This window comes from Flavobacterium tructae (assembly GCF_001853485.1).
Classification (GTDB): domain Bacteria; phylum Bacteroidota; class Bacteroidia; order Flavobacteriales; family Flavobacteriaceae; genus Flavobacterium; species Flavobacterium tructae.
Genome location: NZ_MIKE01000006.1, coordinates 1 through 48,655 on the forward strand (window position 1 = coordinate 1; position 48,655 = coordinate 48,655).

General features: G+C 32.2%; 34 protein-coding genes. 21 read left to right on the top strand and 13 right to left on the bottom strand.

Going from position 1 to position 48,655, the window contains the following annotated elements; genetic code table 11:
• The coding region (locus BHE19_RS01780) for a T9SS type B sorting domain-containing protein (protein WP_124020455.1) at window positions 1–3,439 on the top strand (3,439 nt) is incomplete at its 5' end.
• A 52-nt stretch (window positions 3,440–3,491) separates the two neighbouring features.
• Window positions 3,492–4,388, top strand: a complete 897-nt coding sequence (locus BHE19_RS01785; RefSeq protein ID WP_070905705.1) for a PorP/SprF family type IX secretion system membrane protein — start codon at window positions 3,492–3,494, stop codon at window positions 4,386–4,388.
• A 621-nt stretch (window positions 4,389–5,009) separates the two neighbouring features.
• Here BHE19_RS01785 and BHE19_RS22550 read toward each other — a convergent pair.
• On the bottom strand, window positions 5,010–5,252 hold the full coding sequence (locus BHE19_RS22550) for a hypothetical protein (RefSeq protein WP_123923537.1): 243 nt from the start codon (window positions 5,250–5,252) through the stop codon (window positions 5,010–5,012).
• Window positions 5,253–5,298: 46 nt separating this feature from the next.
• Here BHE19_RS22550 and BHE19_RS01795 point away from each other — a divergent pair, with 46 nt between their 5' ends.
• From BHE19_RS01795 to BHE19_RS01805, 3 genes are all read left to right on the top strand, one after another.
• Window positions 5,299–7,083: a T9SS type A sorting domain-containing protein gene (locus tag BHE19_RS01795; protein ID WP_233431346.1), complete on the top strand. Its 1,785-nt coding sequence runs from the start codon at window positions 5,299–5,301 to the stop codon at window positions 7,081–7,083.
• Window positions 7,084–7,135: 52 nt separating this feature from the next.
• On the top strand, window positions 7,136–8,629 hold the full coding sequence (locus tag BHE19_RS01800; protein ID WP_070905708.1) for a hypothetical protein: 1,494 nt from the start codon (window positions 7,136–7,138) through the stop codon (window positions 8,627–8,629).
• A gap of 445 nt (window positions 8,630–9,074) precedes the next feature.
• Complete coding sequence (locus tag BHE19_RS01805) at window positions 9,075–9,467, top strand: amidohydrolase family protein (protein WP_255664656.1); 393 nt, start codon at window positions 9,075–9,077, stop codon at window positions 9,465–9,467.
• Window positions 9,468–9,753: 286 nt separating this feature from the next.
• Here BHE19_RS01805 and BHE19_RS01810 read toward each other — a convergent pair whose 3' ends face one another.
• From BHE19_RS01810 to BHE19_RS01840, 6 genes are all read right to left on the bottom strand, one after another.
• Entirely contained in the window at window positions 9,754–10,302 is a 549-nt protein-coding gene (locus tag BHE19_RS01810; RefSeq protein WP_230001321.1) for a superoxide dismutase, read from the bottom strand.
• Between the two features lie 181 nt (window positions 10,303–10,483).
• Window positions 10,484–11,659, bottom strand: a complete 1,176-nt coding sequence (locus BHE19_RS01815; RefSeq protein ID WP_070905732.1) for a chromate transporter — start codon at window positions 11,657–11,659, stop codon at window positions 10,484–10,486.
• A gap of 10 nt (window positions 11,660–11,669) precedes the next feature.
• Window positions 11,670–12,167, bottom strand: coding sequence for a hypothetical protein (locus BHE19_RS01820; protein WP_070905711.1), 498 nt, complete (start codon window positions 12,165–12,167; stop codon window positions 11,670–11,672).
• 85 nt (window positions 12,168–12,252) lie between these two features.
• The gene (locus BHE19_RS01825) at window positions 12,253–13,098 is read right to left on the bottom strand and encodes a chromate resistance protein ChrB domain-containing protein (RefSeq protein ID WP_070905678.1); all 846 of its coding nucleotides are present in this window, start codon (window positions 13,096–13,098) and stop codon (window positions 12,253–12,255) included.
• A 1,215-nt stretch (window positions 13,099–14,313) separates the two neighbouring features.
• Window positions 14,314–15,606: a hypothetical protein gene (locus tag BHE19_RS01835; RefSeq protein ID WP_070905713.1), complete on the bottom strand. Its 1,293-nt coding sequence runs from the start codon at window positions 15,604–15,606 to the stop codon at window positions 14,314–14,316.
• Between the two features lie 258 nt (window positions 15,607–15,864).
• The gene (locus BHE19_RS01840; protein WP_070905714.1) at window positions 15,865–16,227 is read right to left on the bottom strand and encodes a hypothetical protein; all 363 of its coding nucleotides are present in this window, start codon (window positions 16,225–16,227) and stop codon (window positions 15,865–15,867) included.
• 523 nt (window positions 16,228–16,750) lie between these two features.
• On the opposite strand from BHE19_RS01840, the gene BHE19_RS01845 reads away from it, so the two are divergent.
• The 3 genes from BHE19_RS01845 to BHE19_RS01855 all read left to right on the top strand — a co-directional run bounded on the left by BHE19_RS01845 (window position 16,751) and on the right by BHE19_RS01855 (window position 21,216).
• The gene (locus BHE19_RS01845) at window positions 16,751–18,679 is read left to right on the top strand and encodes an amidohydrolase (RefSeq protein ID WP_070905715.1); all 1,929 of its coding nucleotides are present in this window, start codon (window positions 16,751–16,753) and stop codon (window positions 18,677–18,679) included.
• Between the two features lie 86 nt (window positions 18,680–18,765).
• The gene (locus BHE19_RS01850) at window positions 18,766–20,841 is read left to right on the top strand and encodes an FAD-dependent oxidoreductase (protein ID WP_083342442.1); all 2,076 of its coding nucleotides are present in this window, start codon (window positions 18,766–18,768) and stop codon (window positions 20,839–20,841) included.
• A gap of 123 nt (window positions 20,842–20,964) precedes the next feature.
• A complete protein-coding gene (locus BHE19_RS01855) occupies window positions 20,965–21,216 on the top strand; it encodes a hypothetical protein (protein WP_070905716.1) in 252 nt (83 codons plus the stop codon).
• A 1,043-nt stretch (window positions 21,217–22,259) separates the two neighbouring features.
• Here BHE19_RS01855 and BHE19_RS01860 read toward each other — a convergent pair.
• Window positions 22,260–23,207, bottom strand: a complete 948-nt coding sequence (locus BHE19_RS01860) for an MBL fold metallo-hydrolase (RefSeq protein ID WP_070905717.1) — start codon at window positions 23,205–23,207, stop codon at window positions 22,260–22,262.
• A gap of 56 nt (window positions 23,208–23,263) precedes the next feature.
• The gene (locus BHE19_RS01865) at window positions 23,264–23,839 is read right to left on the bottom strand and encodes a Crp/Fnr family transcriptional regulator (protein ID WP_070905718.1); all 576 of its coding nucleotides are present in this window, start codon (window positions 23,837–23,839) and stop codon (window positions 23,264–23,266) included.
• Between the two features lie 790 nt (window positions 23,840–24,629).
• Between BHE19_RS01865 and BHE19_RS01870 the strand changes: the two genes are divergently transcribed.
• From BHE19_RS01870 to BHE19_RS01895, 6 genes are all read left to right on the top strand, one after another.
• Window positions 24,630–25,931, top strand: a complete 1,302-nt coding sequence (locus BHE19_RS01870; protein WP_233431347.1) for a sensor histidine kinase — start codon at window positions 24,630–24,632, stop codon at window positions 25,929–25,931.
• A 638-nt stretch (window positions 25,932–26,569) separates the two neighbouring features.
• On the top strand, window positions 26,570–26,983 hold the full coding sequence (locus BHE19_RS01875) for a response regulator (protein ID WP_070905719.1): 414 nt from the start codon (window positions 26,570–26,572) through the stop codon (window positions 26,981–26,983).
• A 285-nt stretch (window positions 26,984–27,268) separates the two neighbouring features.
• On the top strand, window positions 27,269–30,265 hold the full coding sequence (locus tag BHE19_RS01880) for a PAS domain S-box protein (protein ID WP_070905720.1): 2,997 nt from the start codon (window positions 27,269–27,271) through the stop codon (window positions 30,263–30,265).
• Between the two features lie 5 nt (window positions 30,266–30,270).
• The gene (locus tag BHE19_RS01885; RefSeq protein WP_070905721.1) at window positions 30,271–31,404 is read left to right on the top strand and encodes an FIST signal transduction protein; all 1,134 of its coding nucleotides are present in this window, start codon (window positions 30,271–30,273) and stop codon (window positions 31,402–31,404) included.
• The gene (locus BHE19_RS01890) at window positions 31,404–32,444 is read left to right on the top strand and encodes a sensor histidine kinase (RefSeq protein WP_070905722.1); all 1,041 of its coding nucleotides are present in this window, start codon (window positions 31,404–31,406) and stop codon (window positions 32,442–32,444) included. Before BHE19_RS01885 ends, BHE19_RS01890 begins: the two co-directional genes overlap by 1 nt.
• A complete protein-coding gene (locus tag BHE19_RS01895) occupies window positions 32,431–32,751 on the top strand; it encodes a histidine kinase (protein WP_070905723.1) in 321 nt (106 codons plus the stop codon). Before BHE19_RS01890 ends, BHE19_RS01895 begins: the two co-directional genes overlap by 14 nt.
• Window positions 32,752–32,959: 208 nt before the next feature.
• Here the strand turns inward: BHE19_RS01895 and BHE19_RS01900 are convergent, their stop codons facing one another.
• The 3 genes from BHE19_RS01900 to BHE19_RS01910 are packed head-to-tail and all read right to left on the bottom strand — an operon-like array spanning window position 32,960 to window position 36,518.
• Complete coding sequence (locus BHE19_RS01900) at window positions 32,960–34,132, bottom strand: response regulator (protein WP_070905724.1); 1,173 nt, start codon at window positions 34,130–34,132, stop codon at window positions 32,960–32,962.
• A 16-nt stretch (window positions 34,133–34,148) separates the two neighbouring features.
• On the bottom strand, window positions 34,149–35,315 hold the full coding sequence (locus BHE19_RS01905; protein ID WP_070905725.1) for a glycosyltransferase: 1,167 nt from the start codon (window positions 35,313–35,315) through the stop codon (window positions 34,149–34,151).
• A 12-nt stretch (window positions 35,316–35,327) separates the two neighbouring features.
• Window positions 35,328–36,518 (bottom strand): MATE family efflux transporter, encoded by a 1,191-nt coding sequence (locus tag BHE19_RS01910; protein ID WP_070905726.1) that lies wholly within the window; start codon window positions 36,516–36,518, stop codon window positions 35,328–35,330.
• A gap of 589 nt (window positions 36,519–37,107) precedes the next feature.
• Between BHE19_RS01910 and BHE19_RS01915 the strand changes: the two genes are divergently transcribed.
• The 4 genes from BHE19_RS01915 to BHE19_RS01930 all read left to right on the top strand — a co-directional run bounded on the left by BHE19_RS01915 (window position 37,108) and on the right by BHE19_RS01930 (window position 45,328).
• Window positions 37,108–40,200 (top strand): hypothetical protein, encoded by a 3,093-nt coding sequence (locus BHE19_RS01915; protein ID WP_070905727.1) that lies wholly within the window; start codon window positions 37,108–37,110, stop codon window positions 40,198–40,200.
• Window positions 40,200–41,429 (top strand): Ig-like domain-containing protein, encoded by a 1,230-nt coding sequence (locus tag BHE19_RS01920; RefSeq protein WP_070905728.1) that lies wholly within the window; start codon window positions 40,200–40,202, stop codon window positions 41,427–41,429. The genes BHE19_RS01915 and BHE19_RS01920 overlap by 1 nt, the downstream gene beginning before the upstream one ends.
• Window positions 41,416–42,969: a cellulase family glycosylhydrolase gene (locus BHE19_RS01925; RefSeq protein ID WP_089059971.1), complete on the top strand. Its 1,554-nt coding sequence runs from the start codon at window positions 41,416–41,418 to the stop codon at window positions 42,967–42,969. The genes BHE19_RS01920 and BHE19_RS01925 overlap by 14 nt, the downstream gene beginning before the upstream one ends.
• Window positions 42,970–43,249: 280 nt before the next feature.
• Window positions 43,250–45,328 carry a tetratricopeptide repeat protein gene (locus BHE19_RS01930; RefSeq protein WP_070905729.1) on the top strand — a complete coding sequence of 693 codons (2,079 nt, stop codon included), beginning with the start codon at window positions 43,250–43,252 and terminating at the stop codon, window positions 45,326–45,328.
• A 47-nt stretch (window positions 45,329–45,375) separates the two neighbouring features.
• Here the strand turns inward: BHE19_RS01930 and BHE19_RS01935 are convergent, their stop codons facing one another.
• Entirely contained in the window at window positions 45,376–46,083 is a 708-nt protein-coding gene (locus tag BHE19_RS01935; protein WP_070905730.1) for a LytR/AlgR family response regulator transcription factor, read from the bottom strand.
• A 225-nt stretch (window positions 46,084–46,308) separates the two neighbouring features.
• Here BHE19_RS01935 and BHE19_RS01940 point away from each other — a divergent pair, with 225 nt between their 5' ends.
• The 3 genes from BHE19_RS01940 to BHE19_RS01945 form a co-directional block, all read left to right on the top strand.
• Window positions 46,309–46,557: a hypothetical protein gene (locus BHE19_RS01940; protein WP_070905731.1), complete on the top strand. Its 249-nt coding sequence runs from the start codon at window positions 46,309–46,311 to the stop codon at window positions 46,555–46,557.
• Window positions 46,536–46,637, top strand: coding sequence for a hypothetical protein (locus BHE19_RS23055; protein WP_165607898.1), 102 nt, complete (start codon window positions 46,536–46,538; stop codon window positions 46,635–46,637). Before BHE19_RS01940 ends, BHE19_RS23055 begins: the two co-directional genes overlap by 22 nt.
• A 256-nt stretch (window positions 46,638–46,893) precedes the next feature.
• On the top strand, window positions 46,894–48,655 hold a 1,762-nt coding region (locus tag BHE19_RS01945), incomplete at its 3' end, for a DUF11 domain-containing protein (RefSeq protein ID WP_131799982.1).

The window sequence follows — 48,655 nt, forward strand, 5'->3', positions numbered from 1 at the left end:
TTTTGCTTCTCAGACAGTATCAGGTTGTGAGTCGGCTGACAGATTTGAGGTAACTGCTACAGTAAATATCACCCCAGCGCCTATAGGCAATGCAACCCAAAATTTCTGTGCAGCTTCAACGGTTGGCGATCTAAGTGCCACAGGAAGTACGATCAACTGGTATTCGGCATCAAGTGGAGGAAGTCCTTTGGCTACGAGTACCCCTTTGACAGACGGTACGCATTATTTTGCTTCTCAGACAGTATCAGGCTGTGAGTCGGCTACCAGACTTGAGGTAACTGCTACAGTAAATATTACCCCAGCGCCTATAGGCAATGCAACCCAAAATTTCTGTGCAGCTTCAACGGTTGGCGATCTAAGTGCCACTGGAAGTACGATCAACTGGTATTTGACATCAAGTGGAGGAAGTCCTTTGTCTACGAGCACCCCTTTGACAGACGGTACGCATTATTTTGCTTCTCAGACAGTATCAGGTTGTGAGTCGGCTGACAGATTTGAGGTAATCGTTATGGTAGATGCGCTTACCATTGCAGGTTCCGTAAACGGAGGAAGTACGATTTGTTTGGGAAGTCCAAGTGCAGAACTGACTTTAAGCGGACATACAGGTACCGTAGTCAAATGGCAATCTGCTGTTAATCCATTTTTAAGCTGGAGCGACATTGCTAACACAACAACTAGTTATACTTCAGGAAATTTGATTCAGACCACACAGTTTAGAGCGATAGTTAAAAACGGCAACTGTACGGAAATAAGCTCTAGTAGTACAACCGTAACGGTAGATTTAATACCAAAGCCAGTATTAAATAATTTGATTCAGCCATCTTGTTCAGATGCTAATGGTAGCTTTAATATTTCAAATTATAATGGTTTATACTCCTATGAAGTAATTCCATCAAGTGGTGTAAGTATAGTTGGAAATAAAGTGACTGCTCCTGTTGGTTTTTATACTGTAATAGCAAAATCGGGATTATGCAGTTCATTATCATCAGAAGCTATTGTGTTAAATAATTATGTATGTCCAATATTCGAAAATAGAACCATTGTAGCAAAAGGAGGAACAGTTTTCGCAAACATCACATCAAATGATATTGTAAATGGAATGCCGGCAACATTAGGAGCGACAGGAAATGCGACTGTTGCAGTATCAGGAGTATGGCCAGCAGGAATCACATTGGATCCGGCAACCGGAAAAGTAACTGTGGCCGCAGGAACAGTACCGGGTACTTACAATGTAGTTTACGAATTGTGTGATAAATTGACTCCGCAGGCTTGCGCAACAGTTTCAAATGAAATCAACGTGCTATCAATTGTAGAGCCAATTTCTGAAAATGGGAGCATTGTAGTAAAAGGAGGAACAGTTTTCGCAAACATTACGTCGAATGATATTGTAAATGGAATGCCGGCAACATTAGGAGCGACAGGAAATGCGACTGTTGCAGTATCAGGAGTATGGCCAGCAGGAATCACATTGGATCCGGTAACCGGAAAAGTAACTGTGGCCGCAGGAATAGCACCAGGGATTTATAATGTTGTTTATGAACTGTGTGATAGATTGATTCCACAGACTTGTGCAACAGTTTCAGATGAAATTGTAGTAACGTGTAATTCAACAGTAAATATTGCAGGGATTGTTAAAAATTTAAAGACTAATACTGTATTGGCAAATGTCCCCGTGACTTTGATTCCACAAAATAAAACGACCGGCCCCATTTTATTGCAAATTACAAAAAGCGATGGATCTTATAGTTTTTCAGGAATAATTCCTGGAGATTATTTGGTACAGGTTCAGGATGCAAATATAAATACTGTATATCAATTGTATCCTGTAAACGGAAGTTTACGTTTTACAACCATACAAAATTGTGAATTCCAAAAATTTGATTTTGAATATGATCTCTCTGCATTACCTGTATTAGGGGACTATGTATGGTATGATCTGAATGGTAATGGAATTCAGGATGAATGGTATGATGCCAATAATGATGGAATTGTTACCAAAAATATTCCTGATGCAAACGGTTCTGTTGATTATAGTCAATGGGAATGGATTGATTTTAATGGAGATGGTAGTAGCAAAGGACCGCTTAATGCCGGAGAGTTAAATAGGGCAGGGTTTGGAAATTCTAAAAGTCCAAATATTTTGATAACAGGTCCAAACGGATATTCAAAAAGTACGATAATAGGAATTCAAGGATACTGGAGAGACAGACCTGGAGCTTCAAACCCATGGGGAGAGTATAGCATTAAATTGCAAATGGATTCAAATCTAGAGGCACAATCGCAGGCAATTGGCAGTACTGGCTTGGTAAAAATTATTCCGGGCAATACTCTAAAGGAAATTTCTTCTAAAACAAATAGAACCCAAAGTTTTATGGTTTGCGGTGTCACAGCCCAAAGTATCAAAACGGTTACGCTGAGTACAACGGAAAGTGTGCATTTAGATTTAGATTTTGGAATCAGTTGTACCTCTTTTGCAAATCTGGTCGCTGTCGATGATTCAGCAGATCCGGTTGATGGAATATCTGGTACAAAAGGTTTCTTAAATGTTCTTGCAAATGATGCCTTCAATGGATTACCTATAGATCCGCAAGATGTTATATTAACTGTTGTGCCAAACGTCAACTTCGTATCTAATTCAAATGGAACTTTGGATATTTTACCAAACACTCCTGGGGGGACTTATACTTTAACTTATACGATTTGTGAAAAAGCAAACCCTTCCAATTGTAGCGCGGCTTCTGTAACTGTATTTGTAGCAAGGCCAAGTATTGCATTAGTGAAAACAGCTCATTTTAATGACGAAAACGGAAATGGGTATGCAGAGGCAGGAGAAACTGTTACCTATAATTTTATAGTGACTAATACTGGAAATGTAGCTTTGACAAAGGTATCTGTAAGAGATCCGCTAACAGGAATAATCATGACAGGGGGGGCAATAGATTTGGCAGTTGGTCAAGTAGATTCAGCTTCATTTACAGGTGTTTATTCTATTATGCAATCGGATATTAATCTGGGAAGTATATCAAATCAGGCTGAAGTATCAGGAATAAGTACAAACGGAGTTTTAGTGAAAGACAAATCAGATTATGGAAGTGTGGTTGATGATAAACCTACAGTATTGCCAATTTCGGGTTGTGTTATAAAAGTATTCAATGCTATTTCCATGAACTCGGATAAAATGAATGAGCTATTTTATATCCAAGGAATAGAATGTTATCCTGATAATGTTGTTGAAATTTATAATCGTTGGGGAGTTTTGGTCTACCAGGGAAATCATTATGATAATCTTAATGTCGTATTTAGAGGATTTTCAGATGGTCGCGCAACTGTTAAAGATACTGACGGACTACCAGAGGGCACCTACTATTATATTTTAAAATACAAAAATAGTGAGTCAAAGACGCATCAATTGGCAGGATATTTATTTCTTACTAAGTAATTGGAAAAGGGAATAATAGTTTTTTATTAAACCACTCTTAAAAGTAAAATAAATGAGAAAATTAGTTTTAGTTTTAATGTTTTTTTCTGTCATGGGGTTTGCGCAACAAGATGCTCAATTTACACAATACATGTACAATACTATAACGATCAATCCCGCGTATGCAGGATCCCGGGGAGTTTTGAGCATTTTTGGATTATATCGTACGCAGTGGATTGGACTTGACGGAGCTCCTAAAACAAGTAGTTTCTCTGTAAATTCGCCCATAAATAATAGTAATTTAGGGGTAGGTTTTTCTTTTGTTAATGATAAAATTGGACCCACCAACGAAAGTACTTTTTCTGCTGATCTTTCTTATTCCGTACAAACTTCTTCAGATTTCAAACTTTCATTTGGTCTCAAAGCAACTGGAAGTCTATTCAGTTTGGACGTTAATAAACTCAATACTCTCCATCAGGGAGATCCACAATTCCAGAATTTAGACAATATTTTTAAACCCAATATCGGAGCCGGAATCTATTGGCATTCCAGTAAAGCCTATTTAGGTTTATCGGTTCCGAATTTTATTGAAACCAACCGTTACAATGATAATGATATTGCCATATACAAGAGTAGAATTAATTATTATTTTATGGCGGGCTATGTATTCGATTTCGGCTCGGATGTAAAATTCAAACCAGCTGCATTTTTAAAAATGGTCGATGGAGCTCCATTACAGGCAGATGTTTCGGCAAACTTTATGTTTATCGATAAACTCGTCGTTGGCGCAGCCTACAGATGGAGCGCTGCAATAAGCGCTATGGCAGGATTTCAGGTTAGTGACTCACTGTATATTGGCTATGGTTATGATTGGGAAACGACCAATTTGAACAAGTATAACTCTGGCTCGCATGAAATATTTTTACGTTATGAATTATTTAAATATAAGGGTAAAGCGACAACTCCTTAATTTTTCTAGTGTATTAGTTGGAGAATGTTAAAGTAGTAGAGTTGTTTTTAGGTAGATACAGTACATGGATGTGCTAGTTTAAAATGGAGTAAAACTTAAGGTAGATCTTTCATTCAATTATGTTTTTAAGAATTTGGTTTTGAAATTTTCAAAGTTCTAAATAGATCAAAAATGGTTAATTTATATATAATTATTTAAGTGAAGATTATATTGATACTTAATATATCCGAATCTAAAACTTTTAGAATTTAGTTTTACCGAATTCCTTGTTTAAAAAACGTATATACCGTGCTACGATTTTGCAATGATCGGATGTTACAAAGTAAAGCAGGATTATAAATGAATTTGCTGCCTTAATTTATTGTGGCACAATAGAAGATAACTCGAGTTTACTTTTCAGTATGTTAAATGGGAATACTTTTTTATATAAAATGGCGATGGGATATTACTTTGTGACCTTTTGAAGATAATGTTTTCAACAGTAATTCTATAATGTAAATAATTTTACGCAAAATTATTTTTTTTAATTTTTATTTTGTAAGATTTTTTATATCTTCACATAAGCAAATTACCTAATTTATTGTTGTTATACCAAAAATAGAATAATAAAAAAATTACAATTTAATCAATTTCGCAACTCTTAATCCTAAGTAATATGAAAGTTAAATCGTTAAAATTGGTAGTAATTCTTCTTTTTATTTCGCATAATAACATAGCTGCGCCATCGCCCCCAGTACCACAACCGCAATCCATACCTCCACCAGTTGGAGATCCTGTACCAATAGACAATGAAATTTCGATATTATTTCTAAGCGGAATAATACTTGGAGCTTTTTTTTTAATTAAAAAAAGAAAAACATCCAATATACAGTTTTAGTAAATAAACGCTATTAATCTTAAAGTTAAAGTAATGAAGATCATAATTCTATTTATTTTCCTGTTGATTAATTCAAAATGTATCTCACAAATTTATTTCAGTCCAAATACGAACATGTATGTAAAGAATGAAGTGTTATATGTTCAACAGAGTATCAACTTAGCTTTGAATTCTAATCTCTACCTACGTAATAATTCACAATTGTTGCAGGGAACAACAGGGAATTCAACTAATTCGGGATTGGGTACATTGTCAGTTTATCAAAGGGGAACTTCAGATAATTTCGATTATAATTATTGGTGTTCTCCTGTTGGAAACGCCACGAATTCATCCGGAAATGAAAACTTTGGTATTACATTGCTGAGCAGACCTACCACGGAAATTGCTTCAGTAGCATCAACAATTTTACCCGTAAGTAATTCCGATGGAACTTCCAATCCTCTGGCAATAGCATCAAAATGGGTTTATAAACTCATAAATGCCAATAATTATTCGCAATGGATTTTTGTTGGGGGATCTACTATTTTAGCACCTGGTGAAGGTTTTTCAATGAAAGGAACAAGTGGAACTGATTCAACCGATCCTGAGGGAACCGGTGTTACAAATAATTCCGGCGGGTCACAAAGATATGATTTTAGAGGAAAACCAAATGATGGCAATATTACTATTTCCTTAGGGGCTAATAATGCCACTTTAACCGGAAATCCATATCCATCAGCTTTACATTTAAATGCTTTTCTTTTAGATCCTTCTAATGCAAATACAGGTGGTATTGCTTACTTCTGGGAACAAGATAAGACAGTAAACACACACACCTTAGTAAATTACAAAGGGGGCTATGGTGCATATTCTCCAATCAGTTTAGGTTCCAATGGTATATATGTACCGGCCACTTTCAATACTTATAATCCGGATGGCTCAGTAAACAACACGGGACTGTCTTCCGGACTTGTAATACAAAGAAAATATTCTCCAATTGGCCAGGGGTTTGTAATTAATGCGACCGCTAGCGGGACTGCGACGTTTAAAAATGCCCATAGGGCATTTTACAAACAAGGAAGTGGTTTGTCACAGTTTGAAAAACATATTCCTAAAGAAAAGAGCGTCAAAGGAATTGAAGCCACTGAGGGGATTTCATACCTTAAATTAAATGTTATAATCAATAATGAGTTTACCAGACAATTAGCTCTTGTATTTGTCTCTCGCGCAACAGATGGAGTTGATATTGGTATTGATGCGCTAGGTATGGATGAACTTCCTAATGATGTGAACTTTTTAATAGAAAATAATAATTATATCATTCAGGGTTTAAATTTTGATGCTGAAAAAAAAATCCCCATAATCGTAAAAGCAACTACCAATACTACCTTTAAATTCAAGATTCCCGAGGTAATAAATTGGGAAGCTTCGCAAATGATTTACCTCTATGATGCACTGAATAATTCTTTTCATGACATAAAAAATGGAATGTATGAGGTAAATCTTGAAAAGGGCGTTTATACAGATCGTTTTAAAATTACATTCAAAGACAATAAAACACTTAATACCAGTGAAAAAAACTATAATCCGTTTTTCATTAATCAGGATAATATCAATAATAGTTTAAAAGTATCTAATCCCAAAAATCTTTCTTTAAGAACGTTTAAGCTTTATGAAATAACCGGGAAAGTTATTCTGCATAAAGAAAATCTGGGAACAGAACAAAATTATATTTTTTCAACCAATGGATTAAGCAATGGAGTTTATATTGCCCAATTTTTAACTCTGAATAATGAAAGATTCACGGAGAAAATAATCATTTTAAACTCTAAAAATTAAGAGTAATTACTCAAAATAGACAACAGAAAAAAATAACTAATACCAAAAAATTATGATCAACAAACCTGCTCTTAGAAATCATAAAATGTTCTTAGTGTTTCTCTTTCTTCTTTTTGGATTTATAGCTAATGCGCAAGTCGGAATTGGGACAATAACGCCAAATTCCAGTTCAATACTAGATCTTACCTCTACTACACAAGGATTACTTACACCCAGAATGACAACTGCTCAAAGAACTGCGATCACAACTCCGGCTGATGGTCTTATAGTCTATGATACGGATTTAAAAGTTTTTTACTATTATTCAGCAGACAGCACTTCATGGATGCCGTTAAGTAGCGGAGTACAGGGAAGGATCAATTTTAAACGTATAAAATCTACGGATAATTTAGCCACTATTTTAGCTGATGAACTTGCCGCCGGAGGAGGTTCTAAGTATCTTTTGAATTCCAGTACATTATATGAAATTAACGGTAATGTTACTTTTAATTTTCCTATTGACCTAAATAATGCTTATTTACAGGGAGTGGATTCCAATCAAGATGTTATTATCAGATCATCAGGAAATATTTTTGAAGGTGCCAACGGAGGAACTATAAAAGGTCTAACTCTTCTTGCTCCAACTGGAAATGTGTTTAACCTTAATGGAGCGGCAACTCAAAACTTAATATTTCGAGATTGCATAGTGGCTAATTCCAATTCTGTAGGAAGCATATCTGGCTTTGGATTGGTTTTTTTAAGTATTATACAATTCTCAGGAAATACAAATGGAATAACATACAATAATATCACACAATTATTACTTAGTAATTTAGGATGGTTCAGTAATAATTCAGGCACTTATGAAAAACTAACCGGAACCTTTACTCTTGTGGAAAAGCAAGGAGGCTTCAGTCAGGTCAATGGTACTGCTATTGGATTTGATGTATCTTCAAATCCAACAATATTAGGAGATGGTGTCTTAGAATCGGTTGTTTTTACCGGCACCAACACAAGTGGATATGTAAAATCCTATACTGCCGGTACTTATACCGGATATAACTTTACCAATAGCTGGAGCGTACGGTCGGCCGGAATTCCTACCGAAACGGATGCCAGTGCTGTAGCCGATTTCACTATGGATTATCCTGTTGGCTCCGGTGCTTCTACAAGCTTTAATACATCGAATCCAAGTAATATTGTTAAAGTTAATGGGAATTCAACATCCTATAATTTATTTAGATTTTCCTTAGATGCACCAACAAATAATAATAACAGATTGAGATATATGGGAAAAAAGAAACGAATTTTTCAGGTTACAGGCTCTATTTCCTTTCAAGTATCCGCAGTAGGTACCTATATAATCTATATTGCAAAGAATGGAACAGCTTTAACACAGAATAAAATTTATGGAAGAGGAGTAGCAATAAATGACATTATAGTCCTTCCTTTAAATGCTTCGGTTGAATTATTAACAAATGATTATCTTGAAGTTTATGCTCAACGATTCACAGGAGGAATAACTGACGCTATAATTGTTCCTAATATGACATTAACTATTAAATAATTTTTTTAATTTGAATTAGTGTCATATTTTTATAATAATTTTTCATAGGTGAATATGCTTGCAATGTGCATTTTCGGCATTTAAAGTTCATTATTTGACCATTTTTCTTGTGAGTAGTTACTGTTTTTATGTCCTGTAAAGTAGTTTACCTTACGAAATACAAACCATTTTGTATAAGATTTAGGGAAATTGGTTTGCTTTCAAGTGAATTTGTAAGATAATTTTTTTAGATTTTTTATTTTGGAAATGTTTGCAAGTATTAATTATGAGGATTAAATGTTAAAAAGTGTTAATTCGACGAAGGTGTTCTTTGGATTGTAATGATTTAGGAATATAAATTTTGGCAATAGAATTTGAAAGCAAAAAGCCAAACGGTTGAAAATAAATTCAAACTAATATCATAGAAAAAAGTGCATCAAAATTTATCAATTTTTATGAAGCTCATTTGAAAAATCGGGGATTTAAACAATCACAATATATAAGCCCGATGAGAGATGCTGTTGATGCAGGATTAAAACCTACTAATCATACTGATTTTGTCGTTGTGCCGCTTGATCAGATGATGGTTTTATGGTCCGCGGTAAACAGAATTTCCAGAGGAGGAGAAACAGTTGGAGCTGACCAAAGGGTTACTCCGTATGAAGGCCTGCGGGCAATGACTATTAATGTTGCCTCACAGTATGATGAAACACACAGAAAAGGCAGTTTGACAGCCGGTAAACTTGCCGATTTAGTTATTTTAGATAAAAATCCATTAAAAGTAGATGGTATGAAAATAAAAGATATTAAGGTTTTGCAAACGATTAAGAATGGAAAATCAATATATAGAAGAGAATAAAATTTAGAATACATTTTAATGTTTTAAGTCAGATTATAGACCGAAATAGTGTAATTATTTGCAAATCTGGTTTGATATGAAATTTAATTATTACCAGAAAAAAAATGGATAAAAAGTAACTTTATGGTGGATATTTAATTTCAAAAAAAGGTACGCAAATTTATGGTATGCTAGGGTGTAATGTTGTGAACAATTGAATTTTATTCTAAACATAGGAATCTAAAAATTGAGTATTCGATAACGCTTTGTTATTTTAAACAAGAAGAAAATTTGAACTTAAAAAAAATTATAAGATTAATTTTTCAGCATCATTCAGCCTCAATGCTACATTATCCCAGTTTATAATATTGAATAATGCGTCAACAAAATCAGTGCGTTTGTTTTTATATTTAAGATAGTATGCGTGTTCCCATACATCAATTACCAAAATTGGAACCGCACCCCATTGGGTTAGTTTTTCGTGATTTTCACAATGAAGTACTACAAGACTGTCACTGTAGGGTTGGTAGGCGAGTATTCCCCATCCATTTCCGTCTACATTTTTAGATGTTGCAGCGATAAGCACTTTGAGCTTATCAAAGCTTCCAAAACTTTTTTCAATCCTTTTGAGCAGATTGCCTTTGGGTGCATTAGCTTTATTGGTAAGATTGGTCCAAAAGATAGAATGAAGAATATGAGAAGAAAAGTGATACGATAATTTTTTGGTCCAAAAATCTATTGTTTCTAGATTGTTTTCTTCCAATGCCTTTTTTATCATTTGAAGGTCTTTATTAGCTCCTTTTACAGCACCGCCATGGTGAAAGGCATAATGCAGGTGAAGTGTTTCTGCGTCCATATAAGGTTCAAGAAAGTTTTCACTATATGGTAACGTCTGCTGTATATAATTTCCGTTTGCGTCTACTAGTTTATCAATGGAATTACCTGCCAGATTATTTAAAAAAGCATTAGAGGATGGAATGGAAGTACTAAAGCTGCCGCGCCAAAAAGGGTGCTTGATTTTAAAAAGTCTTTTCTGTTCATATTATTACTAATTTAATGATTATTCCTAGAACAGCCGCTGCGACAATAATATAGGGTTCCTGAATTTTCTTTATATAAAGTAGTGCAAAAATTGTGATAATTGCTACTAGAGCCGTTGGAATGTCTATTATACTTCTTTTAGCTATAACCATTACAGATCCGACAAGAGCACCTATCACAGCCGCTGTAATACCTTCGACAAATGCTTTAACGGGTTTGTTTTGTGCTATTTTTTTAAAAGAAGGCGCCATTGCAATGGTAAAGAGATAGCAGGGAAGGAAAGTGGCTAGCGCAGCTACTAATGCGCCTAAAAAGCCATTGACCAAATATCCAATAAAACCAACCGTTATTACGACCGGACCAGGTGTAATCATAGCAACAGCAACCGAATCCAGAAATTGTTGCTCAGTAAGCCATTGATTTTCGATTACAACTCCTGAGTGTAGAAAAGGTACTATCGCCAGACCGCTTCCAAATACAAAAGTTCCTGCTTTAGCAAAGAAAACAGCAATTTTAGTAAGAGTAGAACTTTCATAGCTCGAAAACCCTGTTAGTAAAAAAACTAAAGAAAAAGAGTTTACAGTTTTGCTATTCCACCATTTAGGAGGCGCTTTAATTACCATGTATAAAAGACCGGCTGCAATAAATAAAAGGACTTGTTCCTGTTCTGTAATATAAGTAATAAAAACGGCAAGAATAAAAAAGAGCCAAAGCAGCCACTTAGATTTCATTGATTCCCAGTTCAGCTGCCCAATGGATTTTAAAGTAAGTTTATAAGAACTTAATGCTATAATTCCGATTACAGCTGCTCCAACTCCGTAAAATACTGCCTGAATCCAGGACAGGCCTCCGTAGAGTTTATAAATGATCCCTAATAAAAGGACCATTAAAAAAGAAGGCAGAACAAAGGCAATTCCAATTAATGTCGCACCAAGAAAGCGGTAATGTACAAAACCAATATAAATTCCAAGCTGAGCCGCCAAAGGCCCCGGAGCAAGCTGAGCCAGAGCGAGTCCTTCGCGGTATTCGTCCTCTGATATCCACTTTCGGTTCTCAACCAGATCTTTGTGCATATAGCCCACCAGAGCAACGGGACCGCCAAAACCTGTAGTACCAAGCTTTAAAAAATAAAGTGTTAATTCCCGTAATGTATATTTGGGATTTTCGTTCATGATCTGTAAATTAAAATGCAATTCCAAACTGAAACCCTACTGTAAAAGAAGCGGGATGATTATTACCAAAGTGGATGGGCAGGGGGATTGCGGCAAAGTAGCTGCAATTGGTGCTTTTTATTATTGTTTTATTCAAAACAGGCGTAATGCCATATCTTCCGGAGGAGTCAAAAGCAGCCCTTCCTGCAAAAGTATATCCGTGTCCCAAGGCTACCAGAATTCCGGGATGAAACAATATGTGAGTTACTTTACTGGTACCCTGATCGTCCTTTATATTGGGAACTACCTCAAAAGAAAATCCGATTTTCTCGTTTTTCCAGATATTGATTCCGGTTGGAAATCCTACAGCGTAGTAGTCTCTGAAATTTACTGCAGTTTCATCTTTATTTAAGGTTACCAGAAGATGCAGTATACCAAAATATCCTGTGATTTTAGGATACGTAGTCTGAGAAAAGCAGGGAAGACTAAATAGTAGTAGAATAGAAAGGTACAGGAATCTTAAAAGCATCGATTTTGTTTTTATAAATTATAGAAACAAAATTACAAGCATTAAACTTCCCTAAATAGAATGCGTTTTACGTTTTGTATATGGATTACTTTTTTTGGATTTTTTTTCTGTACGCCGACGGATTCTTTCCGGTTTGAAGTTTAAAAATTCTTGTAAAATGGCTTTGGTCTGAAAATCCGGTTCTATAGGCAATCTCCGTCAAAGTATAGGTAGTATTCTCAATAAGATTTACCGCTTTTTCAATCCTTTGTTTTCTGACATAGTCCCCGAAATTTAAATCTTCAAAATATTTAGAAAATTCTCTCGACAGGTAGGATGGGTTCAAATCGAGTTCACCCGATATTTTTTTAAGGTCGAAAGTAAACTGAGCATCAATCTGGTCCTGAATAAGATTTTTGAGGTCTTTTACCCAGGATGGTGTTTTTCCGGTTGTTTTTTTGTCTTTAAGAAACTTGTTGTAAACTTCGTGTAGCAGGTTCTCAAAGGGACTGTTCTTCAGATGTTTCTGTTTATATAGATGTGAAGCCCACCTGTAAAGTGCGTCATAGAGCACCATTCCGGTTTCAAGGAGTTTATAATCATCGGTAATATTATGCGAAAGTCCGGCAGACACCGCCCAGAGTCCGGCAGATTCTTTTGCAATTTCATGACGATCGGTATCAGCCCCGCGTACAATTCCTGCCATGATGGAAATAGCGGGATCTTCGATTTTATATTTTTTTACAATATAATCGAAGGTGCACTGCTCCTGATAATGTGTGAATTCAACATTTGGAATATCAAAAGGAACGGCATTTAATTCTTTTGCTTTGTCCAGAACCTGATCAAAAGGGACGTAAATAAATTCAGCCTCAGGATCTACAAAATTTCTAATAAGCCATGGGCATGCAATTCGGTCTATTTTTGGCCTTTCTCTGGTGATCCATTTCATAAATCAATTGTTTTTTAGAATACGTACTAAGGTACATTTTTTTATTATTTAAGTATCAGTTAGTGAGAATGTGCAAAGGAATGAAATTAGTTTTTTGATAAAATTTATAAAGAATTAGTTTAAAAAAGCATGTTTAAGTAACTGGAAATTGATTGTGAAATTCCTCTATTATCAAATTGCGAGACCAGAATGTTTTATACGCTTGTTATAAAAGTTTTCTATATAGTCTGAAATAGAGTCTTTCTGCTTTTTCTTTTGTGGCATAGGTGTTATGGTAAACTCATTCGTTTTCCAGTGTTTTGAAAAAACTCTCGGGTACGGTATTGTCAAAGAAGTTTCCCTTTCAGCTCATGCTGCAGGTTATCTGTTCGATACCTTCCAATAAAGAAGCAAATCACAGAAATGGATATTGTGTGCCTCTTCTTTTAGGTTATCGCTTAAAGGCCAGCCGATCATTTTTGGGAAAAAAGGTCTATTACCATGGTGGGATACAGACATCCTTCATCGGTTTCTATATAAGCTATGCCCGAAACTCATACTTCATTGAGGTCTATTGCTTTAAAATCGTACCCAAGTATGTTCTGCGCAGTCAGATATCTATGAGCAGAGTTTGTGATTTTTCTGAATCTCATTTTTGCGATGCTATGCAGATGATTTTCCGTTTTGTTTTTAGCTACAAACGCCCAGAATGCTTTAATGTCGATTACCGATAGTTCTTTGGCAATTCTGGGGCTCACATACCTGCACTGGCTCCAATGATAAATCCTGGTAATTAAGCTCCCGGGTCACATCTATAACTTTTCCACAATGGGTGCTTATCGAAGCGGTCAGCATCTTAAACTCTAACGTGGACTTTTATCTGTTTTTTTTCATAGCTATAAAATTTAGAGAGTATTATTTTTTTAATCTTTAGAATTATAGGTCAAAAAAACAGGTAATTTACCTCTTTTTATGTTTTTTTTCAGAAACCACCTTAGTTTTTTGTGGCAAAATTGGAGGCAACGCCAAAATTATAGGGTAACTTCAATTTAATTTTTATATCTAATCGCTAATTTTTGAACCAGATTTCTTTAATTCTTCAGAATTCGTATTGGAGCAAAAAAATAAAGTCCTGAAATTTTCAGGACTTTATTTTTTACAAAGTTTAAAACGATAATCTTTCAAGTATTTTAAGATTAGCTTTTTGATTTAATTTGTTTTTGTAGTAAACTGAAATTATCTATTTCCGTTTTGTGCTGTAATTTTTCCTAGTTGTAATCTGAAATCCGGTCTTTTAATGTTGAATATGTCCACAAAAGTTTCCTTATTATCACTTTTCGAATAGACATTAGAAAATAAGCTATTACCATACCAATGTTCTAGGTCTTCTTTATTTCTGTTTCCTTCTGTTAAGATGTTTCCGGTACACAGGTTAAAAAACATTTCTTCAAATTTAATTCTTTTCAGATTAGCAGAATTAATTTCCGTTTTACTGTCTAATAAAACTGCTGGATTAAACCCCGAAATTACACTGCGTTTCATTTCGAGAGAAGCACCTTCTGCTACATAAAGTGCTTCTTTAACTAAACCTGACTGTATATCGGTATTGATATTCTCACTGTCATTTAACAATGTTATATTAGTTGCCGAAACAAAAGTTTGTTTTTTGGTAAAATCTGTTTCATTTTTGTTTTCATATAATTTTACTTCCATAGAACGAGAGCCATCTTTGTTACTTGACAAGTAGGAAGATCTTACAGCCAGCGAATTATACAAGCGACATTGAACACCCTGTGTAAATTTATAATCATCATTAATTGATTTGTATGAAACAAACTTGACAGCATTTACATCACCACCATAGAAAGCAAATGAGTTGCCACCGCAATAGCTTACCATTATATTTTCTAAAATGGTCTTGCTGCCAACACCCGCAATTGTGAGTCCGTTGAAAGTAGCAACATTCTTCAGGTTTTTGCCCGCAAATTCGATTCTAACATATCTTAAAATTCCCGAATTTGAAAAAGTATTATCTCCGCCGTAAGTTGTTAAAGAAGGGTCAAGATCTAAATTATAAGAACCAATATTTCCAAATTTATTGGTTGGAGCATCGCCTAGAATTACTATGCCTCCCCAGTCTCCTGCTTTTTTAAGACCGCGGTTCGAAGTAAATACAATTGGGTCAGTTTCTAAACCATCAGCAATAAGTTGTGCACCTTTCGTAATTACAAGCGTTCCTTTCGTCTGGAAATCACCAATAATTAAAGTTCCGGGTTCAATGGTTAAAACAGCATTGTTGGTTATATAAACGTTTCCTTGTAAAACATATATATTCCTTTTGAGTAACTTAGTATTAACAGAAATATTTCCAGTTAAAATTTGGTTAGGTTCTCCATACTCAACTTTATGAGGCTTAAATTCTGACCAATTGGACAACCAGTTTGTATAACCAATTATTCCTTTTTCCTGTTGGGCATTAATACTTGCTACTGTGAAAAGAACGCAGATTATTTCAATAATTTTTTTCATGTCAAGTTGTATTTTATTAGTTTTTATCCTTGTGTTTTTTGAAACTATTAATATTTTATTTGATATGTTTAGTTTTTTCTATTAATACAGAGGCACGCTTTAAGTCTTTAGAAGAGCTTTAAATACTTTTAATAATAGAATGCTAAAACTATAAGATTTGTTTTCTAAAGCGATGTACACTAAGAAACAATATAGCTTGTAAAAAGAACATCAAAAAGAATAGCAGAAATTCTAAATTTAAATTAGTCAGGACAGTCTCTAAAAAAAATGGTAGAGGTGTAGATAAGTATGTCGTTGAATTTGATAAACAGATACAACACCATAGGATAGGCGATTTTTAGAAAACTTAAAACGTATTAACTTGGTTAGATAAGGCGTATTTAAAGTACTGTTTTCTGAAGCTGTAGCACGATACTTAATCTTCTTTTTAATTTTTAAATGAACATCTGCATCTTTTAAGTACTTTAAAGTTAATGTTGAGACAAGCTGAATTTTAGCAGAGATAAAGTTATTCTCGGATTTAAATTTCTCGCCACCGAACACATATTTATTAAATTCTTCTCTACTAACAAAAGAAAGAAGGAATAGTAAAATAACACTTAAAAATTTAAACTGTTTCATGCGGAGTATTTGAGAATAGAAAATTATCTGAACGGATAAAATTTATACCAAAATATTACAAATATAACAATTTTAAAGAATTAATCATTTTAAATAATTGAAAAGATTAAGAAAAATTAGGTGATACAATAGATGTTGGGAGTAATTTCTATCTAAAATTAACAGATAATGATAAGTTTATAGTGATATCATATAAAAAGTAAAGCAACAATCTTTTTTATAGCTTTCTCATTCACGCTAGAAAAAACATCATTCATGACATTAAATTTTTCGTTCATGACATTTTTGTTATTATTTATAGAATCAAACAGTAGTTTTATTTTGGAAACAAAATTTTACGATAGTTTTTAGGTAATTTTTTTAAATATAATTTAAAATAGGTTTGATTGAATGATTAATCAAATTGGATTTAGAAAGATCATAAAGAAGTAGAGTAAAAAATCTTTTTTATTTTTAAAATCTGGTTATACGCAGTAGTTTACATAATGTAAGATACAAATAATTCGTATATAAAAACAAAATTATGAAACATAAACATACAGAAGGATTACAGTGTTCGTGTTGTAGTCCATTATGGAAAATGCTATTACCCAATACAAATGGGATGGCTATTATGACTGATAAAAACAATGAATTAGAAAAACATCCATCTTGTAAAAATCTTATTTTTCGTACTGGAGTAAAAGAAGATAGTACAGGTAGTAAGCAAGTTGGATACATTCAAACCCTAGAAGGAGGAAAAGATGTAATGGTAGAAGCCATTGCCATATCTGAAGGTAAAATTGTTGCAACAGGGTCTTACAAAACTGTTGTCGCACAAATGCCACCAGGAACTTCGGAAAGAATTATTGATGGCGGAAAAATTTTATTACCTGGATTTATTGAACCACATCTTCACATTATATCCTCCGCGGTTTTTAAAAAAGCTACGGATGTTAGTCCTTTTAGCGGGCAAGATTTAAGATCCAGCATAGCTGAAACAGAAGAAGGTAAGTACAGTCGAAGGTGGGTATTAGAAGAGCTAAAAAAGAAAGTAACAAACGACAAGAATGTATGGATTATTGGTAGAAATGTTGATCCTGCTTTATTTGAGGGCTCAGATAAAGAGTTTAATGCAAAAATTTTAGATCTAGTATCAACTATACAACCTGTTTTTATCTTGAATTCTTCTATGCATTTGGCATACATTAATACTGTTGCAGTAACATTATTGAAGAGTCAAATACCTAAAATAAGCACTAATGGTGTTTTAAAAGAAGTTGAAGGAATTGAGCCTGTTTTAGCAGTTGTGGCCAAAAGTTTACATATAGATCCCATTCTTGCTTTAGAAAAATTAGCAGAGGAAGTTAAAGAAATCTTTAAAGAAGCCAGTAGAAGAGGAGTTACTTATATGTTTGATTGTGGAATAGAGCCTTATGATAACAGCCCTAACAGAGAAGTATTAAATCTTAATCAGCCCCTTTTTTTAGATTTTTTAGCCCATCAAAAAAGTTGTCCCGTTCGTATAGGTGGTGCTTTAGTAGCACTGTCATTAGAGAAATTCAATACTGTTATTGAGGGGAAATACAAACCTAATAAAGGTAACAATAAGTTCAACTTGGCATATATTAAACTCATTGGTGATGGTTCTAACCAAGGACTTACAGGTTATCAGTATACGCCTTATGCTTGCGATGCAAATTATAAACCTTATGATATGGTTTGCTGTCACAGCCAAAACAATACTGGAGTGTTTAATTTTGGTTATCCACTAGAGTTTAATGCTTTGGTTAGTAAAGCGAAAGTAAATAACTGGCCAGTGATGATTCATGCCAACGGGGATCATGCTATAGATCGAACAATCAATGCGTTTAAATTTGCAGGAATAAATAAAAGCACTATAAATATTAGAAGAGACCGAATAGAACATGCTTCTTTATTGACAGATAAAAATTTGAAGGACATGCAAGAATTAGGGCTTTCTCCAAGTTTTTTAATAGGACACGTAGGTTATTGGGGGTGGGTTTTTCAACAAACCATTTTTGGAAAAGAAAAAGTAAATCTTCTTGATAGATGCCAAACCGCTTTAGAGAATGGCATGCGAATAACTCTTCATAGCGATAATAGTGTTACTCCATTGGGACCATTGCGTATGATGGAACAGTCAATTGCAAGAGTGATGGAAGGTACTCCTAAAAAAACAGATTATCAGGTACTTAACGAAGTGGAGTGTATTACAAGATTTCAGGCATTAAAAGCTATGACTTACGATGCTGCTTGGCAATGTCATGCAGATCAATGGGTAGGCTCATTAGAAGTAGGGAAATGTGCCGACTTTGTAATCTTATCAGAATCACCTTTAACTTACTTCAATAAAGAAGGGTTGAATTCTGTTGCAGGGATGCGAAATATACTTGTGTTAGAAACATGGAAAGATGGGGAAAAGGTGATGGACATACAAGGAGATTTATAATCTTTTTGACAGTTAACGTTGCTGTACCAAATATGGAAAAATATAAGCTATTTAAAATTATAAGACACTAGGCAAATCCAAATACTATGGAGGAACATTTATCCAATCAAATCAGTCAAGACAGCCAAACAGATCTTAATGTCTTAACTGCTCAACTTAAAATTTACAATAACACAAATCAAGTCTTAACTAAAACAAAAGATTTAGAGAAGAATAAGTATTACTTAGATTTTCCTGAAAAAATTGATGCCCATAGTGAGGTAAAATTATGTCTTAAAAATGAAGTAAAATATAAGAAAATAGATATCTCTGTTTATTATCAAAATGAATACGGTACTGTTGAACTTAAAATATACAAGACCTCTAATCTATTTGAATCTAGAGTTAGTGTTATTGTAAAAAATGATTTGATAGGTGATGTTATACTTCTAAAGAATACAAAATTCGAATTAGATACAAAAGTGCTTATAGCCGAGAGTCTTGTATCAGTTAATATGAGAAATGTGTATCATTTTCTGAATGAACTGAAAGAACATATTAACAGAGATCAAATAGAAATGGGGGGAGGCAATTTGTTTGATATGATTAGTTACGCAAAAGCATGTCAAATTTTTAATACAAGGTTACAGCTTAGGCCTTTTGCCATTATTTATTGTATTTCAACCGAAGAAGTTCAGCGGGTTTACAAGGGAGCGATGAGTAATAATTTAGCAATCCGAGTAAGGTCAGGAGGACATGATCATGAAGGTGAATGCTCGGGAACCGATACTATTTTGATTGATTTATCAAGAATGAATATGGTAGAAGTTGATAAGAAGAGTGGAGTTGCGACTATTGGACCTGGTAATCGATTTGAAAGATTGACCACTTTATTGGCAGAGCAGCAAGTAATGATTCCGCATGGAACTTGTGCAACTGTTGGAATTGCAGGTTTTACATTTGGGGGTGGATGGGGGCCTTGGACACGCTCAAAAGGAATGTGTTGTGAGCGATTGGTAGGCGCAACAATCGTACTTGGCGACGGGAGTATTAAAGAATTGTCAGAAGATGGTGATCTCCAAGCCAGAGAATTATTATGGGCATTAAAAGGTGGAGGTGGTTTTAGTTATGGTATAGTGACTGAGCTAAAATTACAAACTTTTGAACTGCCAAGCGAGCTTATTAGATTCGAGATAGAATGGAATAAATATGAAACTGACTTTGACACAGAACGATTAAAAATAGTGCGCAAAAATAGGGTGCCAACGATACAATTCCTAAAAGAATGGGAAGATGTAATCAATGCAAATAGGAATTTAGAAAGTAATGCAAATTATTTGAATTTGAATAAAAAGTTAATCGGTACTAATTTGAAAATTTCAGCTATACCAGCTATTGAAAATTTTGATGCAAACACAGTGGTCCATAATTGCGTGATGTATGGTTATTGGGAAGGAAGTGCGAGCGATCTCTCCAAGTTTATTGAAAAGAGTTTCAAGAATCCACAAACCTACGATTTTATAATTACTGATATCGCAGGAAAGCAGGCAGGCAAAGCCTATGGAGCGAACATGATGAGTAACTGGGATAGAGAATCTTTTCATACTATAAAACAATTATTAAAAGGGGAAGTTCAAGGTAAATTATCAAAAAGCCGTCCTATATCTCCGGATTTAGAAAACCCCGCACCTCACAAAATCACTTCCTGCCTAGTAGATACTCAAGGTCTAGGGCCGAAGGGGCATGAAGCCTTGTTACGTAGCTTGACTTCTCCATTGATATTAGATGGAAATAGAGAGATGGGACTGTTTACTTACATCACTTTAGGTGCTATTTCGGGCATATTTTATCAAGATGAAACAAAAGAATTGGAAAGCGCATTTCCTTACAAAAACAAGCAATACACGATTCAATATCAAACCTGGTGGAACGAATCTTTGGAAAGAAAAGAAGAAGGGAAAAATAATTTTGTTTATGACAGAATCAATCAAGCATTAGATTGGATGCAAGTTTGTCGAGATTTTAATATTCCAAATACATCTGGTGCTTTCATTAGTTTTAAAGACAGTTCCATTCCTACAGAAGTTTATTTTGATACCAGTTATGAAAGATTAAAAGAGATTAAAAAGAAATATTCTAGAGATAGCCTCAATCATTTTAGAACCAGAAAAACAATTATTTAATAGTGAAAAGAGTCAGTATAGCTGTTTAAGACTTTGAGTAGAGTTAGAAAAGAAATATCTATTTCTTGATATTTGTCAATAATAATTCATAAGAAGAAATTCAAATTTGCATAAAAAATAAAAATGCTAAAAATCAAACTTTACCTAATTTTAATCATCTCCATTATAGTTGCTATTCCTATTATTAATTCTTGTTGTAGCACTTTAACAATCCCTAAAATACCTTTGGAAAGAACATTAAATTCTCAAACCGTTAATAAGAATATACAATTTTCTATTATTGAAACCGGAACTGTCATTACGCAAAAAGCATTTGCGTTTAAAGGAGGAAGTCTTTTTAAAAATCATAAAATAGTACATATGCGGTTTGGGTAAAACATACAAAAGGAAGTTTTCTATTTGACACAGGGCTTGGAGAATCGTAACTTAATTGAACTGCTTTCTCTTTGAAAATGCAGTCGTAATTTTTAAGATTTTCTTTCATGCTTTAAAGTTAAGATTTTGTCCTTAATTAGGACTCCACGCTAAGTTAGCACATCCAGTTGTTAGTTGTATGTTTGTAATGAATTTTAGAGAAGGGAGAGGTGAGTATTAACTGTTGTAGGAATTACTAAAACCCTCTGAATACTATAATAATTTTTGGCTTTTTCTTTTCTTGAAATTTAAAAATTGTTAAAAAATCCCATACTAGGCAGTATAGGACTTTTCGATTAAATTCAAATCTTCCAAATTTAAATTTGTTTAGGGGCAAAACTACAGTAAATATAGTGAAATTAATTTATGGTTTTAAAAAAAGTATTGTAATTGTATCAAGATCGATGAAGTTACTGCTTTATTTAATACATAAGTAACTTAATATTTTATTCAATCAATAAATAATAGTGTGTGCTATGTTTGGGGAAAGATTGATTTTAAAACAGTTGACAGCAACAGTAATTTTCAATTCAGACTTGATCAATCAAAATTATAGTTATTATTAGTTATAATAGGTGTTATTTTTTTAGTAATATTTGAACTTAAGTCTGTTAACTTTTGATCTTCCACAAAAAAAAACATTTTCCTAATTTTTAGACACCTTTTTGAGTTCATTTATACTGCTCACTTTGTCCAGAATATCCGCACTATGAACATAATTACTTGGTTCTTTTGAATCTTTATATGTGGTTGCAAAACAACTTTTGGTGCAATACTGTAAATACTATCTCTATTACCAGTTACAAAATACCATTTATTAGATATTCTGTCACTTTAGTATAAGCTTTAAGTCTTTCGACAGTATCGTGTTCTGAGTCTATAGTGTGTGATAGGAATAGTATGTTTGAATTGTTTTTGTAAATTCTATAAACACTTGTTAGCGGTTCGTTCTTTTTTATGTTTGATTTCATCATCAAATACATTATTGGATTCTAACTCAATCATTAGTATTGAAATTCAGGAAAATGTTTTAATGTTTTTTGGATTTCAAAGTCGTGTGCAGGTATAACTACTAAATTTGTATCTAATTTCATTAAGGTATGTATCTTTATAATGGTTGTATCTAGTTTATTTTTATCGTAGTCAACTAATTTACTTGGTATTCTATTTTTGGATGATGGTCTTTTAAAACCTTCAATAGCCCAAGTGACATCACCTGTAAAAAAGTATCTTTTTTGCCCATTGATAAACATTCCTATTGAACCAAGCGTATGTCCAGGCAGTTTTACAAAAATCACACTTCCGTCGCCAAAAAAATCGCAAGATTCTTCAAAAAATTCGTATTTATTTTTTTCAAAATTAAGAAATTTCCATTTTGTAGATTTGTTGTTATATTGAGATTTTATAAATGCTGGCGAAAAGGCTTTGTTTGATTGTGCAAATTTTAGCTCTTCTTCAGTAGTATAAATATCCGAATTTGGAAAGTCATTAATCCCACTTGCGTGATCCCAATGCAAATGGGATAAAATAATAGTTCTTATTGAATTATTATTTAACCCATTTAATAATAATTGTTCTTTGACACTTTGTCCCTTTTTATACTTAAACATTAGTTTATGAAAGAACGACATTCCCTTATCAAATTGAATATTAATACTATCTCCAAGTCCTGTGTCAAATAAAAAATCGCCATTAGGGTGTTTGACCCAAACAGAAATATGTGCAATTTTAAGGTTTTCAAACAAGCTACCACCTTTAAACGCAAACGCCTTTTGTGTTTTTGCTGTTCCTGTTTCAATGATTGAAAACTGTACTTTATTATTTGTCCTTGTATTAAAAGCCCTATTTGTTTCTATTTTAGAAACCTCTAAAATACTATTACAAGAGTTTATGGATAGAATTGATACAAAGACTGAAGCCATTACGATGAGAGAAAGTGTATTTTTTTTCATTTTGCTTTTTTTTTAGCAAAATTGCAGTACATTTCACTGCTTGGCATTGACAAATGTCAAGAAATAGAAATTTCTTTTCTTACCCTGCTCAATGTTTCCGGAGTAATGCCCAAATAACTTGCGATATGTAGTTGTGGAACTCTTTGGACAATTTTTTTTTCATATTTTTCAATAAAATATAGATACTTCTCTTTTGCTGATTTCGACTGTAAGTAAATCATCCTTTCTAATACACATAAATAGTTTTGTTCTGCTAAAATTTTTCCAAATTTTTCAAATTTAGGATAGCTTTCGTATAGATTGTTTAATTGTTCAAATGTAATTGAATACAATGTACTTGACTCAAGAGCTTCTAAATATTGGATTGATGGTGTTTGTGTGATATAGCTAGAAAAGGAAGTTATAAATTGTCCATTACAAGCAAAATAGGTATTTATTTCTTTCCCATCAGATAAGAAGTAAGTTCTCAATAAACCTGATTTTACAAAATATAGCTTTGAAACTTTTTGATTAATCTTTATAATTATGGTATTTGTTTTAATCTCTTCTACCTCCAATTTAGATTTAATTAAGTCAAACTCTTCATCAGCCAAACTCATAAATTGACTTAAACTTTGTCGAATATCATTCATTAATTTTTATTCTTTATTATTTTTTTACTTCCGTCTAATATATGTGTAACTAAACAAACGTTAATTATAAAATCTTAATTGATAACTCGTTTTCAGTTCTTTAGGTTCAAGATTTATTATTTTATTCTTTTTTGTACCTGAATTATTCATCATTTAAAGATTTAATCCTTTTTTCGTGCAATTTGGCTAGTCAATTTAAGATAGTCTGGTTAAATATTTTTTTATTTCTAAGAACACACATTAGCCTAATGGTAGAGACAAATCTATAAAATCTATATCAAACTGAAAGATATCTGGTGTTATTTATATTGTACTGGTAGATAAATTTGGCCATACAGTAGATTTTCTTTTGACCAGAAAAAGACAGAGAATGAGTACTCAGTTGTTTCTAATTAAAGCAATTAGTCATAACTACAAACCAGAGTAATAAACATTGATAAAAGTGATTGTAATACTGCCGCTATCAAAGTTTATAACAAACGCTCATTCACAAAGATTAAGATTCGACAGTGTAAAATATCTCAATAATATCGTTGAGTAGGACTATCGTTTTATAAAATGGAGGGTACAAAATGGTTTGGGTTTCAAAAATTTTGAATCTGCGAAAAGAACCTTGGGTGGGATCGAGGTTATACATATGTTGAGAAAGAATCAGATGTTTAAGCCTGAAAAAATTATGTTTAAATCATTTTGCAAATTGGCTGCATAATTTTCGGACCTCTGATTTTTCTTAGATTTATATTGCGGATGTGACAGAATCTTATTAAAACATCGGATTTTAACTTTAGGAATGTCAAAATTATTTAAAACTTTTCTTATTTTTATAAAAAAAATAGGATATGTTTTAGTTTTAATTGAAAATAAAAATCTGTCTAATATGTATAAACCTGAAGTTCCTAAAAATGAAGCTTTTAGATTCGAAGCATTAAGCAGTTATAATATACTAGATACCCTCCCAGAAGAAGAGTATGATTCCTTAACCAAAATAGCGGCCCAAATTTGTGACGCCCCTATTGCATTGGTAACATTAATAGATCAGAATCGACAATGGTTCAAATCACATCATGGTTTAGATGTAACCGAAACACCGAGAGATTTTGCTTTTTGTGCACATGCAATAAATACGCCTAATGAACTTTTTATTATTCCAGATGCCTCTAAAGACCAAAGATTTCATGATAATCCATTAAGTATAAATGCTCCGAACGTAATATTTTATGCAGGTGCTCCTTTAAACACCAAGGACGGTTATTCATTAGGTACTCTCTGTGTTATTGATAGCAAACCAAGAGAAGGTCTTACATATAGTCAGCAAGAATCATTAAAGGCATTGGCAAACCAAGTGATTTCTCTATTTGAACTTCATAAAAAAAATAAATTTTTGGAAGATTTGAATGATGAGATTATGAAAAAAAATATACGGTTGAGCCAATTTGCTCATCGTCTTAGTCATGATTTAAAAGTTCCAATTCGAGGTGTAAATTCGTTATTAATTTTTATAAAAGAAGATTATAATACACTCATCAAAAACACAGAGATAGAGGCCTGGATTGATTTGATTTATTCTAGAAATGAATACATGGATTTCTTGATTAATGGCATTTTAGAATATACGAAAGTTAGTAACGATCAAATTCATTTTGAAGATTTTAATGTCGAAAGTATTATTCAATATATAGTTGATAATGGTGCTTTATATGTTCCAACTTATATTCACTATAGGAATTGTAATACCATAATAAGGCATTCAAAAATAGGTTTTGTTCAAATTATTCAAAATCTTTTATCAAATACAGTAAAACATACTGATAAACAGGAATGTAATGTTTGGATATCACTAACAGAAAATGAAACTAGTTGTTTTTTTGTCTATGAAGATGATGGACCAGGCATACCAGAAGAATACTGGGAAAAAGTATTTGAATTATTTGAAACGGTTAGTTCAAAATATGAGAAGAATGCCGGTATTGGCTTGTCAACAATAAAAGCCATAATAGATAGAGTAGGAGGTACTATCTATTTGAAGAATAGAGAAGCCAATAAAAAAGGTGCTTGTTTTTGTTTTACTTTACCCAAAGAGTACAACTGCTAAATTCTATACAGATCATAAAAGATTAGGATGGAATTTTTGTCGCAACGTTTTATGCGTCTATAATAAGCATTTATGTTTTTTTCTTTAATGAAAGTAGAATAGAAAATGTTTTTGTAGTAGAAAAATAGCACTTCACTAGAATTACATCACCTTTACTGATTTTAATTGGCATAAAAACTTAGGGATTTTGGAAAAAAAGGGGTGTCATATTTTTGGTACTTAGGAAGTTTTTTTTGAAAAGGTAGGCGATTTCAAAATTGATTTTTGTAAAGAAAAAGTCAACAAAAAATGGCAACGTAATTCTGGAAGTTGCTGCAATAATGGAACAATATTTTAGACGAGTTCACAAAAAGATCTTGTTTGATATTCTAACTTGTTATAATTAATATCGGTTTTGGTACTTATAAAATTTCAAAAATGATATTCAATCACTATTGAGTGCGAAAAAATATTGAGGTTTAAAATTGTTTTAATTTTATTTTTATAATGGATTACCTGCATAAATACTATTCACCGACACTTTTTTTCCAGTTGTCTACACTTTGTTATGATTTGACGAAAAAGAATCTTTACTCTTACGTTAATGAAATACATTTGAAATTGAATAAGTATGCATTAAAATTTAAATAATAAGAAAAATGGCAAAATCATTAAATATACTATTAATAGAAGATGATGTAATTGAAGTGATGAAATTCAATAGAGTGCTAAAAAGTTTAGAACTCAATCATCGAATCATCGAAGCAGATAATGGTGAGGAAGCGGTTAATGTATTGAAAATGAAAGAAATAATTCCGGATATTATTGTTTTAGACCTCAATATGCCTAAATTAAACGGAATCGAGTTTTTGACTATCTTAAAAGCGGATGATGTGTTAAAATACATACCAGCAATTATCTTAACGACTTCTAACAATCATAGGGATGTTATGGAGTGTTATAAAATAGGTATTGCGGGCTATGTTTTAAAACCACTTAAATATGAGGATTATGTAGATAGAATAAAAAAACTACTTGATTATTGGAGTACAAATGAATTAATTTCGCAGTAAAAAAATATCACGATTTTTTAAATTTAGTCTTATAGAAAAAAAAATAACGTTTTTTGTTAATCTGCTTTTTTTTAATTGAAAACGATTTGAAATTTAAATATTTAATATTTTAATAAAAATAGCACTCCTGAAGTACAATTCTGGTAAAAACGAGTAATTAGAATTTGAGGTCGTTTTAGTAGTTGGCTTAGCTGTTTTCTGGTGTTAAAAACATTCCAAATAGGATAGTGTTGCGAGGATTAGATTATGTACAAATAAAATTTTAAAATTAAAGGAGGTAGAGGTATGGAAAATTCTCAATTTCATTTTGATAGTGAGACATTCAATAGGTTTTTCCCTTTTTATGTTCTGCTCGATCAAAACTTACTTATCCAAGATAGAGGTAGAAGTTTAATCAAAATTCTTCCTGACTTAAAAAGCAATGACTATTTTTTGTATTCATTTGCCATCACCAAACCATTTTTGGAAGAGCTAAACAGTGACAACTTTTATAAGATCACAAATCAATTGGTCATAATCAAATCACTCAGGAATGAAATCTTGCTCCGAGGGCAATTTGAAAAATATGGTAATGGCTATTTGTTTTTAGGCAGTAATTGGCTTACTTCTGATAAAAATTTTGAAGAAAAAAAACTCTCTCTTTATGATTTTGCTCAGCACGATGCATCATTAGATTTATTTGATTTAATGTACAATCGTGATAAGTCTGATGCCGCATTACAAAAGTCTTTGACTATAATACATCACGAGGAAAATGAATTAAAAGTGGACAATAAGGAAATTGATGATAGAGAACTATTTCCTACTCAAAATCAGGATCTATTAATTCGGATTGATTTTGAGGGGCATTTATTAAAAATGAATCCAGCAACTCAGAATTTAAAAAGACTTACATACCATGGAATTAATTATGAAATTAAGGATTTTTTCAAGTTCATCGTCCATAAAATAGATAAAACAAAAAAAAGATGGATGTTTGAAGCGGAGAGTAATGGTAAGTGTTACTCCTTTGTTTGTAAAAGTATGCAGGAACAGTACTATGTGAAGATCTATGGACGTGATATTACAGAACAAAAAAGAAATCATGAGGAGCTAAATAAGCTGTCCATGGTAGCAAAAACAAATAAAAATGGCATTTTATTTACATATCCGGATGGAAAGATATTTTGGTGTAATGATGCTTATCTTAAATTGACAGGATATGAGAAAGATGAAATTATTGGTAAAACACCTTTAGAGGTAGGTTCAGATCCTTTATCGGATAAAGAGGAAATCCGTAGAATGATCAGTGCTTTTTACGATGGAAATGCTTTTGAGGTAGAAATTTTGCATGCTAGAAAAAATGGAAGTACTTTTTGGTCTAAAACGGTCGGACAGCCCATTCTAGATCCCTCCAAAAAAGTGATTCAATATTTTGCAATGATTGAGGATATTTCAGAAGTCAAGCAAAAAGAAGAACAACTTTTATTACTGTCCTCGATAGCTGATAAAAATATAAGTGCAGTCATTATTTGTGACAAGTCAGGTAAAATAGAGTGGATCAATAGTAGTTTTACCAAAATGACTGGTTATTCTAAGGAAGAATTGATTGGTCAGAGTCCAGGTCATTTATTGCAAGGAGAAGCAACTAATCCAGACACCATTACCTATTTAAAAAATCAAATAAAACAAGGACTTCCTTTCACTTGTGAAATCTTAAATTATACAAAATTTAAAGAAAAATATTGGGTTAGAGTGCAGGGACAGGCACTGCATAACAAACACGGAGAAGTGATTAAGTATTTTGCTATTGAAGAAAATATAAGTCAGGAAAAAGAATTCAATCAACAGCTTATAGATTCTGAGAATCGTTTGACTTCGTTAATTACCAATCTTCAATCTGGTATTTTATTAGAAGATGAGGATAGAAAGGTTCTAATTGCCAATAAACGCTTTTGTGATTTATTTGATTTTAAAGGAGAACCAGAAGAGATGATAGGTTTTGATTCAAAAATGGCCACTGAGGAAAATAAATACTTTTTTAAAAGACCAGATGAGTTTATTGAAAGAGTTGAAGAAATTTTAAGAAACAAAAAAAATGTATTTTCTGAAGAAATTGAACTGGCCGATGGACGCGTGTATGAAAGAAGCTTTATTACTATATCTAAAGGGAACAAAAATGACGGTCATTTATGGAGCTTTGAAGACATTACAATTAAAAAAAAGTATAAAGAAAGCCTGGAAGCAGAAAAAGAAAAATATCGAAATATTATTGCCAATATGAATATGGGTTTATTGGAAGTAGATAAGGATGATATAATACAATTGGCTAATCAGTGCTTTTGTGATATGAGCGGTTTTTCTTTGATTGATTTGTTAGGCAACAAAGCATCTGAAATTTTGCTGCATCCTGAAGATAAAAAATTAGTTACTTTTAAAAATAAAGAGCGTATTAATGGGAAGTCAGATTCTTATGAAGTAGCCTCTATTAATAAGAAAGGAGAAACAAGGCATTGGCTAATTAGTGGTGCGCCCAATTACAATGTCAATGGTGAAGTAATTGGTTCAATAGGAATACATCTAGACATAACTAAACAAAAAAACCTGGAATTACAAAAAGAGGAGTTGCTTAAAAAATTAGAAAAACAGAATGAGCAGCTCAATGATTATGCTCAAATTGTATCACATGATTTAAAGTCACCGCTGCAAAGTATACATTCTCTGGTTACATGGATCAAAGAGGACAGTGATAAAGAGTTTAATGCACAAACAGTTAAATATCTCAATATGATAGAAGACAAAGTGGAGAAAATGGATCATTTGATTGAAGGAATTCTAACATATTCTAAAGTAGATGATATAGAAATGATTACTGAAAGCATCAATTTGAATCTTGAAATAAGTAAAATAATTGATATTATTCATATACCAAAAAACATTCAGGTTTTGGTAAAAAATGAACTGCCAACAATTAAGGCAGAACGATTTAGAATGCAACAATTGTTTTTAAATATTATAAGCAACGCGGTAAATTATATTGACAAGCCTCTGGGAATTATTGAAATAAGTTGGGAAGAGGAAAAAAAGTACTATGTTTTTGCAATTAAAGACAATGGACCCGGTATTGCTCTGAAGAATCAGGAAAAAATTTTTAAAATGTTTCAATCTTTTAGTTCTAATAAAAGATCAACAGGTATTGGATTGTCTATTGTAAAAAAAATAGTCAAAAATTACAACGGAAAAATTTGGATTGAAAGTGAACTTACTAAAGGTACAACCTTCTTTATTAAATTACCAAAATAGAAACTATGAAAATAATTCAAGCGTATAAAAAAAAGAATAAAAATTGGGAGTATCTGAAAAAGGAAGGGGAATTAAAAAATCCACTTGTACTTGTTTTCGGAAACAGAATGCAATTAGAACGTCTGGAAGTCATTGAAGCGATTAGAAAGGAGTTTCCTTACGAACATCTGGTATTTGGTTCTACAGCAGGCGAAATTATCGATGCAAATGTATTTGATGATTCTATCGTAGTTACTGCTATAGAGTTTGAAAAAAGCAGCTTTGAAATTAGAACGGATAATATTTTTAATTACAAAAAAAATGCGAATACTTTAGGGGATTCTCTTTATCAACAGATACCGAAAAAAAATTTAAAGCATTTATTTGTACTTTCAGAAGGAAGTTTCGTAAACGGAAGTTCGCTTATTGAGGGGTTTGAAAATTGTATTCAAAATAAAGTTTCTATCTCGGGCGGTATGTGTGGAGATGACGCGAAATTTGAGAAAACGTTGGCTTCTTACAAAGAAAATCCAAAAGAAGGAGAAGTTGTTTTAATTGGATTTTATGGCGAGACTTTAGAAATTTCGTTTTCGAGTTTTGGAGGATGGAGCTCTTTTGGTCCCGAAAGAATTATTACCCGATCAGAAGCCAATGTATTGTATGAGATAGATGGACAACCTGCTTTGGATTTGTATAAAAAATACTTAGGAGACAAAGCCAATCAGTTGCCGCAAGCTTCTTTGTTGTACCCTTTAAACGTTACTCCTGAAGGCAAATTGCAAGCTGTTGTTCGTACCATTTTAAATATTAATAATGATGATCAGTCCATGATTTTAGCTGGAGATGCGCCCGAGAATGCCAAAGTACAGCTCATGATGGCTTCAGTAGATGCTATCGCAGAGGGAGCATCTCAAGCGGCCATTTTAGCAATGAAAAATAGAAAGAATCACCCACAACTTGCTTTACTAGTAAGTTGTGTGGGAAGAAAATTAGTTATGAATCAAAGGGTTGAAGAGGAAATAGAGCACGTTCAGGAAATAATAGGAAATAAAGTAGCGATTACTGGGTTTTACTCTTATGGCGAAATGGCTCCATTTAGCGATAATACTTTTTGCGAGTTGCATAACCAAACAATGACTTTAACTCTAATCAGTGAATAATGAATACGCTACTAAAAAGGCAAATTGTCAAATTTATAAACCCTGAGCATTTAAAAGATTTAAAGTATTTTTTGCAGGCAGTCAATGAATCTTATGATAATCATGAGGATCAGATGAGTATGTTTCAACGTGCGATGAAAATTAGTTCCGATGAGCTTTTTGAAGCCAATAAAAAACTGCGAGAGGAAGCTAATAGTTTAAAAGAAATAAATTCAAATTTGACAGAGATTTTAAATTCTATGAATTTGGATGCCGAAAAATTGGGTAATGAAAAAGATTTTAATCAGTCTGATTTCTTAAAAAAGCAATCCATAGAAATTGTGGCAATGAACAAGCAAAGAGAAGAATTGTTGTTAAGTTTAGAGAACCAAAATAGAGAACTTAACGAGTATGCTCATGTAGTTTCTCACGATTTAAAAGCGCCACTCAGGAATATAGATACTCTTATTAATTGGGTTCTTGAGGATAATAAAGACCTAATGAGGCAAAGTTGTTTAAGTTCGCTTAATCAGGTATTACTTAATGTGGAAAAAATGGATTTGCTCATCAAAGGAATTTTAGATTATTCTACTGTAGACAAAGTAGAATCAGAAGAAAGGTTAATTGACTTTAATCTGGTGATTGACGAAATTAAGAGAGAAATTCATACTCCGAAAAATATTAAAATTTCAATAATTAATGATTTACCAAAAATAAAGGGAAATAGCTGGCGATTCAAGCAATTAATGCAAAATTTAATTGAAAATAGTATTCACTATAACAATAAGGCTCAAGGTCAAATTGAAATTGGCTGTACAGAAAAAGAGCAGGATTTTGAATTTTATATCAAAGACAATGGGGTAGGGATTGCTGAAAAATACCACGGCAAAATTTTTAAAATATTCACGAAATTAGAAAATAACAATCAAAATTCAGGAGTAGGGCTTTCTATAGTTAACAAAATTATAGAGTACTATAAAGGTTCGATCCGGCTTGAAAGTAAAGAAAACATTGGAACAACATTTTATTTTACCTTACCTAAAAACTATGGAGGAGCCTAATTTAAATTATATTGACCAACTTTGTGCAGAAGACGATGAGTTTAAGCAAAAAATTATTACTATTATTAAAAAAGAACTTCCGCTTGAAATAACCGCATACTATAAAAGTATCGAAAGCAAGAATTACAAACTTGCCTCAGAGGTTATTCATAAATTAAAACATAAAATATCTATTTTAGGTCTTGAAAAAAGCTACGATCTTGCACAAGAATATGAAAATCATTTATTAAAAAATGGCACATTTGAATCTGAAGGTGAATTTGCACGTATTTTACAGTTAATGCAAAGTTTTGTAAACGACTTGTAAAAAAACATAGTTTTCTAATGGTATATTTATTATTAGCGGTTAAATAAATAGATGTATTATTATACCTTGCATTCTTATATATATATTATGTAAAAAAACATGATAAAAAATAATCTTTAACTGTTTGTAATTAACACATTTCTCTAATAAAAAAAACTCAAAGCAAGTTTTTTTTGACTTGCTCTATATAGTATTGGTTGTAGTTTTTTTACCTGTAATGGAGTGCAATCTGGCCAATTTGCCCCATAATTTTTACTGAATCTTTAAATGATAATTTAGAACCATCCATATGAATCCATCTATTTAAAGGTTTCTCTAAAATTAATTCCTGAGTTTTTGCAGAACCATATATTTTTTTCATTCTCATGAAAATCTCTACATCAAAAATCCATTTTGTTACAAATTTTTCACTAAAAGTTTTTTCTATAATTTCTTTTGTCATTATTTTGGCTCCACATTGTGTATCATTAATTTTCATTCCAAGAATCTTTATGATAATATAATTTATGGTTTTACTGATCAGTACTCTTGCAGATTGTTTGGTAATGTCAGCTCCCATTCTTGAAATTCTCGAACCAAAAACTAATTTGTATTTAGAGTTATAGATAGTATCTGCCAAATCTTGAAAATCATCAAAATTGGTAGACAAATCGGCATCTAAAAAACCGATATAATCAAATTGATTTTGCTTAGCTAAGTGTAACATTCCGAGGCGAACAGCTTCAGCTTTTCCACCATTTTTTATGCAATCATATACACTAATATATTCTTCTTTCCCTTTTGTTAATTCATTTAAAACTGCTAATGTATTGTCTTTACTTCCGTCGTTCACAAAACACAAATGGTATCCTAAATTTTTATGTACAAAAGACTTAAATTCATCACTAGACAAACGGTTTTCTTCGTTATAGCACGGAATAACAACTCCAATACATTTGTTTTGGATATATCGCTCTTTCGAATTGGTTTTTTCTGTAACACTTTTTTCAATAGTAGAGCCAATTAACCTTTTTACTCTTGCGCCAATTTCGCTTAAACTCAAAGGCTTCTTCATGTAGTCATCAATGCCTAAATCAAAAGCTTTTATAATGACTTCTTCATCAGTATTACCAGATAGTACCATTACAGGTGTGCCGTCTTTTTTGATTTGCTTGATATATTTGACGACCTCCAAACCAGATCCACTTTCGTTCAAAGATTCCGCATTAGAAAGGTTAGACATATTAATGTCAACAATAATTAAATTTGGTTTTTCACTGTCATATCTTGCAATGGCATCCATTATATTGTCTGCACTGATAACTTCATATCCTGAACTGCTTAGTAATTTTTCTAAAGACAACAAAACCAATTGCTGATCATCTACTATTAGTATTTTCATAATATTCAATTTAAGTTTATTGTATTGATTTGAAACATTCTATATACATCATTATAATTTTATCCATTGAATGGGCACTCGCAGCCTGAAAATTCGCAATAGCTAATTCTTTTCTATAGGCATCGTTTGAAATAATTTTTTCGATGGCTACAGCTAAAGATTCTGCACTTTCGGGATTAAAAAATTCTCCTTTATACCCTTCATCTTTAATTAGCAAGGCCAAATCGCCCAAGTCAGGCATGATAACTGCTTTGCCATAGCTGCCCGCTTGGTGCAACACTCCAGAACTACCAGTAGTAGATGTATAAGGGAAAACCACAATTGTACTATCAGTAAAGATTCTTTCTACATCATTTTCATCAACATATCCGGTAAAAATAATTCCTTCAACATTTTTATATTTTTCTTGTAACGCCTCTAAATATCCAGCTGTGTTTGGACTATTTGTTCCAGCAATCACTACCTCTAATTTTTCTGGATTTGTTTTTCGAACAATTTCAACTGCTTCAATTAAAATTTCAACTTTTTTATAAGTTCCAAATTTTCCAAATGCCATAATTTGTTTGGGTCCGGATTTAATTTCAAAATTTGGATTTTTGACCGATTCGAATGTTCCATGTGGTATTAGTATTACATTTTGGCTATGGTATTTAACATTTAAAACATCCACATATTTATGAATAGTTACAGCAACTCTATTGGCTTTCAAAATGCATCTGGTAATGTTAGTTCCAATAAAATTATAAATCTTCTGCATGGATTTATTTTCTGTGAATCCCGCTTTTTTCAGATCAACCTGTTCTAATATATTGTGCAATAAAACCACTGTTTTATATCCAAAAAATCTCAAAATCATAGGTAACAATAATCCCAAGGCAGAAGGTATTTTTTTATCTCCAAATTTTACAAACTGAAGATTAAATAAAATTACATCTGGTTGTTCTTGTCGAACTGCATTAAGAATAGAAAAAATAGTGGTGTAACTGTTAAATCTCCAACATTCTTTAACTTTAACTTTTTCTTTTTGGTCAAAGTCTAATTGTTTCGCTTCAAGTGTTTTATCCGATAATAAAATTAATTCGGCTATTTCTGAGTTGTGAACAAAGTTTTTTACCAAATGATAACCATATTCATTTAGTGTAACTTTACTTGGTGGAAATGCAGTGACTAGAGCTACTTTCATGTTTTAAAAATGTTACTTTTTATTGTTATTAAAAAAGAAAAAAAACAGTTGAAATAATAATAATGCTGTCATCGCGATGATTTGCATAACAACGATCTGTTCGATTGAATTATGATAGAGGACGATCAGAATTATTTGTGTAAGCCCCAGAAAGGCTGATATTATAACAGGTACATACTTATTTATAGAAAGAAAATAGTAAGTAAAAATATTTGCAATGGCAAAAATTGAAGTAGCCAATGCATATTTCCAAAGCAAGAAAGCAATGGGTAGGTATTTCTTGCCAAACATCAATTGCACTACAATTTCGGGAAATAAGAGTGTACCTAAAACAATTATAGTAGACAAGCAAACAATATATAAAACATATTTTAACAGAATTGGAAGTGTATCTTCTCCTTTTTTTTTTAAATGTATTACTTTAGGTAAAAGGAGCATTACAAACATCCAGGCAACAAAATATACAACCCGGCCTATTAATGCTAAAGAAGCATATAAGCCCGCTTTTTCATTATCAAAATAATGTTTAACCAACATAATATCACTATTGTTAATGATAATTTGCGTTAATTCATAGAAGGCTGTTAGAGCAAAAAATGTAATAATGGATTTTTTATCTAAATTATTACTTAGAGTTTTGTTGTTTTTGCAGTAAATTATTTTTTGAAAAGGAATCAAACCAAAGGCAAAAGAAATTAAAATTCCTAGTGAGATAATAATAGAAGATTGGATTTGAGGTAAAAAGTAGAGCAACAAAAGTGTCACAATCAAACGACATAACATCTCAAAGTAGTAAGTTTTTGACAAATTTCTCAGATCATTTTTTCCCTGGTATAAACCTCTATTAATACTCATTATAAAATAGATTGGAAGTCCCAAACCAAACAAAATGAACATTAATGAGGTTTTGGTTTTAAAAATTTCCTGTAATTGAGTACTGAATACGGCTACTATACATCCTAGTATTACACCGAATAACATTGCATACTTAAAAATAAATTTTAAAAAGAAATGCGATTGAGTTACTGAGAGTAAAACGGTATATTTAGTAGCAGTAACCTGAAATGTAATTCCAATAAAAGATAATACTAAGAGCAAAGTTATTAAGATTGCAGCATCAGCAAATCCAGAAGGTCCAAGTATTCTTCCTAATAGCAGATTGTACAAATAATTGCCTGCATTTACAAATAAAATTGTAAGCATGAAAAAATTCTCCGCAGTGATCTTTCTATATGTAGTTTTAATATTCAATTCAAGTGTATTGTAATAAATAATAAAAATAATATTTTAAAGGGCTGATTCTTACAAACAAATATAATAAAAATAAGAAAATTTTAACAAGAGTAACAAAGAAATTTATTAGGATAAATTCCCTCTTTTTAACAATTAACTAAATCAACATATTTATTATGAATTGTAATTTTGAAATTTAACTGTAATTTAAATCAATGCCAAGACATAGATTTAAACAAACAAGGTTATGTAATGCTGTCTTTTTCTAAACCTAAAGCCAATTTGAAAACCTATTTAAAAAAAACTTCAACTTTATTTGATATAATTTATTGAATTATATTTTTATAAAATAATATCACAGTAAATGTTCTCATTCTGTTAATAATTACCTTTAGATCATTATTCTGATATAATATTGGTGCTTTTGTATGTTTTTTTTTGATATTTTAGATGTTTGTAAGTATTTCTTTTGATGAAAGGATATCTGTACAGTTATATTGTTTTCTTCTATAGAGCGATATCGATGTATTTACAAAACAATAATCTAAAATAAAAGCGATTGAGAGAGACTTCTAATAAATATTTGATAGTAGCCTTACTTTTTGGATTAACTTTCCATGGCAGCGCTATTTTTTTTACTTTGGAAAGTACTTACGACGCTTTAATTCATATTTTTTTCGGAAATCATTATGCCCACAGTTGGTTTGAACCTTGGAATTATAGTTGGTATACGGGTTTTAATGTGATGAGTTACCCTCCATTAGTACATCAGGTCATTGGATTACTTTCTTTAATTGGAGGTTTGAAATTTGGTATGTTTACTGTGGCTATTGTTGGAATTATTTTATTCATTACAGGAGCTTTTAGATTTTCACTTTTAATAAGTGGAAATCGAGCTGTTGCAGGTTATTCAGCTATTCTGGCAGTTGTTTCTTCTTCTTTTATTGAAACATTGCATATTTTTGGACAGTTACCCAGTATTATTGGAATTTCCGTTTTGATGCATGCACTTCCAGAGATTTATCTTTTTATTAAAACAGGAAAAAAAAAATATTACTTCACATCTCTGTCTTTGATGGCTGTAACTGTTTGTTCGCATCATGTTACACCTTTATTCGGGATGGTGTTTTTCGTTTTGCCTTTAATCGGAATGATAGTAATGGATACCGCTCGTGGAAATGTCAATTCCTTTAAGCAAATCACTTTCAAAATATTCTGCAAAACATTTCTGTCACTATTAAAACGTATTATTCTTTTCTGTGGTAGTGCCGTTTTTCTGTTGGTATTTTGTATACTGCCTTATTGGATTAATTCTAAAGCCAATCCCATTACTCAGGTTCCTATTCCGCATGGGAGTCGTGATAATTTTATAGAAGTAACCTCATCCGGGTTGATGTTCTTCTTAATACCTTGGGGAATATTACTTTTTATATTGCCTTATATATTTTATAGATATTACAGTAAAAGGTATATTTTTTTCGGGTTATCCTTAACCTTGCTAACTGTTTTAGGAACTGGTGGCACAACTCCAATTCCGTTAGCAATTTTAGGAAAAAATGCTTTTAATATCCTAACCTTAGATCGCTTTACACTTTGGGCTTCTATAATGAGTTTGCCTTTTTTTGGTGAGTTTGTTTACCGATTAGTTGAAGGTGACTTAAGAACGGCTTTGCAAGTAAAATTTGGCAGTGTTTATCGCAGAATTATAGGTGGATTATTTGCCGGTTGCTTTTTGTTTTTTGCTGTTTTTACTATGACTTTAGGGTATTTTAGACCCTTTCAGCCACAAAAAATTAACTTTTTGCCAATTGTCAATTTCTTAAATCAGGATCAGCACGATCACTGGAGGTTTTTGCCATTAGGTTTTGGTGATCAGATGGCCTACTTGTCGACACAAACAAAGGCAATGACGGTTGATGGAAATTACCATTCGGCAAGAAGATTACCAGAATTGACTTCTCGTGCAGTAGAACGGTTGGAAAACTCCAAATTCAGGGGACTTGAAGGTATTGGTTCATTGCAGCAATTTCTAACTGTTCCTGAAAAATACAATTTGAAATATGTTTTTTCTAACGATAAATTCTACGATCCAATACTCTATTTCTGCGGTTGGCATCGATTATCACAATTAGAAAATGGTATTATGGTATGGGAAAAACTAAATGTGCATCCATTGTCTAAAATTCTTCCAAAAGATGATGTACCAATCTATTTGAAATTGATGTGGGGAGTTATTCCAATGTTAACCATTCTTGTGGCTTTTATGCTTAATGTTCAGATGATTTGGCTTCAGGCCTTAAAAATAAAGCCTTTAGAAAAACCTTCTTTCAATAAGTTTGGAATTATTTATGCTAATTTTCCAACACCGATGGTAAAATTTCTACACGTTTGGACAGTAATTTTACTTCTAATTATAAGTTTTGGAGTATATCGAATTTACATTAAGAATGCTACGCAGATTAGTCCAGAAAATGTTGTAAAAGCATATTATGATGCTTTAGATTTTAAGTTTTACGATAAGGCACACTCTTATGTCGTTCCTAATAAAGAATACTCGGTGGCTCAGTTTATGCTGGAAATTTCTGTTTCTGATGGAGTTCTTAATTCTTACGCGAAGTTAGATGCTATCGAAACTAAAATTATCCAGCAAAATAAAGACAAAGCCCGAGTAAGCGCTGTAACCAAATGGGTTACACCATTAGAACTTATTGAAAAAAAGTACATACATGATGTTCAGAAAATAAAAGGGAAATGGTTTATTATTCGGGATAAAAAAGATAGCGATATTCCTCCGGACGAATTTATTTCAGACAATGTTAATTCGTATTACAAGCAAGGGAGACGAGAGATTACTACCCAACAGACCTATCATGAAGATGTGTTGCGCCAACCAGATTTAGAAATTGTATCGGCAAGTTTGGTAAAAATTAATAATCAATATATCGTAATTGGTGAAGTTCAAAATATAGATAATGTTCCTGCAGATGTGGTCTTGAAAGCTACTTTGTATGATAAAGATTATAAATCAATTGCCGTATTTAACGCTAAGTATACTATTAAACATAAGTTAATGCCAAAAGAGGTCACAAGTTTTAAGGTGAATTTTGAAGATATTGCGTGGTTAAAGCCAACTGATGTAAAACCAACTACTTTTAACCCTGATGAATTTACGCCAAAGGAATTGAAAAATATTCCCACAACATTTGATATTCAAAGTGCTGGAAATGTGGCAACCACCGACTTGTATAATTCGGTTGCTATTTCAGATTTACTGATAGATGATAACCAAATCAAAGGAACTTTATTCAATTACGGAATTCAGGAAGTAACCATCCCTGAGCTTTTAATTTCGTATTACAATGACAGAAAAGAATTAGTTTATGTTGATCATCAGTTTATAAAAGAGGGAGTTCGCATTCAGCGTAAGCAATATTTTGCGTATAAATTGCCTAAGGATTTGAAGCCTTGTATCATAAAATCTTCTACAGAAAATTGTTTTGTAAATGGTTTAAAATCAAAAGATCTTGGACGTGTTATAATTCCAGTACGAAATAGCAGACAAGAAAGTGCACAAATGCAAAAAGTTAAAGGACATAGAGGGTATTCGTTTATTAAAATTGAAATCAATAATTACATTGGAAATCCTAGATAATGAAGTATAAAATATCTATATTTAGTTTTTGTTTGTTTACTATATTATTGGTCTCAGTCACTTTAATGCCTAAAAAGCAAACAGGTACTATTGTATTAATTACACAGCAAAAGACCTTTATAGCGGGTGACAAAATAATTTTAGATTTTAAGGGAAATTCGTCAAATAAACCGAAGTTATTTCTAATTCATTCTTTAGGAAAAACACTTTTAGATGGTACGATAAAAAATGATAAATTGACTTTTATCCTTCCTAGAATTTATGCTGAAAAAGCAGGCCATATTGATTGGTTTTTGGCAGTAAACGGAGAAAATAAACTACATGGAAATTTTGAAATTTTGCCCAACAACGGTACCAAAACCAATATCGAAAATTATTTAGGTCCACCAAGTACGTTAGTAGGGGATGATCATTTTGTAATGTACGTTACGATTCCTACTGATGACTTTGATAATCCAAAACCTGAAAATACTCTCGTAATTTTTAGAAGTCAGTTTTTGAATGCAATTACAACTCAAACAGTAAAAACGAAAGACCTTATTGCTTGGAAAATAATTAAGGCCCCTACAAAATCTGGAATCGTTTTGGTTTCTGCTCAATGTAATGCCACAATTACTAAAGAATTTGACGCTGTAATTTTTGCTGGAATTGCTACAAATTTTATGATTTCATTTATTAGAAATCATCAATTTGCAGATGGAAATCAAATTACTACCTTAAAAACCACTATCATTAAAGATAAATTTGGTAATGTTGTAAGCGACGGAACGATGGTGTCATTTATAATTTCTACCACTGGCGGTATGGTTTTAAAATCATTTGGCACAACAATAAACGGAATTGCAACTGCTCAGATTTTGCATCCTGATCACCAGGATGTTTATACCGTAAAAGCTTATGTAGCGGGAATAGCAGAAAGTAATTCTATAGCAATTAACTATATGCCGATCAATCCAAAAATTGAATTTGGATTTTCAAAAGATAATCGTACTATAATAGTCGGTCCATTGCGTAGTTTTATGAATCAGTTAGTTCCAGATGGAATTAAAGTGAGTCTAAAAGTATATCATCATAATCAACTCATAGCGACTTTGCAAGAAGATAGTGAAAAAGGTTATGCCGTTTTTACTATTTCATCTGAATACTATAAAGAAAAAAAATATTCATTTGAAATTTCAACCTTAGGAAGCAGTGAAAAAGTAGAAGAAAAAAAATATGATAGTAATTAACAATAAAAATAATTATCGGTCAATTTTAATAATTTCATTTATTGCAATTAATGTTTTGGTATTATTTGGTATTAGTGAAATTTTAGGTTACTTAAATTCTGGAGCAGATAGAAGCTCTATGCTGCATCTGGAAAAAGAGACCTCAAATACATATTTACCGAAAGTAACTTGGGAAACTTTAAAAAATCAAGGTAGAACAATGGAAGCTCAAACCATTCGGAAAATTGAGGAGCATTATTTGTTTTCTTATGTAATAAAAAATAATGCTCTCAAAAACAATATCAACGATGGAATTGAAGATTATTTTACAGAAAGTACGAGGAGGCAATTAGAGCAGGTTATTTCCTATAATAAGACCAGAAAAATTTCAATCCGCAGTACAACAATAGAACATCATGCATCCTTAGATTTTTATAGCGAAGACGGACAACAAGTCGTTTTTACCGATAAAAATGTAGTTGAATTTCAAAATATCTATCAGGATAATAAGCTTATAGCTTCTGTTCGGGACACTGCAAATTATAAGGTTTTAATGCTGCTGGAAGATGGTTTTTGGCGCATTCGGCATTATGTTCGGATGCAAAAAGAAAAGAGTTTGGTTGCTGTAGAATTAAATAAAAAGATATACACGGTAAAAGGTAATGAAATTTTAAAAAATGGTGTTCCCTATATCATAAAAGGGATTAATTATTATCCTAAAAATTCTGCCTGGGATATGTTTGGAAATAAATTTAACAGAGATACAATAGCTGCTGATTTTGAAATTATTACGAAAGCAAAACTCAATACGATCAGGATTTTTGTTCCTTATGAAGAATTTGGCAAAGCAGAGATTCCACAAGAAAAATTAGACAAGTTAAAAATAGTTTTAGACTTGGCAGAAGAAAAAAAACTAGCTGTAATTGTGACATTATTTGATTTTTATGGAGATTATTCTCCAGAGAGCTGGACTTTAACGCATCGCCATGCAGAGAAAATCGTAACTATTTTTAAGGATTGTAAAAATATTATTGCTTGGGATATTAAAAACGAGCCTGATTTAGATTTTCAATTGCATGGGGAACAAAATGTAAAACCCTGGCTGGAACAAATGATTGTAACAGTCAAAAAATTCGATCCTAATCATTTGGTTACTGTTGGATATTCTAATATTGAATCGGGAGAGATACTAAAAGATAAGGTAGATTTTGTATCGTATCATTATTATGAAGATAGCTCGCTTTTTGAAGACAAGCTTGCTGTTTTAGAAAAAGCAACCAAGAAGCCTTTGGTAGTACAAGAATTTGGGCTTTCATCTAATCGTGGACTTTGGAGTTGGTTTGGTAATTCAAAAAATGTTCAGGCCAATTATCATAAAAAGATGCAATCTATATTCAAAAAGAAAAAACTTGCATTTGTGTCCTGGACTTTATATGATTTTCCAGAAGTTCCGGATAAAGTTGCTGGAAAATGGCCGTGGATCAAAAACAAACAAAAACAGTTTGGATTTATAGATTCAGAAGGAAAAAAGAAACCTTCTTTCCTGTATATAAATAATTGATTTTAGAAAAAGGCAAAAGTCTAACAGAAAAAAGCAATGTACTTATGGAAGTAATTGGAACAGTGCTGACAAAAATCAAAAAAATGATTTTAATCTGCCATCTTGCTACTTTATCTGTTATCCATAATTAATTTATTCTTTTGTTTCTTATTTCTGACGCAAATACACATTGCTTATAAGATTTTTTTTTTTTTTTTTTATATTGATATGCAGTTTATTGTGGACGAATAATCAATGTTTATACTTAACTTGCAGTTAATTACAAATTATATGTTATAAAATGAACATTAAAAAGGAAATAGTCTTGTTTTTTTGCTTTCTCCTTGGATTATCAATTCAAGCACAAGATATGCAGGAGGGTTTTACCAATTTAGAGAAAGGGGAATTTGCCCAAGCTGAAATTTTTTTCAGCAAAATCTTAAAGACATATCCAGATAATAAAACGGCAAAGCTATGTTTCGGCAGAGCTGTCGGTTTAAATTCAAGTCCTGAAAAAGCTACAGTGATTTTTTCTGAACTGCTAAAAACGTATCCCGATGATTTTGAAATCCAACTGAATTATGCTGAATGCATGTTATGGAATAAAAAATTTTCTGATGCAAAACCTTATTACCTTGGTCTGATAGCAAAGTATCCCGAAAGTTTTCCGGCTTTGTTAGGATATGCAAATACTTTGTCTAATTTGAAAGAATATAAGGAAGCTTTAGTATATGTAAATAAAGCTTTGGCAGTTTCTGCTAAAAATCCAAATGCCTTGGTTTCTAAGAAATACATACGAATGGGATATGCCAATCAATTTGTACAGCAAGAAGATTATGATAGCGCACTTTATTTATTAGATGAAAATTTTGAGGATTTTCCAAAAGACAAGGAAACATTAATGAATAAAGTTAATATTTATTTAATGACTAAAGATGAAAAAAATGCAACCAAGATATATCAAGAATTAGCAGTAACAAAAAAGGACAGTTTGTTTTCTCTGAATGGATTATCATTGGTTGCACATATCGCTGAAAGAGATAGCGAAGCTTTATCTATAGCTGAACAAGCATTAAAAAAAAGCCAGCATATTGAGGATGCAAAATTACAAAATCAAACAAAAGAGCGATATGTTCAGGCATTAATTTGGAATAAAAAGTACAAAGAAGCAGCCATAAAAATTAAGGAATACCAAACTGGTAATCCCAATGAAAATTGGGTATTTGCCCTTTCTGCAACTTTAGGAATGTATCGTAGTGATTTTAAAGAAAGTATTACAGATTACCAAAATATATTGGCCAACGATGCAAAATCATTCGATGGAAACTTAGGAATATCGAATGCTTACTTTGCAAATGGCGAACCATTAAAAGCTTATAAAGCAGTTGATATAACCTTAAAAATTTTTGAAAACCAAAAAGATGCTGTCGGATTTCTAAAAAAAATAAATGAAAATTTTACACCAAGTGTAGAAGAGAAGTTAAGTTATTCATTTGATAATGGAAAGAACGAAGCCTACGCAACTAATACAGTTTTTAATTTTCCAATATCTACAAAATGGACATTTTTAGGAAAGTACCAATACAGAAAAACCGAAAATACAGTAACTAAAAATTCGGCAACCTCTAATGACTTTGAGTTAGGCGCACAGTGGCAATTTCATCCCAAAATAAATTTTTATGTTTTACTAGGTTTTAGTAATGCACAATCTTTCGTTAGTAGGTATAGTCAATTATTAGCAGATGTGTTTTTCAAAATAAAGCCGTTAAAATTGCAAGATTTAGAAGTGGGTTACAAGCGAGATATACAGAACTTCAATGCTGATCTGGTAAGTAGAGAGATAACAGCTGATAATTTTTATTTCAATTATAATATTGGCACTAACTTCAAATTAGGATGGTTTACACAATATTTTTACAGCACACAAAGTGATAATAACAAGCGAAACTTATTATTTACCTCATTATATTATAATTTTTTATCAAAACCAATTTTGAAAGCTGGATTTAACTATCAATTTATTGCATTTCAAAAACAAGTACCGATAATTTATTTTAGTCCAAGTAAATTTAATGCTTATGAGATCTTTATTGATTTTTTGAAAGATGAAAGGTCGACTGAAAGCAATACTATCTTTTACACACTAAGTGCCGCAACAGGATTTCAATACATTGAAAATGATGCCAAGCAATCGACTTATCGGGTGCAAGCTAAATTTGGTTATAAATTTTCGGATCGTTTTTTGGTTAATTTTTATGGTGTTAAAAGTAATATTGCGTCTGCTACGGCTGCTGGATTTCAATATACAGAAGTAGGTTTGCGTCTTAGATGGATGTTGACATCTAAACCCTTATTCAAAGTCAAAAAAGACAAGGAGTAAAACCTTTTAACTATTAATAAACAAGTAGTACTATTTTTATTTAAAAGCTATAATAAATTCAAACGCTTCATCAAATCTGGTCGATTGGCACGACTTACAGGAATAACATCCTTACCGACTAAGACACTGTTGTCTTCAATGTCAATAATTTTTTTTGTGTTGATGATAAAGGAACGATGTACTTTCAAAAACAAATCTTTAGGTAATTTGTCTTCAATTTTTTTAAGTGTGGAGTGAACCACATAGTTTTTGTTTTCCGTCTTGATATGAATATAATCTCCCTTGGCTTCTACAATATTTACTAAAGCAAATTCAATTTTGATAAAACGACGATCAATATTAATATAAAATTCGTTTATATTATCTTCATTTATTCCTTTATTAATATTTTTTTTTTCAGATGATGGTGTCGTATTCGCTTTTTGAATTGCTTTTTGAAAACGATCTTCTGTAATAGGTTTCACTAAATAATCAATAATACATTCGTATTCAAAAGCTTCGATAGCAAAATTTTTATCAGAAGTTACCAGTATAATTTTGGGAGGATTTTTAATTGTTTGAATAAAATCGAAACCGGTAAAATCAGGCATATGGATATCCAGAAAAATCAAATCGACCTCATTCTGATTAAGATACTTTATGGCATTTATAGCATTTGAGAACTCTTGTAACACGTTTAACTGGGAGGTACTCTCAATCATTTTTCCCATGATGGCCCTTGCCATTTCTTCGTCATCAATAATAATGCAGTTCATAGTTTAAGACGATATTATAATAAACGCCCTTCGGAGGATTAAAAGTTATCACAAACCCAAATTGCAGCGTAGAACTATTTTTTTTTAATTTTCTTATGCATTAGCAAGATAATAACTTTTTTTAAGACCTAACATGGAAATTTTATATTTTAATTTTTTTATTATTCCAAAAGGAATTGTTAATAAAAGATTTTTTTTAGAAAGTTTCCCCAAAATGACAATTAAATGCTCTATTTGATTATAGTTACAGGAAGCTGTACTTTTTTAAATCGAGTAAAATTATTTTTATATTACATCAATATGCAAATTCTGACCGAGGAATCCAATATGCAAATAAAAAAAAATGCTGATGTATTTGACTTCTATAAAAATAGCACAAGAAGTATGGGCCGTAAAAGAGAAGGCTGGGATAATGCGGTTGCTGAAAGTTTTTTCAAATCTTTAAAAACGAATTGTTTTGCGGCAGTAAATTAATTTCTAGAGAACAGATGGGACTTGAAGTTTTTGAATACATCGAAATTTGGTACAATAAAAAAGAAGGCATTCGGCTTTGAACTTTAAAACAATTGAAGAATTTAATAAACTAACTGATTGTAAAAATGTAGTTTAATTTTTTCTCCGTTTTTTGTTTGTATATTCAGTTTTGGTTTACAAATTATTTTAATAGTTATATTTTATTTTTATAGATGTGACAAAACCTTTTTTCAGTTTGAGTGATAAAATTTATATTTAAATTAATAGAAATCAGCTTACAATAATGAAATGTAGTTTTAATTTTATATTTTCGCAACAAAGTTTAAACTAATTTTTATGTGTAAAAAATTACTATCACCCTTTGATGAGATAAGGAGAGCACTATTTATTTTTTTTCTACTCAATTCTTTCTTTTTGTATTCGCAGGCTACTATACTTACAAATCCAACTAATTCTCAAATTAATTCAGCACTTAATGGTCCAGGAATCGTTATCACTGGGGGGACTTTGAGTGGCGCTGCAGCTATTTCGACTGTAAGGTCTAATCAAGTTGCTACATTTACAAATGGAGTTGCGGGAGCAGGATTGGGGTTAACAAGTGGAGCTTATTTTTCTACTGGAAATGCACCATTTGAGTTAACAAATAGAAACACAGCTAATCAAAGTTCTTATAATCCAGCAGGTGCAACTACTCTTTCAGATCCTAATTTATCAACAATAGACGCAACAGCTACGCGAGATTTGATTTCTTACTCGTTTACAATTACATTGGGGCCTACTGTTTCTGGTCTTAAAATTGGATATCAATTTGGTTCTGAGGAATATCCTGATTATGTAGGATCAAGTTTTGACGATGCCTTTGGTTTTTTTATTACTGGCCCTGGCATTGCGGGTACATTAAATATGGCAACATTGCCAAATGGAAATGCAACATCAATTAATAAGGTGAATTCGGGAGTTCCTGGTTTTAGTGGTTTTCCACCTGTAGCGGCTTATGATGGTACGCAATCTGCTTTGTATACTAATAATGGACACACAACTACGATTTCAGGAGGTAGATATATTACAAATCCTCAACCTCAACCAGGTCCTTTTCCAGTTTTTGTAGAACTTAATGGTTTAACAAAATTGATAACTAGGAACGTAACAGGTTTAACTCCTGGAGCAACTTATACTTTTAAAATTGTTATTGCAGATGCTGGTGATTCATCATTAGATTCAGGTGTTTTTGTTGATTTAATTGAAGGTATAACAAATGCAGATTTAGGTGTAACAAAAGCAACAAGCAGCATGTCTCCGCAAGTTGGGTGTGGTGTTACATTTACATTAACAGCTAGTAATGCTGGACCTAGTAACTCAACAAATACAAAAGTTACAGATTTACTACCTTCGGGATATACATTTGTATCTGCTACGCCGTCTGTTGGAACTTATAATTCAATCAATGGTGTTTGGGATGTTGGGTTGTTAAATATTGGAGCTACACCGACTTTGTCGATAGTTGCTACAGTAAAGCCGTCGGGTGTTTATTTAAACACTGCAAGTATAGCATCGGCAGATATTATTGATATAAATGGAACAAATAATTCTTCTTCTGTAACCCCAGTCCCCACAGCTGCTGTTGTAGCAACTAATACAACAAGCACTGCAGCTATTTGCGAGAACAGTACTAAATCCTTATCAGCTACACCAGCAGGTGGTACCTGGTCAGTTGTTTCAGGAGGAGGGACGATTTCAGGAACTACTTATACACCGGCAGATGTTTCTTCTGATACTTCGGTAACAGTTCGTTATACTGTTGCAGCCAATGGCTCTTGTGCAGCGACAACATCAGACACTACATTTACTGTTAATGTATTTTCAGGAACAGCAACTAATACAACAAGCACTACAGCTATTTGTGAGAACAGTACCAAATCCTTATCAGCTACACCAGCAGGTGGTACCTGGTCAGTTGTTTCAGGAGGGGGAACGATTTCAGGAACTACTTATACACCGGCAGATGTTTCTTCTGATACTTCGGTAACAGTTCGTTATACTGTTGCAGCCAATGGCTCTTGTGCAGCGACAACATCAGACACTACATTTACTGTTAATG

Coding starts and splice junctions, on each gene's coding strand:
- BHE19_RS01825 (WP_070905678.1), bottom strand. CDS start 13,098: ATGAAATGGATCACCAGAGAAAGGCCAAAAATAGACCGAATTGCATGC.
- BHE19_RS01820 (WP_070905711.1), bottom strand. CDS start 12,167: ATGCTTTTAAGATTCCTGTACCTTTCTATTCTACTACTATTTAGTCTT.
- BHE19_RS01855 (WP_070905716.1), top strand. CDS start 20,965: ATGCTAAAAATCAAACTTTACCTAATTTTAATCATCTCCATTATAGTT.
- BHE19_RS01865 (WP_070905718.1), bottom strand. CDS start 23,839: ATGAATGATATTCGACAAAGTTTAAGTCAATTTATGAGTTTGGCTGAT.
- BHE19_RS01870 (WP_233431347.1), top strand. CDS start 24,630: ATGTCAAAATTATTTAAAACTTTTCTTATTTTTATAAAAAAAATAGGA.
- BHE19_RS01875 (WP_070905719.1), top strand. CDS start 26,570: ATGGCAAAATCATTAAATATACTATTAATAGAAGATGATGTAATTGAA.
- BHE19_RS01795 (WP_233431346.1), top strand. CDS start 5,299: ATGAAGATCATAATTCTATTTATTTTCCTGTTGATTAATTCAAAATGT.
- BHE19_RS01925 (WP_089059971.1), top strand. CDS start 41,416: ATGATAGTAATTAACAATAAAAATAATTATCGGTCAATTTTAATAATT.
- BHE19_RS01920 (WP_070905728.1), top strand. CDS start 40,200: ATGAAGTATAAAATATCTATATTTAGTTTTTGTTTGTTTACTATATTA.
- BHE19_RS01810 (WP_230001321.1), bottom strand. CDS start 10,302: ATGGACGCAGAAACACTTCACCTGCATTATGCCTTTCACCATGGCGGT.
- BHE19_RS01895 (WP_070905723.1), top strand. CDS start 32,431: ATGGAGGAGCCTAATTTAAATTATATTGACCAACTTTGTGCAGAAGAC.
- BHE19_RS01835 (WP_070905713.1), bottom strand. CDS start 15,606: ATGAAAAAAATTATTGAAATAATCTGCGTTCTTTTCACAGTAGCAAGT.
- BHE19_RS01845 (WP_070905715.1), top strand. CDS start 16,751: ATGAAACATAAACATACAGAAGGATTACAGTGTTCGTGTTGTAGTCCA.
- BHE19_RS01860 (WP_070905717.1), bottom strand. CDS start 23,207: ATGAAAAAAAATACACTTTCTCTCATCGTAATGGCTTCAGTCTTTGTA.
- BHE19_RS01935 (WP_070905730.1), bottom strand. CDS start 46,083: ATGAACTGCATTATTATTGATGACGAAGAAATGGCAAGGGCCATCATG.
- BHE19_RS01905 (WP_070905725.1), bottom strand. CDS start 35,315: ATGAAAGTAGCTCTAGTCACTGCATTTCCACCAAGTAAAGTTACACTA.
- BHE19_RS01880 (WP_070905720.1), top strand. CDS start 27,269: ATGGAAAATTCTCAATTTCATTTTGATAGTGAGACATTCAATAGGTTT.
- BHE19_RS01840 (WP_070905714.1), bottom strand. CDS start 16,227: ATGAAACAGTTTAAATTTTTAAGTGTTATTTTACTATTCCTTCTTTCT.
- BHE19_RS01800 (WP_070905708.1), top strand. CDS start 7,136: ATGATCAACAAACCTGCTCTTAGAAATCATAAAATGTTCTTAGTGTTT.
- BHE19_RS01785 (WP_070905705.1), top strand. CDS start 3,492: ATGAGAAAATTAGTTTTAGTTTTAATGTTTTTTTCTGTCATGGGGTTT.
- BHE19_RS01850 (WP_083342442.1), top strand. CDS start 18,766: ATGGAGGAACATTTATCCAATCAAATCAGTCAAGACAGCCAAACAGAT.
- BHE19_RS01910 (WP_070905726.1), bottom strand. CDS start 36,518: ATGCTTACAATTTTATTTGTAAATGCAGGCAATTATTTGTACAATCTG.
- BHE19_RS01930 (WP_070905729.1), top strand. CDS start 43,250: ATGAACATTAAAAAGGAAATAGTCTTGTTTTTTTGCTTTCTCCTTGGA.
- BHE19_RS01890 (WP_070905722.1), top strand. CDS start 31,404: ATGAATACGCTACTAAAAAGGCAAATTGTCAAATTTATAAACCCTGAG.
- BHE19_RS01940 (WP_070905731.1), top strand. CDS start 46,309: ATGCTCTATTTGATTATAGTTACAGGAAGCTGTACTTTTTTAAATCGA.
- BHE19_RS01900 (WP_070905724.1), bottom strand. CDS start 34,132: ATGAAAATACTAATAGTAGATGATCAGCAATTGGTTTTGTTGTCTTTA.
- BHE19_RS01815 (WP_070905732.1), bottom strand. CDS start 11,659: ATGAACGAAAATCCCAAATATACATTACGGGAATTAACACTTTATTTT.
- BHE19_RS01885 (WP_070905721.1), top strand. CDS start 30,271: ATGAAAATAATTCAAGCGTATAAAAAAAAGAATAAAAATTGGGAGTAT.